The following is a 55,550-nucleotide window of genomic DNA, read 5'->3' on the forward strand; positions in this document are numbered from 1 at the left end:
TCGCGGGCGGCGCGTGGCGGCGGGAGGAAGAACCGGCACGGATCGTCGCGCCGGTGGCCGCAATCCAGGCGCTGCTCCTCGCGGCGGCGCTCACGTGCCAGGCGGCCGGCTGGGGGCGGTACGCGGTCCTGGTGCCCCTGGCCTGCGGCATGGGCCTGCAGAACGCCCTCGTGCACCGTCTGGGGGTGCCGGATCTGACCACGACCGTGATGACCCGGACGCTGACCGGGCTGGCCGTGGACCGACCCGGAACCGCCACGATGCGGCGCGCGGTCTCGGTGGTCACGCTGGCGGCGGGGGCCTATACGGGAGGTCTTCTGCACGCCGGACTCGGCGTGGAGGGCGTCCTGGCCGTGGCCCTGGGCCTCGTGCTCACCGTCGTACTGGTGGCGCGCCGGCGCCGCGAAGAGCCCGCGGGCGGACGGGGAGGCCGCGACCGGGGCAGCCCGTGACCGCGTGCTGCCGAACGGGCGCGACCAGCGTCGGGGCGAGGACGACGGCCGAGAACGGGACCCCGGATCACAGCGGATCGCGGGCGGCCTCCACCGCGTCCCGTACGTCGGCGTCCGGGTCGTCGGCGAGGCCGTCGAGCAGCTCGCCGACCCCCGGGGTGGACCAGCCGGCGACCGCCCACACCAGGGCTTCCCGAACCCCGGGGTCGGGGTGGGCGGCGAGGCGGCTCAACCGGTCGAGCGGGCCGCGCCGGCGCATACCGAACCAGCGCAGGGTCTCGCGCAGCGCGACCGGGTCCCCGGGGTCGCCGGCTTCGACCCGGGCGAGCAGCACCCCGACGGGCGGCGGCGGACCGTCCAGCGGATGCGGCAGCCGCTCCCGCAGCCGCCGCGCCCCGTACCCGCCGCGCACACGGCACCCGAAGCAGGAGCAGGGGCGCGTACCGTGCGCGTCCGGCAGGTACCGCCAGCCCGCCACCTGCGGCGCCGCCCGGACCCGGTGCACCTCGCGCGGCCGGATCGCCCGGGGTACGAAGACCTCCCACCCGCGCGGGTCCTCCCGTTCCGCGATCCGGCGCACCGCCTCGGAAGCGGCGACTTCGGCCTGCCGGCCCCGCGCCCGGTCGGAGTACCGTCCGACCAGCACCTCCTGGGCGTCGTCGAGACGTATGTGGACGGCCACGAGCCCGCCCCTGCTGCCGAAACGGGCCAGTTCGCGCAGCCACTGGTGGGTGAGGGTGTACGAGGGCAGGACGGGGAAGCAGTAGACGCCCCGCGCGCCGCCCTGGCCGTGGCCGGCCGCCCGGATCCCGGACCGCCGGATGCGCGGCGCGTTCGCCGCCGAGGTCACATGCACGAACATCGCCATGACACGGAAGCGTAGGTGACCCGTGTCATGGCGGCGGGCGGCTCCGGCCCGGCGCGGGGACGGCCGCGCCGCGTGCGGTGACCGGGCGGGGCTCAGGCGGTTCCTGGTCCGTGGCGCCGGGCGGAGCGCGCGCGGGCGGCGCCGTGCGCGTCCCGAAGGAGCCCCAGGACCGTGTCCGTCGTGCGCTCGCCGGGATCGACGACGGACACCCAGCCGAGGGGGCCGTACACCGGGTGGGGCATCACCGTGTCAGCGGCCGCGTGGTCGCGGGGGCGGCCGAGGCTCCGTGGCTCCTCCCCGGTGAGCCGGCGGAACGTCGCACGGTCGACGCGGACGTTCACGCGCCAGCGGCCCGGGGGATCGAGGTCGGAAGCGGTGTCGCCGGGCTGGTCCCTGGTGACGATCGTCCCGTAGGGCTGGGTGTTCCCGGGGACCCGGCCGTCGGGGGCGTAGTAGAAGAAGGCGTCTCCCCACACCTGCTCGGGAAAGTCGCCCCCCGGTCCGGGGAGCAGGACGAGCGCGCCGTCGAGGTGACGCACGGCCGCGATGATCTGTTCCATGCTCGTGTGCATACTCATGGTTCAAGCATCAGCTTCGAGTGCTTCTGTGGGGTTGGCCGGTGGACGAGACCGCGAGCGGAGCCCGGCGAGGACCGCTGAGAACCGTCGATGTCGCCCGGGAGTCGGGCTACTCGCCGCAGCAGGTGCGCGACCTGGAGCGGCTGGGCGTCATCCCGCCGGCCGCCCGGGCGGGCAACGGCTACCGCTCCTACACGCCGGTTCACGTCCACGCCCTTCGCGCGTATCGAGGGCTCGCCGCAGCCGTGGGGCCCGTCGAGGCACGGCGGATGCTGACGGAGCTGCGGGCGGAGACGATCACGACGGCGGCCGCGGAGGTGGGCGCGGTGCACGTGCGGCTCGCCCGGGAACGGGACGAGACGCTGCGCGCCCAGCGGGCCCTGCGGGCGATCCAGGGGGAGACGGACCCGCCCGGGGCCGAGCGGGAGGGCGACGCGATGACGATCACGCAGTTGGCCGCGGCGCTCGGCGTGCGTGCCTCGACGCTCCGGTTCTGGGAGCAGGAAGGGCTCGTCGTCCCCGAGCGGGTGACGTCCCTGCGAGCACGTCGATACGGCCTTCCGGCGATCAGAGCGGCCCGGATCGTCGCGGCCCTCCGGGCCGCCGGCTACGGCATTCCCGAGGTACGCGACCTCGTGGCCGCCCTGGACCGGCTCGACGGCCCAGGAGAGACCGAGCACATCCTGCGGCGACGTCTCGACCAGATCGCCACGCGGACCGTGGCACTGCTGCGGGCTGGCGCGGACCTGGCAGCCGTCGTCACCGCCGCGGGGGAGGAGCCGACCGCCCGATAGACGTCCGCGATCGCCTCGTGCCGGACTCAGCCGGCCGGAGGGCGCTCCGCCGTCCCGGCCCCGCTCCCGGCATGCTCCGGCTGTTGCGCGCCGTGGCCGCCGGGGTGGCGCACGGCGAAGAGGTAGCCGACGGCGAGGGCGATGGCCATGCCGTAGAAGACCCACTGGTTGGCCTGGGCGAAGTCCGTCTGGATGGCCTGCATGGCGTCCCGTGTGGCCTCCGCCGCCTGGCCGCTTCCGGTGGGCGGGGTGGAGTCGCCGTGCCCGGAGACGGACTCGCTGATGCTGCGGGCGACGTCGTGCGCCACGTCGGAGGAGATCCCGCGGGCCCGCAGGGTGTCCACCACGTTCTCCGTCATGACCCGCGTCAGGATGGTGCCGAACACGGCCATGCCGACGCTCGCCGCGTAGTTGCGCACCGTCTGGGTGATGCCGGTGACCTCCCCGTACGACGGGCCGATGGCCCGGTTCACGGCGTCGGTGGAGGCGGGCGCGAGGATGAACCCGATGCCCGCTCCCGCCATGGCCGCGTAGGGCCACTGGTCGTGCATCGAGAGGTCGGTGAGCTTGTTCGCCCACAGGGCGAAGCCCACGGCGCCGACGACGCATCCGATCTTCAGAGCGGGGCGGGCGCCCTTCTTGTCGAGGATCCGGCCGCCCCACTGGGAGGCGAGGGCGAAGCCGGCGAAGAAGTACAGCAGGAACAGCGCCGCCTGGTTCGGCGAGGCGCTGAGGGACACCTGGGCGTACACGGAGGAGAAGAAGAACACCGGGACGAAGGCCAGCATCGCGAAGAACAGCACGGCCACGTCCATCGAGAACGCCTTGTCCTTGAACACCCTCAGATCGACCAGAGGATGCTCGACGCGCTGTTCGAACCGCACGAAGACGTACAGCACCGCGAGCCCGCCGAGGATGCACAGCCACGTCGCCGCGCTCGCCCAGCCCCACGACCACGCCTGCTGGAAGCCGAGGACGCTCAGGCCCATGCCGACGGCGATGAGCACGGCGCCCCGCCAGTCCAGGGTGCCACCGCGCCGCCGGTCGGCGATGTGGGCGAGCGCCGTCAGCACCAGCGCCACGATCGCCACGGGGACGTTGACCCAGAAGACGGCCCGCCAGGTCCACGAGGCCGTGAGCCAGCCGCCCAGCAGCGGCCCGATCGCGGTCAGCGCGCCGGAGATCCCGAAGAAGAGGGCGAGGGCGCGGCCGCGCCTCTCGACCGGGAACACGGCCACCACGACGGCCAGCGCGGCCGGGAACAGCAGGGCCGCGCCGAAGCCCTGGACGCCGCGGAAGACGATGAGCCAGGTCTGCGCGAAGTCCCCGGAGGGCACGCATCCGCACAGCACCGAGGCCACGACGAACACCAGGGTGCCGATCATGACCACGCGCCGGGGACCGTACAGGTCGGCGAGCCGGCCGCCCAGGGCGAAGAAGGCGGCGAGGGCCAGCAGATAGGCGTTCACGACCCACTGCATGCCCGAACTCGTGAGACCGAGCTCCCGGACGATGTCCGGGGCGGCGATGGAGACGATGGTCTGGTCGATGAAGGTCATCGCCACCGCGAACATCATCGCCGCGAGGGCCACGGTCTGGTTCGGAGCCCGCGGGGGACTCCCGGTCTCTGCTGCTCCGGGCCCCGAACCGGATGCCGGTTGGTTGCTCACCCTGACCAGTGTGATCCCGACCGGGGAGCTCCGCATCGCGTGGAGGTGGTGGGCGGGAGCGGAGCGGGCCGTCAAGCGGTGCCGGCGGCGCGGCTCCGTGAGGCCGTCAGCCGGGCCTCCGCCCGGTCCAGGAGGGTGTCCAGCACGATCGGATAGGCGCTGAGATTCATCCGGTCCGCCAGCAGACGCGAGGTGGCGGCGATGTGCGGATGGGTCTCGGAGGGGAGGCGGGCGTACGTGGAGGTCCACATGGACTCGTCGGCCTGCCTGGCGTCGTCCTTGACGGCCAGCGCACCCGCGTCGAGCGAGGCGAAGGCCAGCGCCAGGTCGATGAAGGCGTGGTACAGGCTCACGGCCTCCGTGTCACCGAACCCCACACCGCGCAGGATGCCCAGGATGGTCTCGTCCACCTCGATCTCCCGGGGACGGCCGGTGACGCGGCTGGCGGTCAGCAGAGCGGCCTGGGGGTGCGCGAGGTAGGAGGCGTGGATGGCCAGACCCAGCGCGCGCAGGTCGGGACGCCAGCTCCCGGTGGCCGTCCAGCTGTCCAGGGCCCGCCCCATCAGCTCCTCGCCGATGGCCCGGGTGAGCCCGTCGAGGCCGGCGAAGTAGCGGTACACCGTGCTGGGGTCCGCGCCGAGGGCGGCGCCGAGCCTTCGGGCGGTCAGCCCGGCAGTCCCGTGCTCGCGCAGCATCCGCAGCGCCGTCTCCACTATGTGCTTCTCCGACAGGACGGTGCCCTGCCGGGTCGGCCGCCGCCGTCGCCGTTCCGCCTCCGGAACCACCTTCTTCGGCATCCCTGCACCACCTCGTCACCCTTATGCCAACGCCGTAGACTTTAACCGCCGGGTTCGTGTTGCATCGAGGCGTTCCCGGGTTCTCGCCGGGACGATCTCGACGAATGGTGTGTGACATGCGTGTACTTCTCGTGGGTGCGGGCGGTGTCGGAACCGCCGTCACCCGCATCGCGGCCCGACGTGCCTTTCTCACCCACATGGTCGTGGCCGACTACGACCCGGCCCGCGCGGAGGCCGCCGTGGCCGCGCTGGACGACCGGGAGGGCCGCTTCAGCGCCCGCCGCGTGGACGCCTCCGACGAGTCGGCGGTCCGCCGGCTCCTGGAGGAGGAGAACTGCGACGTACTGCTGAACGCCACCGACCCCAGGTTCGTGATGCCCCTGTTCGAGGCGGCGCTCGCCGCGGGCACGCACTACGTCGACATGGCGATGTCGCTGTCCGTGCCGCACCCGACCGCGCCCTACGAGCAGTGCGGAGTCAAGCTCGGCGACGAGCAGTTCGCGCGCGCCGGGGCCTGGGAGAAGGCCGACCGCCTCGCCCTCGTCGGCATGGGCGTGGAGCCGGGCCTGTCGGACGTGTTCGCGCGGTACGCGGCGGACGAGCTCTTCGACGACATCGAGGAGCTCGGCGTCCGTGACGGCGCGAACCTCACGGTGGAGGGATACGACTTCGCGCCCTCCTTCAGCATCTGGACCACCATCGAGGAGTGCCTCAACCCGCCCGTCGTCTACGAGAAGGGGCGCGGCTGGTTCACCACGGCTCCCTTCAGCGAGCCGGAGGTCTTCGACTTCCCCGAGGGCATCGGCCCGGTGGAGTGCGTGAACGTCGAGCACGAGGAGGTCCTCCTCATGCCGCGCTGGGTGGACGCGCGCCGGGTCACCTTCAAGTACGGCCTCGGCGACGACTTCATCGCCAAACTGAAGACCCTCAGCGCCCTGGGGCTCGACTCGACGGCCAAGGTCACCGTGCCCGGGCCGGACGGCCCGGTCCAGGTCTCCCCGCGCGACGTGGTCGCCGCCTGCCTGCCCGACCCGGCCACGCTGGGCGACCGCATGAAGGGCAAGACCTGCGCGGGCACCTGGGTCAAGGGGACGAAGGACGGCGCGGCGCGGGAGGTGTACCTGTACCACGTCGTCGACAACGAGTGGTCGATGCGCGAGTACGGTTCCCAGGCCGTGGTCTGGCAGACCGCCCTGAACCCGGTGATCGCCCTGGAGCTGATCGCCGACGGCACGTGGAAGGCCGCCGGCGTCCTCGGCCCCGAGGCGCTGCCCGCCCGGCCGTTCCTCGACCTCCTCGGCGCGTACGGATCGCCCTGGGGCCTGCGCGAGGAGCGCTGACCCTGGGGCCGCCGCCGTCTGTGGCGGAGGGCGCCGACGGCGGGCAGGGAGAGGGTGGTGGGCGCGGGTGGTTTCCTCACCACCCGGCCCACCACCCTCTTCCCACAGGTCGCCGTGGACGGGCTAGCGGTCGCGGACGGTCCGGAATCCGGTCGGGGGGCTGACGGGTTGCGCCGGGGCGGAGCCCCGCGGTCGGCCGCGCGGGTGCTCGCGGACGGGGGAGACCGTCCACTCGGGCCGCGGCCTTCCGTACGCGGCGGCGCTCAGGAGGCGCTGGACGGCTCGGGAGCGGTTCGCCAGCCTGAGCCGCCGACCCTGCCGTGGCCACCAGTCCAGGACCTTGAGGAACGCGGAGTCGCAGAAGGTGACCTGGGCGGTGTCCAGGACGAGCCCGGTGCGGCCGTGGTCGGCCGCCGAGGCCAGCAGGGCGCGGAGCGGACTGACGCTCAGGTGATCGATCTCGCCGGCGAGATGGACGACCAGGGTGCTGCCGAGGGTGGTGCAGCCGACGACGACTATCTCGCCGGGCGCGGCGTCCGCGCCCGAGTCGTGCACGACGGGAGGGGCGGGAGTGTCGAGGAGAACGGTCAGTATCGGAGCTGTGCTTGCGGTACTCACATCCCCTCCAACGCCCTCCGCCCGGCGGCGGGCACGCTGCCGGGCGGCCGTTCACCCCAACTGACCAGCAGCGATCCCCGGAAAGAGGGAAAAGTGCGTCCGCTGGAATCCGCTGCGCGGCGGAGCCCGCGCGCCTCAGCGCCCTTCGCCCGCCGGCGCTCCCGGCAGTGAGGCGCGGAGCAGGGCCGCTTCCTCGTCGAGGTGGCGGAGCAGGGCTTCCAGGGCGGGGGTGCGGGTGCGGTGGGCGGCCTCGGTGACGCCCACCGTACGGCCGACGGAGGGGAGCTCGACGGGCAGGGCGGCGAGGTGTTCGTCGTCGCGGAGGACCAGCTCGGGCAGGAGCGCCACCATGTCCGTCTGGAGCAGCAGGGCCCGCATGGTCAGGATCGACGTGCACTCGACCCGGTCGACGGGGAGCGAGAGGCCCCGGTCGACGAAGAGGGCTGCCAGCTCCTGCCGCAGGGCGGTCTGCTCGACGGGCAGGATCCAGGGATGCCCGAGGGCTTCGGTGAGCGTGACCTCCGGCCGGCCGCCACCGCCGGGCCGTGCCGCGTCGAGGAGGGGGTGCCCGGCCCGTACCGCGAGCCGGATGGGCTCGCGGTAGAGCACGCGCTGGCGTACCCGCTCGCCCCCTTCGCCGTCGCCCGGAACGGCCCCCACCCGCCCGACGATGACGTCGAGTTCGCCGCCGAGCAGCGCGGGGTGGAGGACGTCCGGCGTGCCCTCCCGGACCACGACGGTCAGCCTGGGGCGCTCGCGCTTCAGCCGGGCGACGGCACGGGGGAGCAGCACGTTGGCCCCCGCGAGAAGGGTGCCCACGGTGACCGTGCCGTCCCGGCCCTGCCGCAGCCCCGTGAGGTGCTCCTCGGCACGCCGCACCTCGGCCACCACCGCGCGGGCGTGGCCGACGAGCGCCTCGCCGTAGACGGTGGGGAGCATGCCGCGCGGGACGCGGGTGAAGAGCGGCAGCTCGGCGACCGTCTCCAGCTCGCGCAGGGTGCGGGTCGCGGCGGGCTGGGTGAGGTGCAGCGATTCGGCGGCGCGGACGACGCTTCCGTGCTCGTACACCGCGATCAGCAGGGTCAGGTGCCGGAACTTCAGCCGGCCGTCCAGGAGATCCACGCCCAGGGCTCCTTCCGCGGGACAAACCCTCACCCCGCATACCGATTTCGCTATACCTCATGCATCGATCGGCATTGGATCGGCATAGCTGAGTGGGCGCACTATACCGACACGCCCCGGGGGCGAGTTTCGGACAGTCCCCGGCTCAGCAACGGAGGTCTGCAAGGTGAGTTCACCCGTGCGGCATTACGTAGGAGGCGGGTTCGACGCGTCCGGCGTGCCGTTCCCGCTCGTCGACCCGGTCACCGGGCGCGTCGTCGGCGAGGTGCCGGAGGCGAGCCGGGAGCTGGTCGACCGGGCGGTGGGCGCGGCCCGCGAGGCGCTGCGCGGGCCGTGGGCCGGCTGGAGCCCGGCGGAGCGGTCCCGACTCCTGCACCGGATCGCCGACGGCATCGAGCGGCGCTCGGAGGAGTTCACGACCGCCGAGTGCGCCGACACCGGCAAGCCCCGCGAGCTGGCCTCGACCGTCGACATCCCGCGCGCCGTCGCCAACTTCCGGGCCTACGCCGACCTCCTGACCGGCCGCCACGAGCACTCGTGGCACACCCCGACCCCCGACGGACGCGGCGCCCTCAACTACACGGTGCACAAGCCCCTGGGCGTCGTCGCGGTCATCTCCCCGTGGAACCTGCCGCTGTTGCTCCTCACCTGGAAGGTCGCACCGGCCCTGGCCACCGGCAACACCGTCGTCGCCAAGCCGTCCGAACTCACCCCCGGCACCGCATGCCTGCTCGCCGAGGTGATGGAGGAGGCGGAGGTCCCGGCGGGCGTCTTCAACCTCGTCCACGGCCGGGGCGCCGACGCCGCGGGCCAGTGGCTGACCGAGCACCCCGGCGTGGACGCGGTCGCCTTCACCGGCGAGTCCCGCACCGGATCCACGATCATGCGGGCGGCGGCGGCCCGGCTCGCCCCCGTCTCCTTCGAGCTCGGCGGGAAGAACGCCGGCCTCGTCTTCGCCGACGCGGACCTCGACGAGGCCGTGGCCGGCACGCTCCGCTCCTCCTTCACCCACAGCGGCCAGGTCTGCCTCTGCACCGAGCGCGTGTACGTGGAGCGGCCGGTCTTCGACGCGTTCGCCGCCGCCCTCGCCGCCGGGGCGAAGGAACTCACCGGCTACGGACCGATGATCTCCGCCGCCCACCGCGACAAGGTCCGCGGCCACCTCGCCCGCGCCGCCGCCGACGGGCAGGTGCTGGCCGGCGGAGGAGTCCCGTCCTTCGGGGACGCCCGCGACGGCGGCTTCTGGGTCGAACCCACCGTGCTCACCGGCCTCCCGGAGGACCACCCGGCGGTACGGGACGAGATCTTCGGCCCCGTCGTGCACCTGGCGCCCTTCGACACCGAGGCGGAGGCGCTCGCGCTCGCCAACGCCGGCCCGTACGGCCTCGCCGCCACCGTCTGGACCGGCGACGTGCGCCGGGCCCACCGGGTCGCCCCCGCCCTCGACGTCGGCATCGCGTGGGTCAACACCTGGAACCTGCGCGACCTGCGCACCCCCTTCGGCGGGGTGAAGGCGTCCGGCATCGGGCGCGAGGGCGGCGACCACTCGCTGGACTTCTTCTCCGAACCGATGAATGTGTGCGTGAAGCTGTGACGACGACCCACGAGGCCACCCCGCACGCGAGCGAGGCGGTGACGGCCGCCGCCGACCGCCTCGACCGCGCCCGGCGCACCGGCGTCCCCTGCGACCCGGTACGCGACCTTCTGCCGCCCGGGGACCTCGACGCCGCCTACGCCGTCCAGGCCCTCCTCACCGGGCGCCGGCTCGCCGGGGGCCGCCGGACCACCGGCTGGAAGGTCGGCCTCACCTCGCCGGCCGTCCAGCGCCAGCTCGGCGTCGGCACACCCGACTTCGGCGCCCTCCTCGACGACACCGCCGTCCCCGACGGCGAGGAGCTGCCCTGGGGCGCGGTCCTCCAGCCGAAGGCGGAGGCCGAGGTGGCGCTCGTCCTGGAGCACGACCTCCTCCACGAGCGGCACACCGTCGCCGACGTGATCCGCGCGACCGCCTTCGCGCTGCCCGCCGTCGAGATCGTCGGCAGTCGCGTCCGCGACTGGGACATCACGGCCGTCGACACCGTCGCCGACAACGCCTCCAGCGGCGCGTACGTCCTCGGCACCCGCCCGGTCCTCCTGCGCGACCTCGACCTGCGGACCGCAGGCATGGTCCTGGAACGCCGCGGCGAACCCGTCTCGACCGGCGCGGGCGTCGCCTGCCTCGGCAACCCGCTGCACGCCGCCGTCTGGCTCGCCGACACCCTCGTCCGCCTCGGCCGGCCGCTGCGCGCCGGGGACACCGTCCTCACCGGGGCGCTCGGCCCCATGGCCGAAGTGGCCCCCGGCGACGTCCTGGAGGCCCGCATCGACGGACTCGGCACGGTCCGCGCGGCCTTCGGCCGGGCGGCCGCCGAGGCCGGCGCCCGATGAACCCCACCGCCCCCCGACGCAGGCGCCCGATGAACCCCACCGCCCCCGAAGGACGCGCCCGATGAACCCCTCCCACTCGCAAGGAGGCGCCCGATGAATTCCACCGCCCTCGCCGAACGCCTCGACGCCGCCGCCCGCGACGCCCGCCCCCTCCCCGGCGGCACCACCGGCCTCACCGACGCCGACACCGACGCCGCCTACGCCGTTCAGCGGGCCCTGGTCGCCCTCCGCCTCTCCCGCGGCGAACGACCCACCGGCGTCAAACTCGGCTTCACCAGCCTCGCGAAGATGCGCCAGATGGGCGTCGCCGACCTGATCCACGGACGGCTCACCGACCGCATGGAGGTCCCGGACGGCGGACGCCTCGACACCTCCGGCCTCATCCACCCGCGCGTCGAACCCGAGCTCGCCTTCCTGCTCGGCGCGGAACTGGCCCCCGGCGGCGACCCGGCCGCCGCCGTCGCCGGCGTCGCCCCCGCCCTGGAGGTCATCGACTCCCGCTACGACGGCTTCCGCTTCTCGCTGCCCGAGGTCATCGCCGACAACACCTCCGCCGCCGCGTACGCCACCGGCCCCTGGACCCGGCCCGAAGCCCTCGGCGGTCCGCGCGCCCTCGCCAACCTCGGCGTCGTCCTCGAACTCGACGGCCGCCCCGCCGAGACCGGCTCCACCGCAGCCATCCTCGGCGACCCGCTGCGCGCCCTCGCCGCCGCGGCACGGCTCGCCGGCCCGCTCCCCGCCGGGACGGTCGTCCTCGCCGGAGCGGCGACCGCCGCCGTACCGCTGCCGCCCGGCGCCCACGTGCGGGCCACCGTCGCCCGGCTCGGCGCGGTCCGCCTCACCACCGAGGAGGCCAGGTGATCGTCCCCGGCGCGGCCCCGCCGCGCGGCCGCTTCCCGCACCTGAGGCGCGCGGGCGACCTGGTCTTCGTCTCCGGCACCAGCTCCCGCCGCCCCGACGGCACCTTCGCCGGTGCGAGCGCCGACCCGATGGGCGTCACCGACCTCGACATCCGGGTCCAGACCCGGGCCGTCCTCGACACCGTCGACGGCCTCCTCGCCGCCGCCGGCGGAAGCCTCCGCGACCTCGTGTCGATCACCGCCTACCTCGTCAGCATGAACGACTTCGGCGGCTACAACGAGGTCTACGGCGAGTACTTCGACGAGACCGGACCCACCCGGACGACCGTCGCCGTCCACCAGCTGCCCCACCCCCACCTGCTGATCGAGATCAGCGCGGTGGCCCACCTCCCGCACGACAAGGACACGCACCGATGAACCTCAGACCGTTCAACCTCCAGGCGTGGATCGAGGAGCACCGCCACCTGCTGAAGCCGCCCGTCGGCAACGTGCAGATCTGGCAGGACGCCGACCTGATGGTGACGGTCGTCGGCGGCCCCAACCGCCGTACCGACTTCCACGACGACCCCATCGAGGAGTTCTTCTACCAGCTCAAGGGCGACATGGTGCTCCGCGTCATGGAGGAGGAGGGCAGGCCGCCGCGCGACCTCCACATCCGCGAGGGCGACGTCTTCCTCGCCCCCGCCCACCTCCGGCACTCCCCGCAGCGCCCCGAGGAGGACAGCATCGGCCTCGTCGTCGAGTTCGCCCGCCCCCAGGGCCACCGCGACGCCTTCGAGTGGTACTGCGTCGAGTGCCACCACCTCGTGCACCGCAGCGAGGTCCAGCTCACCTCCATCGTCGACGACCTGCCGCCCGTCTTCAGCGCCTTCTACGCCGACGAGGCCGCCCGCACCTGCGGCCACTGCGGAGCCCTCCACCCCGGCAAGGACTGGCCCGGGGAACTCCGCCCCCGCACCCGCCGCGACGGGGCGGACGGCGCATGACCGTCGTCGACATCCACGCCCACGTCTTCCCCGAGATCGGCCGCGCCGAGGCCCGCCGCATCACCGGCAGCGACGACGCGCCCTGGCTGCGCACCACCGACGGCCCCGACGCCGGGATGATGATGGCCGGCACCGCCGAGTACCGCCCGGTGCGCCGCACTCTGTGGGACCCGGCCGAACGCGTCGCCGACCTCGACCGGCTCGGCGTCGACGTCCAGGTGCTCTCCAGCACCCCGCTGCTCTTCGGCTACGGACTCGAACCCGCCCGGGCCGCCGACTGGTGCCGCACCGTCAACGCCCACCTCCTGGCGTACGCCGCCCACGCCCCCGACCGGCTCGCCCCGCTCTGCCAGGTGCCCCTCCAGGACACCGAGGCCGCCTGCGAGACGGTCACCGAGGCGATGCGCCAGGGCTTCCACGGCGTCCACATCGGCAACCACCTCGGCGACCGCGACCTCGACGACGGCGCGCTCGTGGAGTTCCTGGCGCACTGCGCCCACGAGGACGCGGCCGTCCTCGTCCACCCGTGGGACCTGCCCTCCGGGCCCCGGTACTCCCGGTACATGCTGGCCTGGCTGGCCGGCATGGCCGGCGAGACCCACCTGACGATCCTCTCGCTGATCCTCTCCGGCGCCTTCGAACGCCTCCCGGCCTCGCTGCGGCTGCTCTTCGCGCACGGCGGCGGCAGCTTCCCGTACCTGCTCGGCCGGGCCGACAACGCCTGGCACCGCCGCGACCTCGTCCGCGCCGACAGCCCCCTGCCGCCGTCCGCGTACACCGACCGCTTCTCCGTCGACTCCGCCGTCTTCGACCCGGGCGCGCTGCGGCTCCTGGTCGACGTGATGGGCGCGGAGCGGGTCCTCCTCGGCTCCGACCACCCCTTCCCGCTCGGCGAGGAGGCCATCGGGCGGCTCGTCCGCGAGAGCGACCTCACCCCCGAGGAGCGGGCCTCCGTCCTCGGCGGCAACGCCGTCCGCTTCTTCGGACTGACCCCCAGGCTCAAGGAGGCCGCGCGGTGAAGGCAGCCGTCATCGGATCGGGCAACATCGGCACCGATCTCCTCATCAAGATCATCCGGGGTGAGGGGCACGTCACCGCCGCCGCCATGGCCGGCATCGACCCCGACTCGGAAGGACTCGCCCGGGCCCGCAGACTCGGCGTCCCCACCACGGCCGACGGCGTCGCCGGACTCATCGCCCTGGACGGCTTCGACGAGATCGACGTCGTCTTCGACGCCACCTCCGCCGCCGCCCACCACCGCAACGCCGCCGCCCTCGCCCCCTACGGCAAGACGCTCGTCGACCTCACCCCGGCCGCCATCGGCCCCTACGTCGTCCCGCCGGTCAACCTCGACCAGCACCTCGGCGAGACGAACGTCAACATGGTCACCTGCGGCGGCCAGGCCACCGTCCCGATCGTCGCTGCCGTCTCCGCCGTCACCCCCGTCCACTACGCGGAGATCGTCGCCTCCATCGCCTCCCGCTCCGCCGGACCCGGCACCCGCGCCAACATCGACGAGTTCACCGAGACCACCTCCCGCGCCCTCGAAGAGGTCGGCGGCGCCGCCCGGGGCAAGGCGATCATCGTCCTCAACCCGGCCGAACCCCCGCTGCTCATGCGGGACACCGTCCACTGCCTCGTCGGCGACGCCGACACCGACCGCGTCACCGCCTCCGTGCACGCCATGGCCGCCTCCGTCGCCGCCTACGTCCCCGGCTACCGGCTCAAGCAGGAACCCCAGTTCCGCACGCTCCCCGCCGACGACCCGCTCGTCCGCCTCGGCTCCGGGGCGCGGCTCCTCGTCTCCGTCTACCTGGAGGTCGAGGGCGCCGCCCACCACCTCCCCGCCTACGCCGGAAACCTCGACATCATGACCGCCGCCGCGCTGCGCACCGCCGAGCGCCTGGCCGAACGGAGCCGGAACCGATGAACCGGGTCTACCTCCAGGACGTCACCCTCCGGGACGGCATGCACGCCGTCTCCCACCGCTACACCCTCGACCAGGTCAGGGCCATCGCCGCCACCCTGGAGGCGGCCGGCGTCGACGCCGTCGAGGTCGCCCACGGCGACGGCCTCGCCGGCTCCTCCGTCACCTACGGGCCCGGCGCCCACACCGACTGGGAGTGGCTGGAGGCCGCCGCCGGCGTCCTCGACCGGGCCCGCCTCACCACCCTGCTGCTGCCCGGCATCGGCACCGCCCACGACCTGCGCCGCGCCCACGCCCTCGGCGTCACCTCGATCCGGATCGCCACCCACTGCACCGAGGCCGACATCTCCGCCCAGCACATCGGGCTCGCCCGCGAACTCGGCATGGACGTCTCCGGCTTCCTGATGATGTCCCACCTCGCCCCGCCCGCCGAACTCGCCGCCCAGGCGCGCCTGATGGAGTCGTACGGCGCCCACTGCGTGTACGTCACCGACTCCGGCGGCCGGCTCACCATGGACGGCGTCCGCGACCGGGTCCGCGCCTACCGCGACGTCCTCGACCCGGCCACCGAGATCGGCATCCACGCCCACCACAACCTCGGCCTGGGCGTCGCCAACAGCATCGTCGCCGTCGAGGCCGGCGCCCACCGCGTCGACGCCTCCCTCGCCGGCCAGGGCGCCGGCGCCGGCAACGCGCCCCTCGAACCCGTCGTCGCCGTCCTCGACCTCATGGGCATCGCGCACGGCTGCGACCTCTTCCCCCTGATGGACGCGGCCGAGGAACTCGTCCGCCCCACCCAGGACCGGCCCGTCCGCGTCGACCGGGAGACCCTCACCCTCGGCTACGCCGGGGTGTACTCCAGCTTCCTGCGACACGCCGAGACCACCGCCGCCCGCCACGGCCTCGACACCCGCGACCTGCTCGTCGAGGCGGGCCGCCGCCGCCTCGTCGGCGGCCAGGAGGACCTCCTGACGGACATCGCCCTCGACCTCACCCGCCACGCCGAAGCCCCCGGAAGCCCCGAAGCCCCCGTCCCCGGAGCCCTCGTTCCCGGAGCCCTCGTTCCCGGAGCCCTCGTTCCCGACGCCCCCGCCCCCGCCGTCCCCGGAGCACCCGCATGACGCACGAACTCACCGCCCGCGCCGCCGCCCTGGACGCCGCCGACCCGCTCGCCGCCGTCCGGGACCGCTTCCTCCTCCCCGAGGACGTCGTCTACCTCGACGGCAACTCCCTCGGCGCCCTGCCCGCCGCCGTCCCCGCAGCCGTCGAGGACGCCGTCCACCGCCAATGGGGCACCGACCTCATCCGCTCCTGGAACGCCAATGGCTGGTGGGACGCCCCCGTCCGCACTGGCGACGCCGTCGGCCGCCTGATCGGCGCCGCCCCCGGCCAGGTCGTCGCCGGTGACTCCACCAGCGTCCAGCTCTTCAACACCCTCCTCGCCGCCGCCCGGCTCCGCCCCGGCCGCCGCCTCCTCCTCACCGACCCCGACCACTTCCCGACCGACCAGTACATCGCCGACTCCGTCGGCCGGCTCCTCGGCCTCGACGTGCGCCGCGTCCCGGCCCGCGACGCCGCCGACGTGCTCGCCGCCGAGTCCGGGAACGTCGCCGTCGCCGCGTACGCCCCCGTCGACTACCGCACCGGCGAGCTCCACGACATGGCCGCCCTCACCGCCGCCGCCCACGCCGCCGGCGCCCTCGTCCACTGGGACCTGTGCCACGCGGCCGGCGCCCTGCCCGTCGAACTCGACGCGATCGAGGCCGACTTCGCCGTCGGCTGCGGCTACAAGTACCTGTCGGGCGGACCGGGCGCCCCGGCCTTCGCGTACGTCGCCCGCCGCCACCAGGACACGTTCGACCACCCCCTCACCGGCTGGCACGGACACGCCGAACCGTTCGCCATGGCCGGCACCTACACACCCGCCCCGGACATCACCCGGGCCCGCGTCGGCACCCCCGCCCTCCTCTCCCTGCTCGCCCTGGAGGCCGCGCTCACCGCCTTCGACGGCGTCGAGATGAAGACCGTCCGGGACAAGAGCCTCTCCCTCACCGGCTTCTTCCAGGAGTGCGCCGACTCGCTCCTCGACGGCCTCGGCTTCACCCCGGCCACCCCGCGCGACCCCGACCGGCGCGGCAGCCAGGTCGCGCTGCGCCACCCCGAGGCGTACCCCCTCGTCGCCGCGCTCACCGCCCGGGGCGTCATCGGCGACATGCGCGCCCCCGACCTCCTGCGCTTCGGCTTCAACGCCCTGTACGTCACCCACGCGGACGTCCTGCGCGCGGTCCGCGAGCTCCGCGACATCGCGGTCACCGGCGCCCACCGCGCCCCCGCGTTCCAGTCCCGCCCGACCGTCACCTGACCCCCGCCCCCGTCCCCGTCCCCGCCCCCGTCCCCTCCCTCTCCCCGCGCACCCCGCAGCCCCCGAAAGGACCGTCCATGCGCCTCACCCGCGGAACCACGGTGCTCGCCACCCTCGTCGCGGCCGCCGCCACGGCCACGCTGCTCGCCCCCGGCATCTCCGCCACGCCCGTCGCCGCCGCCCCGACCGACCCGGACGTCCGCGAGGTCTGCGCCGACCGCCGCCCCGGGCCGGCCGACCCCGGCGCGTACGGGATGCAACTCGACGGCACGTTCCGCCACCCCTCCCTCACCCCCGTCGACGAGGAGTCCGACCACCCCTTCCCCGGCCGCGCCGACCAGTACGACACCCGCGCCTACATCAAGAACATGAAGGTCGAAGCCGCCTACGAGGGAACCGACTTCACTCCCGACTACTTCCACACCTGGCAGAACGTCGTCGACTTCCACGGCCGCCGCTACCTCTTCCAGTACGACCGCTCCGAAGGCCGCGTCTACGACATCACCGACGTCAGGAAGGTCAAGGTCGTCGAGAAGCTGAGCCGTGAGGACGTCGACGGCGACGAGACCCGCGCCAACGGCGACTGGGCCGCGCACGACTACTGGGGCGCCTCCACGATCCAGTGGAGCCGCAAGCTCGGCGCGTACGTCATGGTCCAGAGCTTCGAGAGCAAGCGGCAGATCTCCGAACTCTCCGACCACCCGCCGCTCGACAAGTACAACAACCCCGACGGGGTGCGGAAGCTGCGCGCCAAGCCCGGACTCAAGGGCTTCAAGGTCTACCGCCTCGACGGACCGCGCAAGAAGGACTGGAAGCTCCTCGCGACCGTCTCCACCGACGCCACCCAGAAGGACCCGCTGCGCAGCGACCCCGCCACCGCCCAGCAGGGCTCCGGCTCCATCGACGTCCCCCACTGGACCGGCGAGAAGTACATGTTCCTCGCCACGGCCCCCGACGACACCTACTCCGGCACCGAGTACCCGACCAACCTGCACTCGGCCGGCTACCAGTCCTGGGACATGTCCGACCCCGCCCACCCGAAGCTCCTCGACACCTGGCACCTGCCCGGCCAGCGCACCGGCGAGGACGCTGCCTACCGGGAGAACCCGCGCTGCGGGAACCGCACGAGCTGGATGGGTGCCCGGATGCCGCTCTTCCTCCCCAAGCCCGTGGAGAAGGGCGGGCGTTACGCCTTCGCCGCGATGGGCGGGTACGGCCTCACGGTGCTCGACGTCTCCGACCCCGCGCACATGCGGACCGTCGGCCACCTCGACCTGCCCGCCTCGGTCGCGGGCACCGAGGGCGACAACATCGACGTCTCCCAGTACGAGAAGACCGGGATGATCTACTACTCGGGCTACCCGCTGACCGAGGACTGTTACGAGCCCTACAAGGACGTCTACCAGATCGACGTCCGCGACCCCGCCCGGCCGCGCGTCGTCGGCGCGCTGCCCCGCCCCGTCCCGCCGAAGGCGTCCGGTCTCACCGACTACTGCCAGCGGCGCGGCAGCTTCGGTCCCAAGCGCACCGGCTACTACACCAACCCCGGCAAGCACGACGCCGGCCTCCTCGGCTACGGCTTCTACAACGCCGGCGTCCAGTTCTTCGACGTCTCCGACCCGGCCGACCCGGAGATCTCCGCGTACTTCGTGCCCAAGGCGTACGGCCGGGACACCGCCGAGTACGCGTACGGCAACCAGACCCACGGCGTCTACGTGGAGTGGGACCGCAACATCGCCTGGGCCCTGACCAACCACGGCATCTACGCCCTCTCGTCGAAGGTCCTCGGCAAGCCCGACCTCGACGCCCCCGCGAAGCCGTTCCGCACCAGCGAGTTCTGACCGCTCCCCGCCCCCCGAGGCACCACCCCCGCCCCGTCCCCGCCCCGCCCCCGCGCAGAAGGGTCACCCCGCCATGACCGCAGCCGGCGAATCCGCGCCCCCCGCTCCCTCCTCCACCGACGGAACCGACGCCGACGAGGCCGCCAGACCGGCACCCGGCGGCGAGGGCGGCCTGGTCCGCTCCCTCACCCACCGCCAGACCACCATGATCGGACTGGGCTCCGCGCTCGGCACCGGCCTCTTCCTCGGCTCCGGGTCCGCGATATCCGTCGCCGGACCCGCCGTGATCGTCTCGTACGTCATCGGCGCCGTGCTCGTCGCGATCATCGCCGTCCTGCTCGGCGAGATGTCCGCCGCCCACCCCGTCCAGGGCTCGTTCGGCACCGTCGCCCACCGCTACCTCGGCCCCTGGGCCGGCTTCCTCAGTCGCTGGCTGTACTGGTTCAGCGCCGTCGTCGTCATCGGCACCGAGGTCGTGGCCTCGGCCCTCTACATCCGCTGGTGGTGGCCCGAGGTGCCGATGTCGGCGGCCATCCTCGTCATCGCGGCGGTGGTCCTCGCCGTCAACGTCATCAGCGTGAAGTCCTTCGGCACCACCGAGTTCTGGCTCTCCACCGTCAAGGTCGTCGCGCTCTGCGCCTTCATCCTCTGCGCCGCCCTGCTCGTCGTCTTCGGCCTGCCGGACACCGAGGCCACCGGCTTCGCGCACCTCACCGACGACGGCGGCTTCCTCCCGCACGGGGCGAGCTCCATCTGGCTGGCCATGTCGATCGTGATGTTCGCCTACGCCGGCTTCGAGGTCGTCGCCATCGCCTCCGCGGAGGCGGCCGACCCGCAGCGCACCATCCGCACCGCCATGCGGCAGCTCGCCTGGCGCCTCGCCTTCTTCTACCTGCTCTCCATCACCCTCGTCCTCGCCCTCATCCCGTGGCGGACCCTGGCGGGCGGCGACGGCAGCGTCGAGTCCAGCCCGTTCGTCCGCGTCTTCACCGAGGTCGGCGTGCCCGCCGCGGCGACCGTCACCAACGCGGTCGTCCTCATCGCCGCCATGTCCGCCGCCAACGCGCACCTCTACGGAGCCTCCCGGCTGCTCCACTCCCTCGGGAGCGACGGGCTCGCCCCCGCCCCGCTGGCCCGGCTCAGCCGGCGCGGCGTCCCCGCGGCCGCCCTCGCCGCCTCCACCCTGGGCATCGCGGTGGCGGCGCTCCTCGCCTTCTACGACGTCAGCGGGCTCTTCGGCATCCTGATGTCGATCGCGATCTTCGCGGTGCTGCTCGTGTGGCTGCTGATCCTCGCCTCGTACGTCGCCTTCCGCCGCCACCGGAACGCGCACCCGGAGGAGTTCACCGGCTTCAGCATCCCCGGCGGCGACAAGCTCGCGGTCCTCGCCACGATCGGGGTCCTCGCGGTGGCGGCGACGGCGGTGGAGGTCCCCGACATGCGCCAGGCCGCCGGCATCGGCCTCGCGTTCACCGCCGTCCTCCTGGTCTGTCACGCGGTGACGGCCCGGCGCCGGCGCGGTTGACCTCCGCCTCCCGTCTCCCGGGGCCGTGCCGCATCGACGCGGCACGGCCCCCGGGCCGCGTGTGCCGATCCGGGCCGTCACGGAGTCACGCGCCGGCCGGCGCTCCGGCGGCGGCGAGGTGCCGGGCGAGCTCGGCGGGGTGGGTCAGCTGGGGGTAGTGGCCCGCCCCGGCGATCCGGGCCACCGGGAGGTCGACGGCCTCGACCAGCGGGTCCTCCGAGCCCACGACGATCCTGACCGGGACGTCCACCCGCTCCAGCAGGGCCCGCACCTCACGGCGCTCGGCGACGGCCCCGCGCAGGGACGCGGCGACGCGACGCGCCACCCCGGGACGCCCGAGGTCGGCCGCGGCGCTGCGGACCTCCGGTCCTTCGGGGACGCCGAGCAGCGCGGCCAGCCGTGGGGCGGGCATGCGACGGAGCACCGGCGCGGCCAGGACCGAGCGGGCCGGTCGTGAGGCGGGTGCCTGGAGGAACGCGGGGGAGACGAGGACGAGTTCGCCGACGCGGTCCGGGTGGTCGGCGGCGAAGCGGAGGGCGGGTCCGCAGGCCAGGGAGTGAGCGACCAGCACGGGGCGGGTCCGCACCGGGCCCATCAGTTCGGCCAGCCACGCGTCGAGCGGCCGCCCGGAGGGGGCCGAGCGCCCCAGGCCGGGCAGGTCGGGGGCGAGGACGGGGCCCGGGAGGTGGTCGGCGAGGGGAGCCCACAGGTCGGCGTTCATCGGCAGGCCGTGCAGCAGGACGTGGGAGGGGTCGCGCCGGTCGCCGGTCACCCAGGTTTGACCGCCCGCCACGGTGTGGAAGCCGTACGGGCTCCGCCAGGGCGACGCGGAACCGAAGCGGGCGGCCACCAGGTCGTCGGCCCAGGCCCGCAGGGCATCGGTCGCGGGAGGCGCCTCCAGGCCGACGCGCGCGGCGAAGGCCCGGGCGGAGGCCGTCGGGTAGCGGTCGTTCGAGAGGAACGACAGCGTCTCCGGGTCGGCGCCGGTCAGCCGTCGCGGAAGCCGCCGCAGCAGGCCGGCGGGAACGGTCAGGCGGGGTGCCCGTACCCCCATGTGGGCGGCCATCGTGCCGATCAGCTCGGGCAGGAGGGGGGTGTCGTCGTCGAGCACCCAGTAGTGCTCGCCCACGGGCGACGCGGGGATCTCCGCCAGGAACCGCGCGAGGTGGTCGACGGTCGTGATCGGCAGGAAGGTGTCGGAGGCGCCGGGGACGAACGGCAGCCGCCCGTTCCACAGGTCCTCGACCATCGTCGCCAGGCCGATGTACTGGCCCGGCCCGATCACGGTGCTGGGATTGGCGACGGTCAGCGGGACCGACAGCGCCTCGGCGCGGGCCCGGACCGCGCGGTCGGCCTCGATCTTCGACGTCTCGTAGGCGCCCAGCGCGGCGTCGTGCCGGCCGTCGGCCGCGCTCACCCGGTAGCCGGTGATGTGCACGAGCCGGCGCAGCCGCGGCAGCGTGGCGGCCCATTCGAGCACGTGGAGCGCCCCGGTGACGTTGACCGCCCTGGCCTCCCGCTCGCCGAGCCCGAAGGCGAAACGGGCGGCGGCGTTGTAGACGTCCCGGACGTCGGGCAGGTCCGCCAGCGGGCGGGTGATGTCGGCGGTGACGATCTCCAGTCCGCGGGTGTCGACGTCCTGGGAGGCCAGCCAGGGGGTGAGGGTGTCGTTGCGTACCGCCGCCGCCACCCGCTGACCCCGGGCCAGCAGTTCGGCGACGAGGGAACGGCCGATGAAGCCGGTGGCACCGAAGACGATCGCGTCCATGCACACTCCTTAAATAGATCGGTCTACATATTTTTTGGGCCGGTAAAAGGCCCGCCGGGGCGCGGCGGGCCGGAGGGGGCCGGTTCAGTCGAGCAGGGTGCCGATCTGGCGGGCGACCCGGTCCAGGGGCTCCCTGCTGCGGTGCGTGCGGGCCAGCAGGAGCGCGCCCTCGACGAGGGCCAGGACGGTCACCGCGAGGTCGTCGGCGTCCGGGCGGCCGGCCAGGTGTGCGCGCAGCGCGCTCTCCCACGAGGTGTAGACCTCGGAGCACGCCTCCTGGAGCGGGTCGTTGGTGCTGGCCGTCTCCAGGGCGACGGTGGCCACGGGGCATCCCTTGCGCCACCCGGACTCCTCCAGTCGCTCGCCCAGGCGGCGCAGGACGGCTCCGGTGAACTCCGCCGCCGACGTGGCGGACCCGGCCAGGTCCTCCAGGTCGTCCTCGATGGCGCGGCCGGCCCGCTTGACGGACTCGCCGACCAACTGGTCCTTGCCGCCTGGGAAGTGGAAGTACAGCGAGCCGCGAGGCGCGCCGCTGGCCGCGATCACCTGGTTGAGGCCGGCGCCGAGATAGCCGCCGGTCTCGATCAACTCCTGCGTCGCGTCCAGCAGTCGGTCCCGCGTCTCCGCGCCCTTCAGTCCCATGGGGGAACTGTAGACCGATCTACATATTCTCTCAAGGGGGATACGTGGAAGGGCGGCCCGTGGGTGAGCGAGCCCACGCGGCCCGCCCGTCCTCACCGCACCAGGTCGTCCTCCAGACTGATCGCCCGGACGGGGCAGGCGCGGACCGCCTCGCGCACCAGCGGCGCGCCCGCGCCGTCCTCGCGGCCGGGCAGGACGGCACCGAAGCCGTCGTCGTCCTGGGTGAAGACGTCGGGGGAGACCAGGGCGCACTGGCCCGCTCCCATGCAGCGGTCGGGGTCGATGGCGATGTGCACCGCGGGGGTTCCCTTCGTCGTGGGGCCGGATCCGGACCGCGCCCGGGCGTTCACCAGGAGACGGGGAGTTCGAGCATGCCCTGGATCGTGTCGCCCGGCTTGAAAGGGATCTCCTCGGCGGGCGCCGCCAGTCGCAGGCCCGGCAGCCGCCGCAGCAGCGTGCCGAGGGCGATCTCCAGCTCGGCGCGCGCCAGGTTCTGGCCCAGGCACTGGTGGATGCCGAAGCCGAAGGCGACGTGATGCCGGGCCGTGCGCTCCCAGTCCAGGTCGTCGGGGTCGGCGTAGACGGAGCCGTCGCGGTTGATGAGCGAGGTGGAGAACACCACGCCCTCGCCCGCGCGGATGACCGCCCCGTCGGTCTCCACGTCCTCACGGGCCACGCGCAGCATGCCGTCCGCGATCGACAGAAAACGCAGCAGCTCCTCCACGGCCGCAGGCAGCAGGGCCGGATCCGCGCGGAGCTCCGCCATCCGCTCGGGATGGCGGAGCAGCGCGTACGTCCCCAGGGAGATCATGTTGGCGGTGGTCTCGTGCCCCGCGACGAGCAGGATCGTCGCCAGCTGCACCAGCTCCTCGCGGTCGGGACCGCCCTCGCGCGCCTGCCGCGCGACCAGATCGTCGAGGACCCCTTCGCCGGGCCGGGCGCGCTTGCCGTCGATGAGGTCGCCGAGATAGCCCTCCAGCCGGGCCAGCGCGTCCTCGATGTCCTCGCCCGTCGGGCCGCGGAGCAGGCGCCGGGACTGCTCCTCGAAGAAGTCGTGGTCCTCGTACGGCACGCCCAGCAGGTCGCAGATGACGATCGAGGGCACCGGCAGCGCGAACGCGCTCACCAGCTCGGCCGGCGGACCCGCGGCCTCCATGGCATCCAGCAGCCTGTCCACGGTCGCCTGGATCCGGGGGCGCATGCCGTCCGTGCGCTTCAGGGAGAAGCTGGGGATCAGCATCCTGCGCTGGACGTTGTGCTCGGGGTCGTCCCAGCCGAGGAGCGCGGCGCGCCGACGGCTGCGGAGGGCCTGGGCGCGTTCCACGGGGATCGGGAAGTCGGGACGGGTGGAGTCGGTGGACAGGCGCTGGTCGGCCAGGAGGGCCCGGGCGGTCCGGTGTCCGGTGACCAGCCACACCTCCCGGCCGTCCCACAGCGTGACCCGGGACAGGGGGCGGTCCTCGCGCAGCGGATCGTAGGCGGTCGGCGGGTGATAGGGGCAGGAGCGGTTCTGAGGGAAGGCGACGGTCTCGTCCGTGGTCGTCATCAGGGAACCTCGCAGACGTCGGATCATTGGCTCCGGCTTGAACGCCACCCTCCACTACATGCCCCAGGCACCTATCCGGTCTACGCGGAGTTCGGCCAATCCGCCGGAACGGGTGGCACCGTTCCCCCGGGCGAGCGACGGCGCCCGGACGACGCGCGTGACGGCGCCCCGGCGGCGCGTGCGAGGGCGCGTGCCGGCGGGGGTGCGTGACGGCGGGGGCGCCCGGCAGCCGGTCGTACGGCGGGTTCCGCCGCGGCGGGAGATGCTGGGGGCATGCCTGGCGCGCTCCCGCGACGGCCCTCGCCCGCCTATCGGACGGCGGGGCGGAGGGCGCTGCGCGTCACGATCGCCGCCTCGGCCGGCTTCTACGTCCTCCTCTACGGCCTGGGCTGGTCGGTCGGAGCGACGTACGCCCTGTTCGGCGCGATCGCCATGGCCGGCCTGTCGCACCTCCCCGGCTCCGGCCGTCAGCGCGCCGAGCTGCTGCTCGGTGCCGTGCCGGTGTGCTGGGTGCTGATCACGCTCGGCACGTACCTGTCCGTACGGACCTGGAGCGCCGCCGTCGGCATGCTGGTCGTCGGGTTCACGCTGGCCTTCATGGCGGTCGGAGGACCACGTTTCGCCGGGGCGGCCACGGGCCTGCACCTGATGTACATCCTGCCGTCGTTCCCGCCCTACGCGCCCGGCTCGCTGGGCGAACGGCTCGCGGGGGCGACCTTCGGGATCGCCCTGCTGATCGTCGCGGAGCTGACGCTGCTGCCCGAGCCCGGAGCGCTGCCCTACCGCGAACGGGCCGCCCGGGCCGCCGAGAGCGCGGCGCGCTGCGCCGAGCGGCTGCGGTCGGCGCCGTACACCCTGCCGGAAGACCTGCGCGACACGGCCCGCACCCTCAGCACGGAGCTCCGCTCCTCCCAGGTCCCGGAGGCCGAAAGACCGGCGGGCGCCGGGGTACGGCCGAGGGCGCTGGCCCACGCGGGCCTGGCGACGCGCACCCTGCTCGGCCGGCTGGCGGCGCTGCCGCCGCCCCCGGCGGGCGCGGCGCCACCCGGCGTCGCCGGAGCCGGGGCCGGAGCCACGGAGGATCCCGACGCACTGCGGGCGGTCGCGGACGTGGCGGGGGAGACCGCCGTCAGGCTGCGGGGCGGCACCCCCGACACCCGGGCCCACGCCCGGCTGCGGCGGGTCCGCCGGGCGCTCACCACGGCCGAGGACGTCCGGCCCGCCGCACAGCGCCGCACCGCCGCGCTCCTGGAGGTCACGGACGCGGCGCTCGCCATGTCCACCGCGGCCGACCTCGCCGTACGGGGCCGGGCCGCCGCCGCGCCCGCGCCGGGGCGCTTCTGGTACGCGCGGATGCGGGCCCCGCAGCTGTGGTGGCGGCGCCTGTCGGGCCATGTGGGCGGCCGGTCGGTGTTCTTCCAGAACGCCGTACGGATCAGCCTCGCCCTGGCGGCGGCCCGGCTGATCGCCGGCGTCGACACGCTCCCGCACGGCTTCTGGGTCCTGCTGGCCACCCTGACGCTGACCCGCACGACGGTACGGGAGACCCGGACGACGGTACGCAGGGCGCTCACCGGCACCCTCGTCGGCGCGCTCGTCGCCGCCGGCCTGCTGGCGCTGGTCGGCACCGACATCGAGGTGTACGCGGTGGCCCTGCCGCCGTTGATGCTCGTCACCTTCACGCTGGGGCCGGTGAAGGGTGTCGGGTGGTCGCAGGCGCTGTTCACCGTCGTGGTGGCCCTGGTGTTCGCGCAACTGGCCCCGGCGACCTGGCAGCTCGCCGAGTTCCGGCTGCTCGACGTGGTCACGGGCAGCGCGATCGGCGCGGTGTTCGGCCTGCTGGCCTGGCCGCGCGGCGCCCACGACGAGCTGCGGCGCTCGGTCGCGGTGCTGCTGCGCGTCTCCGCGGAGCTCGTCGTGGCCACGACGGCCCGGACCGCGGCGGGCGGACGGCGCGTGCCCGTGCCCTCCGCGCCCGGCAGCAGGTCGCTCCAGCACGCCCTGGTCATGGCGGAGTCCGCGTACGCCCAGTACCAGAGTGAGCCGGCCGGTCCCGCACGGCCGCCGGGCGGCCAGGACTGGCAGGCCGCGCTCATCACCGGACACCACACCCTCTGGGGCGTCGACCGGCTCCTCGTACCCCCGGAGCCGGTCGACGTGCCGTCACTGGACCGCGGACCGGCGGACGCGGTCGTCCGCGCGGGCGACCGGGTCGCGGCCCGGATGCTGCTCATCTCCGCCCGCACCGACCCCACCGGTGACACCGCCGAGCCGCCGCTCCCGCCGCCGGACCCTCCGGCGCCCGCCCTCTTCCCCGACGCCCCGCCCGGCACGCCGCACGCGTACTACGCGACCATGGCGTGGCTGGCCTCGCTGACCACGGACCTCGAACGCCTCGCCGGAGGGGCCGGGCCGCCGCCACGCCCACGCCCCGATGACCGGACGCCGGTTGCGCCGCCGTGCGGAGCGGGCACCATGGAACGGGGAGATCTTCGGGGGGACCGTGACTCGTAGTGTGCCCTCACACCTGGAGTGTCCATGCCGCAGCTTCCCCCGCCCGTCACGCCCTACCTGGAGCCCGCCGCGAAGGAACTGGCCGAGGCGACGGACCCGCACCCGCGGATCTACGAGGTCCCGCCGGAGCAGGGCAGGGCGATCCTCGCCGATCTGCAGAGCGGCGAGGGGGTGCCGCGGCCCGAGGTCGACGAGGAGTGGGTGGACGTGGACGCCGGGGAGTGGGGCACGGTGCGCACCCGTGTCATCCGGCCGAAGGGCGTCACCGGCCCGCTGCCCGTGGTCTTCTACCTCCACGGCGCGGGATGGGTCTTCGGCGACGACAGGACCCACGACCGGCTCTTCCGCGAACTCGTCGTCGGAGCGGGCGCGGTGGGGGTCTTCCCGGTGTACGACCGCGCGCCGGAGGCGAAGTACCCGACGCAGGTCGAGCAGAACTACGCGGTGGGCCAGTGGGTGCGCAAGAACGGCACGGACCACGGCATGGACGTGTCGCGCGCGGCGGTCACCGGCGAGTCGGTCGGCGGCTGCATGTCCGCCGTCTTCGCGCTGATGAACAAGGAGCGCGACGACGGCCTCGACCTCAAGGCCCAGGTCCTGCTCTACCCGGTGACCGACGCCGACTTCGACACGCCGTCCTACCTCCAGTTCGCGGAGGGGTACTACCTGACCCGCGACGGCATGAAGTGGTTCTGGGACGCGTACACGACCGACCCCGCCGAACGGAGGCAGCACCACGCCTCCCCGCTGCGGTCGACCCTCGAACAGCTGCGCGGCCTGCCCACCACCCTGGTCATCACCGACGAGGCCGACGTCCTGCGCGACGAGGGCGAGATGTACGCCAACAGGCTCCGCGAGGCCGGTGTCGACGTGACCTCCGTGCGGGTGGCCGGCATGGTCCACGACTTCCTGCTCCTGGACAGCCTCCGCGACACCCGCGCGGCGAACGTGGCCCGCCGGCTCGCGATCGACGCGCTGCGCGACGCCCTCCACGCGGGCTGACCGCCCGCCGAGCCCCCTCCGGCGCGCGCCCCCCGGCCCGTCACGAGGCCGGGGGCCCGCGCGCGTCCGATCGGCCCAATCCCCGCCGAGGCCGGTCATGGACCCGCGCCGGCCGGGGGAACGTGGCCAGTGTGCTCCTCCTCGCCGTCGTCTTCGCCGTCCTCGGGGCGGCCAGCAACGCCACCGGAACCGTGTTCCAGCGGAAGGCCGCGGCCACCGTCCCCCAGGGCGGTGGCCTGCGGCTGATCCTCACCCTGGCCCGTCGCCCCGTCTGGCTGGTCGGCATCGCGGGGGTGGTGGGCGCGGCGCTCTTCCAGGCCCTGGCCCTGTCCTTCGGACCGATGTCCCTCGTGCAGCCCGTGTTCGTGCTGGAGCTCCCCTTCGCGCTCGTCATCGCGATGCCGCTCCTGCACCGGCGGCTTCCGGCCGCCGGCTGGTGGGCGGTGGCGGGCGTGGTGGCCGGCCTGGCGCTGCTCCTGGGCGCGGCCGCGCCGACGGGGGCCGCGAGCGACGCGCCGATGACCCGGTGGGCCGTCGTGCTGACGGCCTGCCTCGGCGCGATCGGCGTCGCGGTGCTCGTGGCCCGGCGCCGCTCCTCGCTCGGCCGGGCCGTCTGCTTCGGAACCGCGGCGGCCGTCGCCAACGCCCTGACCGCCGCGCTGCTGAAGTCCTCGGCCGGAGCCTTCGCGGACCACGGCCCCGCCGCGTTCCTCACCAGCTGGCAGACGTACGGCTTCGCCGCCACGGGAGTGGCCGCCGTGCTGCTGCTGGAGAACGCCCTCCAGGCGGGATCCCTCGCCGCCTCGCAGCCCGCGCTCACCATCGGCGACGCCCTCGTCAGCCTGCTGATCGGCGTCTTCCTCTTCCGGGAGACGATCCGCACCGGCTGGTACCTGCTGCCGGAGGCCGCCGGAGCGGCCCTGATCGTCGCCGGCGTCCTCGTCCTCTCCCGCGCCGTGCGCCAGATCCGTGAACTCGGCACGGAGCCGGCGCCTTCCGCGAGCGGCTGACCCGCCGGTGGCCGAGGTCGTGCCGTTCACCGTGGCGGAGCCGGTCAGGCGCCGGCGATCACCAGGAGGGTGCGGGCGGGGGCCGTGCCCGGGAGGCGGCAGCGGTGGGGGACCTCGCCCCGGTGATGGGCGCTCTGGCCCGCCGTCAGGGTGAGCGGGGGCTCGCCCTCCACCTCCAGGACGATCTCGCCCTCCAGGACGTAGAGGAAGTCCTCACCGGGGTGCTCGAACCAGCCGCGTTCCCCGCGCCCGGGCTCGAAGTGGTGCTCGTACGCCTCCATCAGTGAGCTTCTGCCGCCGGGGATGAGGACCTGGGCGATCTGGCCGGCGGTCTCGCTGACGCGGATGACCTGGGGGTCGGCCTCGTGGGTCACGGTGCCGGGGCGGGCCGGCGGGCGGAGGAAGGTGCCCGGAGCGACGTCCAAGGCCTCGGCGATGCGGTAGATCGAGCTGAGGCTGGGGGTGGTGAGGCCGCGTTCGAGCTGGCTGAGGAAGGGCTGGGAGAGGCCCGAACGGGCGGCGAGGACGGCCATGGAGACGCCGCGCTGCTTGCGGCAGCCGCGGACCACCCGGCCGACCTCGATGGCCTCGGGCGTGGGTTCTGGTCGAGACACGCAGGCGAACGTACCCCATCGGGTCCGGGGGGCCGGGAGGGCCGGAGACGTTTCATGCCGCCGCAACACTGCCTTCATAAGCGTCGTCAATTATTGACCCTGCTTATGAAGTTGTGTGGCCGAACAAGGAGCAGCCCCGTGCGCGTCACCCCCTCACCACCCGGCCGGGCCCGCGGCAGGCTCGTGCCGGCCCTCGGTGCCGCCGGTGCCGTGCTCACGCTCTGGTACCTGCTCGCTCGCTCCGGAGCGGTGGCGCCCGGCCTGCTGCCCACGCCCGGCCAGACCGCCGCCGCGCTCGCCGACAGCGCGCGCAGCGGGCTGCTCGCCACCGACCTCGCGGCCAGCCTGGTCCGCGCCGGCCAGGGCTTCGCGCTCGGCGCCGTCGTCGGAGGCGCCCTCGGCTTCGCGACCGGGTACCTCCCGAAGCTCTCGGCCGCCGTCACGCCGGTCGTCTCCTTCCTGCGGCCCATCCCGGCCATCGCCCTCGTGCCGCTCGCCACCGCCTGGTTCGGCATCGGCGAGACCGCGAAGCGCCTGCTGATCGCCTACGCCGTCCTCCTCGCCGTCTGGCTGTACGTCCACGACGGGGTGTCCCGCGTCCCCGCCTCCCACCTGCGGGCCGCCCGGACGCTCGGCGCCCCCCTCCACCGCAGGTTCACCGAGGTGCTGCTGCCGGCCGCCGCGCCCGCGCTCCTCGCCGCGCTGCGCTACGGCGCCTCCGTCGCCCTCCTCGCTCTCGTGGCCGCCGAACTGGGCGGGGCCGACAGCGGACTGGCGTACCGGCTCCAGGTGGACGGGCAGTTCCTCCGGGTGGACCGGATGTTCGCCGGGCTGCTGGTGCTCGGGCTGCTCGGCGTCGCCGTCGACCTCTTCCTCGCCGCGCTCGGCCGGCGGATCGTGCACTGGAGCGCCTCATGAGCAAGGACGTACGCCTGGAGGGCGCCGGGGTCCGGTACGGCACCGCCCGCGTCCTGGACCCGGTCGACCTCCACCTCCCCGCCGGATCCTTCACCGCCCTGCTGGGGCCCAGCGGGTGCGGCAAGTCCACCGTGCTGAACCTCGTCGCCGGCTTCACCCGCCCTTCGGAGGGACGGGTGACCGCGGGAGCCGCACCGGTGCGCGGGCCCGGACCCGACCGGGGCGTCGTCTTCCAGCACTACGCGCTCTACCCCTGGCGCACCGCCCGCGGCAACGTCGAGTTCGCCCTCAAGCGCCTCGGCCTCCCGCGCGCGGAGCGACGGCGCCGGGCCCTGGAGGCGCTGGCCGAGGTCGGGCTCGCGGACGGCGCCGAGAAGTACCCGGCCCAGCTCTCCGGCGGCATGCAGCAGCGCGTCGCGCTGGCCCGCGCCCTCGCGGCCGAGCCCGAGGTCCTGCTCATGGACGAACCCTTCGGCGCCCTGGACGCCCTCACCCGGACCCGTATGCAGACCCTGCTGCGCGAACTGTGGCGGCGGCGCGGCACCACCGTCCTCTTCGTCACCCACGACATCGACGAAGCCCTGGCCCTCGCCGAGCGCGTCGTCGTGCTCGGCGGCACTCCCGGCCGGGTGCTCGCGGACCACGAGGTGCCGGAGGACACCGCCGCGGCGCCGGAGCCGGTACGGGCGGGGGCACGGCACCGGCCGGCCGACGGCCCCGCCCAAGGGCCCGCACAGGGACCCGCCCAAGGACCCGGGCAGGGACCCGCCCATGGACCCACGTCCGACCTGCGCTCGCTGATCGCGCGGCAGCTCGGCTCGGAGTAGTACCCCTCCCGCCCCCTCCACCCCCCTTCTCGCTTCCCGCTCGCCCCTCCCCGTTCCCGTTCCCGTTCCCGGAAGGAACCGCCATGCCCGGAACGCACACCCGGTCCAGACCCCGCGCCCTCGCCGCCCTCCTGTCCGCCGTGCTCGTCGGCGCCCTCGCCTCGGGCTGCGCCCAGGGCTCCGAGCCCGCCGCCGGCCGCGACGCCGTCTCCCTCGCCACCAGCGACCACCTCGGCGGTGCGCCCGTCCACGTGGCGCAGGCGCGCGGGCTGTGGGCCGGCGAGGGGATCGACGCCGCCGTGACCACCCAGCCGACGGGCCGGGACGCCCTCAACGCCGTGCTCGGCGGGCAGGCGCAGCTCGGGGTCGTCGGAGACCTGCCCGCCGTCACGGCCGCCCTGGGCGGACGCGAACTGCGCGTCGTCGCCGACCTGTCCCGGTTCTCCGACTGGCGGCTGCTGACCCGCACCGACCACGGGATCACCGGCTTCGCCGCCCTGAAGGGGCGCAAGGTGGGCGTTCCGCAGGGGACCAACGTCGAGTACGCGCTCTCGCGGATGCTGGCCTCCGCGGGGCTGACCGCCGCGGACGTGACGGTCGTCAATCTCGCCCCGAACCAGGTCACTTCGGCACTCGCGCGCGGAGACGTCGAGGCCGGGGTCACCTTCCCCAGCTTCTACGACTCCACCCGGAACGCCCTGGGGGACCGGTACGCCGAGCTCCCCTTCACCGGCTACACCGCCCGCACCCTGCTCGTCGCCGGTCCCGAGGCGACGGAGCAGACCACGACCGCCGTGCTCCGCGCCCTCCGGAAGGCCGAGGCGCGCATCGGCGCGGATCCGGCCGGAAGCCGCAAGGACGTTCTGGCGGAGGCGAAGGGCGCGCTCCAGGCCGACTACGTCGACGCCTTCCAGCCCCGGTACGCGTACGGCTCCACCCTCTCGGCCGAACTGCTCGTCCAGCTGACCGAGGAGGCCGCCTGGGCGAAGACCGCCCAGAAACTGCCCGGCTCCGCCGACCGAGCCGCGCTGCTGCGGCACCTGGACCCCGCGCCGCTGAAGGCCGTGGACCCGGCCGCCGTCACCGTGCGCTGAGCCGCGCCGCACCCGCCCGCCCCCGCCCACGGGCGCGGCCCCGTGTCCGCCGTCCGCCCGACCTTCATCCGTACCGTACGAGGAGCACCCGTCCATGACCGTCGACCAGAACACCCTGCGCCGCCGAGGCGTCGGCCTGATCGCCCACGACCCCGCCCGCACCTACGGCGGCTACACCCTCTACACGCCCATCACCGGCACCGGTGACATCCACCTCGTCGACATCGAGGGCCGGCCCGCGCACACCTGGAACTCCCCGCACCCGCCCGGCCGGCACGCGCAGCTCCTGCCGAACGGCCATCTCTTCTACGCGGCCAAGGACACCGGCGGCCCGACGCTCTTCCCGATCTGGGACGTGTACCACGGCGGCATCTTCCAGGAGCTCGCCCCGGACTCCACCGTCCTCCGGGAGGTGCGGCACCCGTACCACCACCACGACGCCTCGATCCTGCGCAACGGGAATCTCGTCATCACCGTCGTCGAGCCGCTGGAGCCGGCCCAGGCCGCCCGGATCCGCGGCGGCATCCCCGGTTCCGAGGCCCCGGGCGGGGTGATCTACGGGGATGTGGTCCTCGAACTGACCTGGGACGGGCGCGAGGTGTGGCGCTGGGCCGCCATCGACCACCTCGACCCCGAGGACTTCCCGCTCGACCGGCACTTCGCCCGTGAGCACTGGCCGATGGCCAACACCGTCAACGAGAGCGCCGACGGCTCGATCGTCCTCGGGTTCCGCAGCGCCTCCTCGGCCGTCGCGATCGACCGCGCCGACGGCTCCGTGCGGTGGCGCATAGGGCCGGACGTGCTGGCCCAGCAGCACCATCCGCACGAGCTGCCGGGCGGCAATGTCCTCGTCTTCGACAACGGCAGCTACCGCGACACGACCTCCGTGCCGTACTCGCGGGTGCTGGAGCTGGACCCCCTGACCGGCGAGGAGGTCTGGTCCTACCAGGACAACCCGCCGCAGAACTTCTACAGCCCCTACATGTCCAGCGCCCAGCGCCTGCCCAACGGCAACACCTTCATCGCGGAGGGGTCCTTCGGACGGCTCTTCGAGGTGACACCGGGCGGCGAGGTCGTCTGGGAGTTCGTGGTGCCGCAGTTCCGGTCCTTCGGGGACGGGGTGGGCCTGGAGTCGTCGGCCGGCGCCCAGAACTCCGTCTTCCGCGCCTACCGCTACGCGGCCGAACAGCTGCCCTGGCTGTGACCGACCGTTCGAAGAGTGATGGCAATCGGTCATCTTCGATGCACGGAAGGTGAACACCGGGAGCCCGGAGCGGGGGCGCGGGCCCGGGATTCCGGGCCCGCGCCCCAGGGCGTCGGGCCTGCGCCGGTGCGCCGGAGAGGCGCTCCGGCCCTGCCGAACAGGCAGAACGTTCGGTCGGTAGCGGTGCGTCTGCGGACTTGTCCGTAAGTAGGCCATCGAGGTGTGATCGACCTTCGTTCACGACAGTATCTGCGGCGTCGAACCCCAGACTCGCGGAAATCTTCTGCGAGATACCTCTTCTTCGAAGGAGCATCCTGTCGTGCGTCATCGCATCGCCGCCGTATCCGCCTCCGCCCTCCTCGTCCTCGCCGGCACCGCCGGCGTGGCGGAGGCCGCGCCGGACAGCCTGTACGCCCCCTCGGCCCTCGTGCTGACCGTCGCCCAGGGCGACGAGCAGGCGGCCACGGTGGTCCGGGCGTCCACCCTCAGCTGTGCGCCGACGGCCCAGGGCACCCACCCCGACCCCCAGGCCGCCTGCGCCGCGCTCGCCGCCACCTCCGGCTCCCTCGACCGCCTGCTGGCCGCCCCCGCGCCGGACCGCCTCTGTCCCCTGCACTACGACCCGATCACCGTCTCCGCCGACGGTGTGTGGAAGGGCGAGCGCGTCAGCTGGCGGCACACGTTCTCCAACACCTGCGCCATGTCCGTCACCATGAGGGGCCACAACGTGTTCGCGTTCTGACGGGCGCGCCGAGGGGCGGGGCGTCGGCCCCGCCCGCTCACGGGCCGACCAGGGCGTCGATGCGGGCCAGCTCCTCGGCGTCGAAGTCGAGGTTCCCGACGGCGGCCACGCTGTCGTCGAGCTGGCGGGTGCTGCTCGCGCCGATCAGGGCCGAGGTCACCCGCCCCCCGCGCAGCACCCATGCCAGGGCGAGCTGCGCCAGGGTCTGGCCGCGCTCCTCCGCGAGGGCGTTCAGTGCGCGCAACCGGTCCACCAGGTCCTCGGTGACGGCGTCCCGCCGCAGGAAGGGGCTGTCGCTCGCGGCCCGGGAGTCCTCCGGGATGCCGTTCAGATAGCGCCCGGTGAGCAGGCCCTGCTCCAGCGGGGAGTAGGCGATGGAGCCGACCCGCAGGTCGTCGAGCGCGTCCAGCAGGCCCTCGGACTCCGGGCGCCGGTCGAGCATCGAGTAGCGCGGCTGGTGGATGAGGAGCGGGGTGCCCAGCTCGCCCAGGATCCGGGCCGCCTCGCGGGTCTGCTCGGCCGAGTAGTTGGAGACGCCGACGTAGAGCGCCTTGCCCTGCAGGACCGCCGAGTGCAGGGCGCCCATCGTCTCCTCCAGGGGAGTCTCCGGGTCGAAGCGGTGAGAGTAGAAGACGTCCACGTACTCCAGGCCCAGGCGGGTCAGACTCTGGTCCAGCGACGACAGCAGGTACTTGCGCGACCCCCACTCGCCGTACGGGCCCGGCCACATCAGGTACCCGGCCTTGGTGGACACGACCAGCTCGTCGCGGTGCGGCGCGAAGTCCGTCGCGAGGACCGCGCCGAGGGCGGACTCGGCGGCGCCGGGCGGCGGGCCGTAGTTGTTCGCCAGGTCGAAGTGCGTGATCCCGAGGTCGAACGCGCGGCGCAGGATGGCCCGCTGGCCCTCGGCCGTCCGGTCGGGGCCGAAGTTGTGCCACAGGCCCAGCGACAGCGCGGGCAGCTTGAGGCCGCTGTTCCCGGCACGGCGGTAGGGCATGTGGGCGTAACGGTCGGGGTGTGCGGTGTACAACACGGCTCCATGAGGTCGAGGGGATCCGGCCGCCCTAGGGCCTGTCGTCAAACTCCCGTCTGCCCCGCGACGCCATGCACGCGCTCTCGCCGCACCGGACACAAGCCCGAGTACGCCCAGTACGAGGGCATGTGCCCGCCACGCCGAGAACACGCACCTGACGCCGCAGGGCCGCCCTTCGGGCGACGACGGGAGTTTGACGACAGGCCCTAGGGACCGGACCCGGACCAATCTGCACCCACCCGCCACCATCGGTCCAACAGGCGAATCCGATGGGATTCAGCGGATACGCTTCTCAATCATGGAACTGCGCCACCTCCAGCACTTCGTCGCCGTCGCCGAGGAACGGCACTTCACCCGGGCCGCCGAACGCCTGATGGTCTCCCAGTCGGGCCTGTCCGCATCCGTCCGGGCGCTGGAGCGCGAGCTGCGCGCCCCCCTGTTCGTACGGACCACCCGCCAGGTGACCCTGACGGAGGCCGGACGGGCGCTGCTGGGGGAGGCCGAGCGGATCCTCGCCCAGGTGCGGACCGCGCGCGAGGCGGTGGCCGCCGTGCAGGGCGTGCTGCGCGGCACCCTGGCCCTGGGCACGGAGCAGTGCGTCGCCGGCGTGTACGCGGCGGGACTGCTGGCCGCGTTCCACCGGCGCCACCCGGACGTGGAGATCCGGCTGCGCCAGTCCGCCTCCCTCGACCTGGCCGACGAGGTCTCCGGCGGACGTCTCGACCTGGCCTTCGCCTACCGCACGGGCGCCGACACCGACCAGCTGCGCGCCGTACCGCTCGCGACCGAGCCGATGACCCTGCTGTGCCACCCCGGGCACCCGCTCGCGACGGCCGGGACGCCCCTCACACCCGCCGATCTCGCCGCGGAGGTGTTCGTCGACTTCCACCCCGACTGGGGGCCCCGCCGGGCCACCGACACCGCCTTCGCCGCCGCCGGCGTCCGGCGCAAGGTGGCGATGGAGGTCAACGACGTCCACAGCCTGCTCGACCTGGTCGACGAGAACCTGGGCGTGGCGGCCGTACCCCGTCACTTCCGGCAGAAGCGCGAGACCCTGCGCGCCCTGCCCGTGCAGGGCGTGCCCGACACCGTCTACGAGACGGTCGCGCTGCTGCCGCCCCCACAGGCGACCAGCCCCGCCGCCCGCGCCCTGATGGCGCTCCTCGAACGGGCCTGAAGGAGGCCTGGCCGGATCGCGCGGTCAGGTCCTCCGCGTGGCCGGGGCCCGGGCGGGGCACACTGGCGGCGTGCGCATCGTGATGATGACGGCGGGGTCGCGCGGCGACGTCGCGCCGTACACGGGTCTGGGTGCCGGTCTCGTACGGGCCGGGCACGAGGTGACCCTGGCCACCCATGGCGTGTTCGAGCCGCTGGTGGCGGGGTCCGGGGTGCGGTTCCGTGCCCTTCCGGTGGATCCCCGTGCCGAGCTGCACTCCTCGCGCGGCCGACGGCTGCACGACGCGAGCACCGGCGCCGGCAAGCTCGTACGGCTGGTGTCGATGGCCCGCCGAGCGGTCGACGAGATGACCGGGACGCTCGTGGCGGCGGCACGCGAGGGCGAGGTCCTGCTCGTCGGCGGGGCGCTGGGCCCGCTCGGGTACGCCCTCGCGGACGCCCTGTCGGTACCCGCTCTGGGACTACACCTCCAACCGCTCCACCCGACCGGCGAGTTCCCCGCCCCCGTCCTCGGGACCCGGCCCCTGGGCGCGGTGGGGAACAGGCTGAGCGGACGGGCCGTCATGACCTCGGTGGAGCTGATGTTCTCGGACACCGTACGGTCCCTGCCCCGGCGGCACGGACTCGTGGCGCCGAGCCGGTCCCGGCGACGGTCCCGGCCGGTGCTCCACGGCTACAGCGAACACGTCGTCCCCCGCCCCCGGGACTGGCCGGCGGGCCTTGAGGTGGCGGGATACTGGTGGCCCCACGAAACACCCGGCGGACGCCTCCCCGGAGAGCTGGAGGACTTCCTCGCCGCCGGGCCCCCGCCGGTCTTCGTCGGCCTGGGCAGCGCCACCGTCCCCGACCCCGAGCGGCTGAGCCGCGAGATCGTCACCGCGCTGCGGGCGGCGAAGGTGCGCGGGATCGTGCAGAGCGGCTGGGCGGGGCTCGCCGCCCGGGGCGACGACCTCCTGACCGTCGGCGAGGTGCCGCACTCCCTGCTGTTCCCCCGGACCGCCGCCGTCGTCCACCACGCGGGAGCGGGCACCACCGGCGCCGTCCTGCGGGCCGGCGTGCCCTCCGTCCCGGTGCCGGTCCAGTTCGACGCGGCGTTCTGGGCCTCCCGGCTGACCGCGCTGGGAACCTCGCCCGGGGCGGTGCCGCTGCGCCGGCTGACCGCCGGCTCCCTGGCCGAGGCCCTGCGCCGGGCGACACGGGACGGCTCCCACGCCACGCGCGCCCGCGCGCTGGCCGACGGCCTCGCCGCGGAGGACGGTGTGGCACCGGTGCTGGCCGCGCTCGCCCGCCTGAAGGCCTGACCAGGCACCACTTCCCGCGGGCTCAGTGGCGCCCGGGGTGCCACTCGGCGAGGAGGATGGTGGCGTCGTCGCTCAGACGCCGGCCCTGGTGCACGAGGATGTGCTGGAGAAGCCGCCGCAGCGCCTCCGGCGCCGGAAGGCCCTCGGCCAGGGCGCGGACGACGACGTCGGCCAGACGCCCCTCCCCGAACAGCTCGCCCGCCGCGGAGCGCGCGTCGGTGACGCCGTCGGTGAACAGCAGCAGCCGGTCGCCGGGCTGGAGCTGGAACGTGTGGACGGGCGGCGGAGCGATGTCGTACCCGGTCAGCCCGAGGGGCGGGTGGGGGGTGCGGTCGAGGGCGCCGGTCACGATGTGCCGGTCACGGATCAGCAGGGGAGCGGGGTGGCCGCAGTTGATCCACCTCAGCCGGCCGGTGCCGGTGTCGAGGTCGCCGATCACACAGGTCAGCAGGCGTTCCGGGATCCAGCGCTCCAGCGTGCGGTCGATCGCCACGGCGATGTCGTCGAGGCCGCCGCCGGCGCGCCGGGTGGAACGGCAGGCGGCGAGCGCCGCGGCGCTGGCGCCGCCGGACGCGAGGTCGTGGCCCATGGCGTCCAGCAGGGACAGGTGCAGCAGGTCTCCGGCCAGACTGTGGTCGTAGGCGTCCCCGCCGACCTCGTACGCGGGCTCCAGGACGGCGCTGGAGGTCACCGTCGCCGTGCCGATGGTCCGCGGCGGCAGGAACGCCCACAGCAGCTCGGCCTGGAGCCGCATCGACCGGGTGCGCATGGTCTGGGCCAGGACGTCACTGAACGGCTGCTTGGTGGCCAGGATCATGGCGACCAGGGCGGCGAGTGCCTCGCACCGGTGCAGCAGGGACGCGTCGAGCTCCGGCGCGGTCACCCGCAGCACGCCCACCCGGCCGACGCCGTCCACGACAGGGATCCAGCCCGTGCGCTCTCCACCTTCGGAGTCCGGCCTGCCCAGCCGCACCGTCTCGGTGCGGTACGCGTGTCCGGCGAGCGAGTTGTCGACGGGAAGTGTCTCCAGTTCCACGCTCGCCCCGCCGGCCGCGATCCGGGACGCTTCGTCGGGGCTGGGGAGCGCGACCAGACCCCGCTGCTGGAGGTCGGCCACGTAGACCCGGGCCCCCGTCAGCCCCAGCCGCCGCCCGGCGTCCGCCACGAGGAGGGGGATGGCACGGGGCGCGAGCCGATGGGCCGAGGCCAGCACGTCCGCCAGGACCGCGCCCAGGGTGTCGCCGTCGCCGGCCTCTTCGTCCACAGACACCAGCCCGCCCTTCGCCGCCGGTCACCGGCCGACACCGGTGCGCCTTCCATCATGCGCCGGTACGGGCGCGGGGGCCGTCGCGCCGTCCAGGGCGACACGGGCGGTCACCCGCTTGCCGCCGGGCTCCCGCCGCACCTCGAAGTGATGCGCGACCGCCGCCACGATCTCCAGGCCGTGCCGTCCGACCCGGGTGGGGTCGGCGCCCCAGACCACCGGGAGGTCCGGTCCGCCGTCCCGTACGGACAGGGCGACCCGCCCGCCCTCAAGACGCAGCTCCAGCAGAACGGGTCCGGGAGCGTGCTTGAGGGCGTTGGTCACCAGCTCGCTGGTGACCAGCCGGGCGGTCTCCACCGCGTCGGGCGGCACGGGTCGTCCGCGCCGCTCGACGGAGCGGAGAAAGTCGACGACGAGGCGACGGGCCCGGGCGGGTGACACGTCGCCCCGGTCGAAGACATGGGTGGTGCGGGCGTGGTCCGTCTGACGCATTCTTCGCTCTCCGTCTCGTCCGGCCGGGTCTTGCGGAGCTGGGTCGCTTCCTGCCCGAGGGTTCTTCTTCTGCCCCCTTATCTCCGCTTACCTCCCCCATGGCCGATCAGGCGCGCACTCCGGCCCGTCCCTGATGCCCGGTTTGCGTTCCGGAGCGGGGGGCACGCGGTCCTCCATGAGTTCCGGCCCCCGGCGGGGGCCGGGACGGAAGAGCGCGACTCGGAGAGAGAACGCGAAAGGGATGAGAGCCGATGTCGACCGGAATCGTCATCGTCATGGCCGTCGTCGCGGTCGTCGTCGTGGTCGGGTTCGCCGCCGGCGTGGCGGTGGACCGCCGACGGCGGGCGCGACTGCGCGACCGCTTCGGGGCCGAGTACGAACGGGCCGTCGAGGCGACCGGCAGCAGACGGGCCGCGGAGCAGGACCTGGACGCCCGCGAACGCCGCTTCGCCGACCTGGAGATCAAGCCGGTACCCGGTGAGGCACGGGAGCAGTACGCGCGACGCTGGATGCGTGTCCAGGAGGAGTTCGTGGACCGGCCCGAGGCCGCCGTCCACGACGCCGACGAACTCGTGGCGGCCCTGATGCGCGATCGCGGATACCCCGACGAGGGGCACGAACAGCGGCTGCGCGACCTGTCCGTGCGCCACGGCCGCACGCTGGAGGACTACCGCGCGGCCCTGGAGGTCCACGCGATGAGCACCCACAACGCCGCCACGACCGAACAGTTGAGGGGCGCGATGATGCACTACCGCACCCTCTTCGACGACCTGCTCGCCGACGGCGAGCCGACCGGCACCCGCCGGTCCTGACGCGGAAGGCAGGAGAGATGCGACACCACGAGACGTCCGAGCGCACGACCCGGGCACCGGGTCGACGGCACCACGCGGACCCGACGGACGAGTACCACGAGCCGTCCCAGGGCCGGCCCGAACGACGGTCAGGACCGGACGGTTCCGGCTCCGGCCGCTCCGGGCCCGCGCCGACCGGAGGCGACACGGTGCGGGCGCCGGACCACAGCCCCACGGTCGCGCCGACGCCGCCGCGACAGCCCGGCGCGGACCAGGCGGACCGCCGTCGGCAGGCCGCTCCTCAGAACCCGTCCTCCGTCCCGCCCGCGCCGTCGGGCCCCACGACCCGCTCGGAGGGACCGGGCAGTCCGACGGTCGCACCGACCCCGCCCCAGCACGACCAGCACGACCAGCACGACCAGCACGACCAGCACGGTCAGCACGGTCGGTCCGAACAGGGCGGGCCGCGGCGGGATCAGCCCCAGCAGGGTGAGCAGCAGCCCGACGCGTCCCGAACAGACAGGCCCAGCCCCGATCGGACCGAGTCTGACCGGCCCGCGCACGATCAGGACCGGACCGCCGCCCCCGAGGGCCCGCCGCCCGCACCGGCCGCGTCACCGCAGGTGCCGGCCCAGCGGACACCCCGCCCGTACCCGCCGCCCATGCCCTCCGCGCCTCCGGGCCCGGCACCCACGGCCCACGCCGGTCACGCCCGTCACGCGGCGCCCGCTCCGCACGAGCGAGCGCAGGGGCCCGACCGTGGCGCGGCAGCGGAGGGCATTCCGGACCTCCTCGGCCCGGCCGAGGAAGGGGAGTTCATCCGCCGCTGGCACGAGGTCCAGGGCAGGTTCGTCGACGACCCGCGACAGGCGGTCCACGCCGCCGACGCCCTCGTCGGTGACGTGATGAAGACCCTGACGGACACCTTCGCCCGGCACCGGCAGGCCCTGGAGGGGCAGTGGAGCCAGGGGCTGGAGGCCGACACCGAGAGCCTGCGCCTCGCTCTCTGTCAGTACCGCGCGCTGTTCCAGCGCCTGTTGTCCACCTGACGCACCGGGCGACCACCCCCTCTCCCGTGCCCGGCGGTGCGATCGGCCTCGCGGCCCGCACCGCCGGGCCGGCGGCATGTCCGGCCCCCGATCGGCACCACACGCCGACGCCCCGCGCGGGAACTCGCGCGGGGCGTCGGCCGTCCGGTCCTTCGGGCCGGGCGAACAGCTGTCAGCGGTGGCGCAGCCTGCCCAGCAGGCGGCGCGCCTGGTCGCGCTTGCGCGGGTCGGCGGCGGCCCGACGAAGGGACGCCGCCGCGCCACGGCCCTGAGGGCTGCGGGCGAGTCGCTTGATGCGAGCCAGCAGTGCGGTCATGGGATTCTCCTCCGATGTCGAACGGGCGGGACGGTCGCCGCGGATATGCCCGCGCCATCCGTGTCCTGACACTCCGTGTTGCCCGAGGCCGTCGTCTCACACCCTCATCGCTGTGACTGACCGTCAGGCAGATTCCTCTGAGCGGTTGTTCGCGTATGAGTGGGGCATCGCTCCGCCGACCGGAGCGCTGCCCATCGAACCGGTCAGGGTGAGACCGAGCGTCACCAGGGTCGCCGCCACGGCCCGCGCCGGGCCCGTCCGCCCCGGCCCGCCGGCGGTGGCGGAGGCCCGGCGCGGCCGGTGCGCCCCCTGCGCCCTCGTCCTCCGGGAGGCAGGTCCATGAGCGGGGGCGGAAGCACGTACCGCCGTCCTCGGATCGGCGAGGATCCGGGCGCAGGCGGCGGCTTCCGGCCGGGCCTCGGGGGAGCGGGCGGTCATCGCGGCGAGCAGGCGGGCGAGTTCCGCCGGAAGGTCCGGCGGCAGCACCGGAGGCCGGTCCAGGTGCGCCAGCGCCGCCTCCAGCGGCGCTCCGCCGTACTCCGCCTCGCCCTTGAGCGTTTCGAGGAGGACCAGGCCGAGGCTGTACACGTCGGCGGCCGGCTCGGTCCTCCGGCCCAGGGCCTGCTCGGGCGCCATGTAGGACGCGGTGCCGACGAGCGCGCCCGCGCTCTCGGGCGGTTCGTCCACGGCCTCGACGCGGCGGGAGATGCCGAAGTCCGTGAGGTGCGGGGTGTCCTCCCGGTCGAGCAGTATGTTCGACGGCTTGACGTCGCGGTGGACGACGCCGTGGCCGTGCACATGGGCGAGGGCCGACGCCAGGGCGGCCCCCGTCCGGCAGGTCTCGGCGGGGGTGAGGGCGAGGCGGGCGATGCGCGTTTGCAGGGTCGTGCCCCGTACGAGCCGCATCACCAGGAACGGCCGGCCCGCGTCGCTGCCCGTGTCGTACAGGGTCACCAGGCCGGGATGGTGCATACGGGCGAGCAGCCGGGCCTCCTCGTCGCACTGGGCCTCGGTCCGGCGGGTGCCCGTCGGCCGGAACACCTTCACCGCCACGGGGCGCCGCAGCCGCAGATCCAGCGCCTCGTACACGTCCGCCGCACCACCCCGCCCCAGGAGGACATCGAGCCGGTAGCGTCCGGCGACGGTTCGGGCCGTCCACGTGACGTCCGGGTGTACGGGCCTCGCTGGGACCTGCATCAGGGCTCCCTGGGGGTGTGGCCGGCCCTCTGTCGACGGGCCGGGAGTCGGCTGCGTCGCCCGCGGGTACGTGCGCGGGCCCGCGGCTGACCGCGTGCCCCGTCCGTCCATGAACATCCCCCGGAGGACGCCGGATTCGCGGTTCCGGCGTGTTCCCGCGGACGGGGAGGTGCTCGAACCGGACGTCTGCGAGGAGGGCGGAATGATCCTCAGGGCCCCGGGTACGCGGACGCTGTCCAACCCGCAGGGAGGAGCGACCAGCCATGGGTCTGGGACTGTTCATCATCATGATCGCCGTCGGCGCCGTCCTCACGTTCGCGTCCGACTGGGAACTCGCGACGGTCGACCTCGATCTGGTCGGCCTGATCCTGATGGGCGTCGGCCTGCTCGGGACCGCCGTCTGCGTCAGCGTCCTGCGCCGCCGCCGGATCGTGGTCCCGCCGGTGGTGCCCACGGTCACCGACGACGACCGTCGTGGCCTGCTCTGAGACGCTCCGCACCCCGGGCGACGCGCCCTGCGCGAAACACCACGACAGAGGAGTGACAGCGATGACCGAAAATCTGTGGTCCTACAGCACGGACTCCGGCCACCTGGCGGGTACCGACCTCACCGGATGGCGCGTCGAGGCATCCGACGGACACATCGGCAAGGTGGACAAGCACTCAGACGAGGTGGACGACTCCTACCTCGTCGTCGACACCGGCGTGTGGATCTTCGGCAAGGAGGTCCTCATCCCGGCGCGGGCCGTGACCATCGTCGACCTGGAGGAGCAGGTCCTCCACCTCGCCCTGTCGAAGGAACAGGTGAAGGACTCGCCCGAGTTCGTCTCCGACAAGCACCTCGCGGACCGCCAGTACCGCGAGGAGATCGGTCAGTACTACCGCCTCTCCTGGCCCTTCCCGGGAGGCGCGGGCCGCCTGTGAGGGCCGCCGGCCCACCTCGCGGCGTCGACGACCGTCCGCCCGGGTGCGTACCGGAAACGCTGTGGCATGCCCGCTCTGACAGCGGGTAGGCGGGTCACGGCACCACCCCAGGACCACCTCTCCCGGCTGTCGGCCCGCGGCCACCCCCCACGTCACGCGCCGACGGCCTGGCGACCGCCCCGCACGGGATCCCTCCCGTCGCGGGGCGGTCCCCTGTCCGGGGCCTGCCGTGCGCAGGGCCCCTCGGCGGCTACTTCGATTCCAGCTCGACGAAGGCGAGCGGGGCGGTGCCCGCGTTGACGACCTCGTGTTCGCCGCCGGCGGGGCGGGCGTAGGACTCGCCCGCCCGGAGCTCGGAGACGCTGACCGTGCCGTCGGCACCGATCACCCGGATCCGCCCGTCGGTGACGGGGACGACGACGTAGTCGTACGCGTGGACGTGGCGGCCGGTGGACTGACCGGGTTCGAAGTCCCAGCGGGTCACCCGGGTCCGGTCGTCCTCGTGCTGGATGCTCGCGCGGGCCGTGGTGGTCACGGGGCGCTCCTTTCGGCGTCGCGGTGTACCGGGCGCCGGGGGAACGGATCCGCCGACGCCCCCGGGCGGCAGGCTAGCCTCCCGGCCAGGCCCGGGCGAAACCGGGTCGGAGCGGGTGGCATGGATCCCGGAAGGCGGGGCAGGCGGGTGTCGAGCGATGGGACACGCTCACGCCGGACGATCCGCGGTTCCCCCCTTGCCGTGGGTCGGCGGCACCCGTGTGCGGCCCGCACCTCATCGAGGTGCGGGCCGCACGCACGCCGCGCGGACCCTCCGCCCCGACGGGCGGGACAGCCGAGAAGTCTGTTCGAATTCTCCGGTTTGGCCGCCGGAAGAGCGGCAAGGCGGATCCTCACGCACCGGAAGCAGGGTGACGGACAGCCATCCCGCGCAACCCACCCAGGAGGCGCTCATGTCGAATCCGACCCGCGTCCTCGTCCGCGCGGCGCCGTGCGCCGCGCCGGTGGAACCGCCTCGGCCCGGCCGTCCCGCACACCCCTCCGGTGGCCCCTCGGGACCGCCCCGCCTTCCGGCGACGCCGTCGTGGCGGCCGCCGGAGGCCGCAGCCCCGTCCGAGGATCCCAGCGCCTCGGGCCGGAACGGGGAGCGCCGCACACGCGCTCCCGCCGTGACCCCCGACGCGCCGCGCGGACGGGACGGGCAGCAGGGGCGGCAGAGGATGAACGGGCGTGCCGGCGGACCCGTCACCGGCGGCCGAGGGTGGCCGCCCGGCGACGGAGGGACCGTCTGCCGCGGACGGCGGTATCACGCGCCCTGTCGAACGGCCGGTACACCGCGGGCCTGACTCCGCATCGTGCCGTGCCACACGGAAGCCCCCGACCCCGACGGGGGCTTCCGCCACGTCGGCCCCCGGAACCCTGAACGAAGACACCGCGGACCCGCGCCGCGCCCGAACCGGTGCCCCGGACCGACCGCTCCCGCCCAGCGCCTCAGAGGAGGAACCTCCATGGACGAACGCGACGCCGTCACGCAGGTGAACGGGCCGAAGGAAGCCCACGACGCCGAGAACGCCCCCGAACCGGGCAGACGCACCGGCCCTGGTGCCGGCGAGCGAGGGCGCGGCGAGACGCAGGAGGAACGCGCGGACCGGCGCTGGCAGGAGCTGCTCCAGGAGATCCGGGTCGCGCAGACCGGTGTCCAGATCCTCCTCGGCTTCCTCCTCACCGTGGTGTTCACCCCGCTCTTCCACGACCTGGAGCAGACCGACAAGAAGATCTACCTCGTCACCGTCGTCCTCGGCTCGCTGTCGACGGGCGCGCTCATAGGCCCCGTCTCCTTCCACCGGATCGTGTCCGGGCGACGGGTCAAGCCCCAGGCCGTCGTCTGGGCCTCCCGGCTCACCTTCACGGGCATCCTGCTGCTCCTCGCGACGCTGACGGCCGCGCTGTTCCTCATCCTGCGCGTGGCCACCCACGACCCGTACGTGCCCTGGCTGGTCTCCGGCGTCCTCACCTGGTACCTGATCTGCTGGTTCGCCCTGCCCCTGTGGGTCCGGACCCACTACGCCGACGCGAACTGAACCCCCTTCCCCCTTCGCCCGCTCCGTCGCCTCGTCGGCCAGGTTTGGAGTGCGGGAGTCCGGCGAGACGGTGTCCATGAGTGCTTCGGAGAACAGCGAACACAACCAGTTCCCCTGGACCGGCCCCGGCGGAGTGCCGGACCGGACCGGCCCGACCCGGGAGGACGACCCCGACGTGGACGCCAGGTACGAGCCGGCGAACCTCGGGGAGCAGGGCGTCCTCCCGTCCCCCCTCGCCGAGAAGGCCCGCGCGGCCGCGGACGTGGCCCGGGGCGCCGGGAGCGACCTGTGGGGCGCCGCGCGGGCGCACCGGGCCGTGACGGCAGGCGCCGCCGCGGGCACGGCCGCCGCGCTCGCCCTCGCGTACGGGTGGGGACACCGGAGCGGAAGCCTTGCCGCGCGGCGCGACCTCGGCCCGGTGGCGCTGCTCCTCGCACGCCGCCGCTGAGCGGACGGGCCTCCCGCCCCTGCCGGAGGCGGGATCGCCCCGCATGCCCGTCCGGCCGTCATCACCTTTCCCGAGTTTCCGTCCGTCCCCCCGGAGGTCGATCTCTGTGGTCCCCCTGCTTCTCGTCCTGCTTCTCGTGCTGCTCCTCTTCGGCGCCGGCTTCGCGCTCAAGGCGCTGTGGTGGATAGCCGTCATCGTGCTCGTCCTGTGGCTGCTGGGGTTCGTGGCCCGGCCGAAGGGCGGCACGGGCCGCTGGTACCGCTGGTAGGCGGCCCCCGCGGCGCGTACCGCCCGCGGCACGACCGAGCCCGGCACCTCCGTCAGGGAGGGCCGGGCTCAGGCGCGTGCTCAGGCGCTCAGCACCGAGTCGTCCTCGGGACGCGCGCCGGGCAGTCGATGGCGCGCCGCGATCAGTGCCGCGTCCACGTCACGCGTACCGGTGGAGACACACAGCGTGTACGCGAGGTCGTCCATGCGCCGCCGCACCTCTTCGCCGCCGTTCTCCGCCTGGAGCACCTTGAGCGTCTCGTACTGCTCGATGAGATTGCGCAGGACCACGGGATGGGCCATCAACACGTACTGCTCCCCTCGTCTTCGGGGCGGGACCGCCCGGTTCGCCGCGCGTCTACCCCGGTCGCGCCGGCGTATGCCCGCCACCGGGGACCGGCCGGGGAAGGCGGGTTCAGGCCGTCCGACCGGGCACCGCCCTCCTCCGGTCGATCACGGAAGGGTAGTGTCGTCACGATTGCCGTACGGCAACGATCGCGGCCGTCGGGGCCGTCCCGGGGGAGCGGACGTCCGGCAGGTCGCGCGGGGTCGTACGGTCCGTGTGCGACAGCTTGGTGGGGATTGAGGATGGGGCATGTCTGAGACGACGACCAAGAGCTCCCCGGACCGGGAGCGTTCCGGGCCGGCCGCAGTGGTCGAGCCCGAGCTCCGCCAGCTCCTGGCCGGGCTCACGGCGGTGCGCGACGGCGACTTCGGGACCCGGCTGCCGGACGAGGCGGACGGACTGATGGGCGAGATCTCCCGGGTGTTCAACGGGATGGTGGACCAGCTGTCCCTGTTCACCTCCGAGGTGACACGGGTGGCTCGGGAGGTCGGCACGGAGGGGACGCTCGGCGGGCAGGCCGCGGTGCCCGGCGTCTCCGGCACCTGGGCCGACCTGACCGACTCGGTCAACGCGATGGCCGGCAACCTCACCACCCAGGTCCGTGACATCGCCCACGTGGCCACGGCGGTCGCCAAGGGCGACCTCTCCCAGAAGATCGACGTGGACGCGCGCGGCGAGATCCTGGAGCTGAAGAACACCATCAACACGATGGTCGACCAGCTCTCGGCCTTCGCCGACGAGGTCACGCGCATGGCTCGTGACGTGGGCACCGAGGGCATCCTCGGGGGACAGGCCGACGTGAAGGGCGTCTCCGGCACCTGGCGCGACCTGACCGACTCCGTCAACTCGATGGCGGGGAACCTCACCGCCCAGGTGCGGGCGATCGCCCACGTGGCCACCGCCGTCGCGGGCGGCGACCTGTCGAAGAAGGTCGACGTCGACGCCCGGGGCGAGATCCTGGAGCTGAAGACGACCATCAACACGATGGTCGACCAGCTCTCGGCCTTCGCCGACGAGGTGACCCGGGTCGCCCGCGAGGTCGGCACCGAGGGCAACCTCGGCGGCCAGGCCACCGTCCGGGGCGCCTCCGGCACCTGGAAGGACCTGACCGACAACGTCAACGTGATGGCGTCCAACCTCACCGGGCAGGTGCGTTCGATCGCCCAGGTCGCCACCGCCGTGGCCCGCGGCGACCTGTCCCGCCGCATCACGGTGGAGGCCAAGGGTGAGGTCGCGGCCCTCGCCGACACCATCAACACCATGGTGGACACCCTGTCGGCCTTCGCCGACGAGGTGACCCGGGTGGCCCGCGAGGTCGGTACCGAGGGCCGGCTCGGCGGCCAGGCCAGGGTGCCGAACGTCGCCGGCACCTGGAAGGACCTCACCGACAACGTCAACTCCATGGCGAACAACCTGACCGGACAGGTCAGGAACATCGCCCAGGTCACCACCGCCGTCGCCAACGGCGACCTGTCCAAGAAGATCGACGTCGACGCCCGGGGCGAGATCCTGGAGCTGAAGACGACCATCAACACCATGGTCGACCAGCTCTCCTCCTTCGCGGCCGAGGTGACCCGGGTCGCCCGCGAGGTCGGCAGCGAGGGCCGCCTCGGCGGCCAGGCCGAGGTCGAGGGCGTCTCCGGCACCTGGAAGCGCCTCACCGAGAACGTCAACGAACTGGCGGGCAACCTCACCCGCCAGGTTCGCGCCATCGCCGAGGTCGCGAGCGCCGTCGCCGAGGGCGACCTCACCCGCTCCATCACCGTCGAGGCGTCGGGCGAGGTGGCCGAACTCAAGGACAACATCAACGCCATGGTCGGCTCGCTGCGCGAGACGACCCGGGCCAACCAGGAGCAGGACTGGCTCAAGTCCAGTCTGGCCCGGATGTCCGCGCTCATGCAGGGCCACCGCGACCTGGCCGTCGTCGCCGAACTCGTCATGGACGAGCTCACCCCGCTCGTGGCCGCCCAGTACGGCGCGTTCTACCTCGCCGAGGAGGGCACGGACGGAGTCGAGCTGGGCCTCGTCGGCTCCTACGGACGCCCCGCCGACCGGGAACCGGTCCGCTTCCGGCTGGGCGAGTCGCTCGTCGGACAGGCCGCCCGCGGCCGGCGCACCATCGCCGCCGAGAACGTCCCCGCCGACTACGTCACGATCTCCTCGGGGCTCGGCAGCACCTCCCGGGGCAGCCTCGTGGTGCTGCCGGTCGTCGTCGAGGAGCAGGTGCTCGGCGTCATCGAGCTGATGTCCTTCAGCCCCTTCACCTCCGTGCACCGGGACTTCCTGGAACAGCTCATGGAGACCGTCGGCGTCAACCTGAGCACCATCGTCGCCAACAGCCGCACCGACGAACTCCTGGACGAGTCCCAGCGCCTGGCCGGCGAACTCCGCTCGCGCACCGAGGAACTCCAGGTGCGCCAGGAGGAACTCCAGCTCTCCAACGCCGAACTGGAGGAGAAGGCGGCCCTGCTCGCCACCCAGAACCGCGACATCGAGGCCAAGAACCTCCAGATCGAGCAGGCCCGGCAGGAGCTGGAGGACCGCGCCCAGCAGCTCGCCCTGGCCTCCACGTACAAGTCGGAGTTCCTGGCCAACATGAGCCACGAACTGCGCACCCCGCTCAACAGCCTGCTGATCCTGGCCCAGCTGCTGGCCCAGAACCCGACCCGCAACCTCACGGCCAAGCAGGTCGAGTACGCCGGCATCATCCACTCGGCCGGATCCGACCTGCTCCAGCTCATCAACGACATCCTCGACCTGTCCAAGGTGGAGGCCGGGAAGATGGACCTCAACCCGGAGCGCGTGCCCCTGCGCAGGCTCCTCGACTACGTCGAGGCCACCTTCCGCCCCCTCACCTCGCAGAAGAGCCTCGCCTTCGCGGTCTCCACCGCCGCCGGCGTCCCCGTCGACCTCGTCACCGACGACTCGCGGCTCCGGCAGGTGCTGCGCAACCTGCTGTCGAACGCGGTCAAGTTCACCGAGCACGGCAGCGTCGAGCTGCGCATCGAACCGGCCTCGGACGGCGAGCTGCCGGTGTCCGTCCGCCGCGGCGGCCCCGTCGTCGCCTTCCGCGTCACCGACACGGGCATCGGCATCGCCGCCGAGAACCTGGAGGCCATCTTCGGCGCCTTCCAGCAGGCCGACGGCACCACCAACCGCAAGTACGGCGGCACCGGCCTGGGCCTCTCCATCAGCCGGGAGATCGCCTATCTCCTCGGCGGTGCCCTGACGGTCACGAGCGTCCCCGGCGGGGGCAGCACCTTCACCTTCTACCTCCCCGTCACCCGCACCGACTTCACCGAGCAGCCCGACCCCGCCGTCCCGTCGGCCGACCCCTCCGCGGCGCTCGCCGCCCCGGCACCGGCCCGCGGCGCGCTCGCGCTGCCCGGCGCTCCGGTGGCCCGGCCGACCCGGCGTCTCCTCGTGATCGAGGAGCGCCCGCGCGGGCTCCTCGCCGTCGTCGCCGAGAACGCCGTCACGCAGCTCGCGGCCGACGGCGGGCACACGGAACGGGCGGACATCGAGCTGATCGCGGTCGTCGGCCCCCAGGAGGCGGCCTCCGCCCTCGCCACCCGCCCCTTCCACTGCGTCGTGCTCGACGTCGACATGGCGGACGGTGACGCCCTGCGCTTCCTGGACGCCATGGACGGCGACGAGGCGCTGCGGACCGTCCCCGTCCTCGCCCACAACAACCGCCGGCTCCCGGCCGAGGAGGAGGGCGCCCTCCAGGACCTCGCCCGCCGCCGCCCGCTGGAACTCCTGTCCAGCCTCGACGAGCTGCGCGAGCGGATCACCCTCCACCTGTCCGCGGAGCAGCCCGGAGACGTGGTGCCCCTGGTACGCGGCGACCACCGGGCCCCCGCGCCCCGGGCCGTCGACACCACCCTGCGCGGCAGGACCGTCCTCGCCGTCGACGACGACGCCCGCAACCTCTACGCCCTCAGCGGCATCCTGGAGCTGCACGGCATCACCGTGCTGCACGCCGAGAACGGGCGGAAGGGGATCGAGACGCTCCTGGCGAACCCCGCCGTCGCGCTCGTCCTGATGGACGTGATGATGCCGGAGATGGACGGCTACACGGCCACCGCGCAGATCAGGGAGCTGCCGCAGTACGCGGACCTGCCCGTGATCGCTGTCACCGCGAAGGCCATGCCCGGCGACCGGGAGAAGAGCCTCGCGTCCGGGGCCAGCGACTACGTCACCAAGCCCGTCGACGCCGACGAACTCATCGCCTGCGTCAGCCGCTGGCTCGACGGCGGGGAGAACGCGTGACCCCCGCCGCGGCGGCCCCGCCCCGCCCTCCGCACCCGACGACCCCCCGCCGCACCGGCGCCCCGGGCCGGATCGATTCTCCCGGCCGGACCGGCGCCCCCAGCCGGTCCGGGGCCGCCCGTACCGATGCCCACCGCCCGTCCGGCGCGGTCCTGCCCGGTGCCCTCCGCCCGTCCGACACCCTCCGCGCGTCCGGCGCCTCCCGCCCGTCCGGGGCGGTTCTCGCCGGTGCCCTCCGCCCGTCCGGGGAGGCCCCCACCGACGCCCGCCGCCTCCGTGCGCACGGAGGCCCGGGCGCCGCCCCGACCGAGGAGGTGCCGAAGTGAACCGCCCCCGTGTCCCGGGCGAAGACCCGAACACCGGCCTCCCCGAGGCGGGCACCGCCGAGCCGGCGTCCCCGGCCGGGGCGCCGGCCCCGGCCTCCGCCGCCGCGCTGCCCGTGGCGACCGCGGCGACCGGAGGCATGGCACCCACGCCCCCCGGCACCGCCGCCCCGTACCCCGCCGACGACGCGCCGTTCGCACCCTCCGCACCGGTCCCCGCGCCCGACGCCTCGGGCGACGGGCGGCTGTCCGCCACCGTGGAACGGCTGCGCGGCGAGGTGCGCGCCGCCCACGCGGCGGCCGAGGGGCGCGCCCTGATCGAACTCGCCAAGGGCGTCATCGTCGAGCGCCTCGGCTGCGGCCCCGCCCAGGCGGCCCGCCAGCTCGCGGAACTCGCCGACCGGGCAGGGCTGTCCCGTCTCGAACTGGCCGCGGACATCATCAACCAGGCGGCCCGGGACCGGATGGCCGAAGCCGCCGACGCGTTCGTACGGACCGCCGTCGCCGAGCCCGACGCCACCGCCCCCGCCGCCTCGGTCGCGGTGCGACTGCGTACGGCGGAGAGCGCGGCGCTCAGCGCCGGTGACACCCAGGCCGTCGCCGAGTCGCTGCTCAGACACGCCCTCGAACCCCTGGGCGCCGTCGCCGTGGCGATCTGGACGACCGGCCCGGACGCCTCGCTGAGCCTGCGCGGCCACGCCGGCTTCGGCCCCGACGAGGCGGCCCGCTGGCACTACGTACCGCCGGGGGTGACCACCGCGGCCCGCCAGGCGCTCACCGGGCGCCGCACCGTCCGCTACCCCTCCCTGGCGGCCGCCGGCATCCCCTCGATCGGACGCGCGCGCCACCCCGACGGCGGCCGCGTCGTCGTCCCCGCCGGGACCGGCGGCCGCATCCACGGCGTCCTGGAGATCTGCTGGGCCCGACCGCTCGACCCGCTGCCCCAGGCCGTGGAGCGCCAGATCGAGGCCCTCGCCGAGCTCTGCGCCCACACCCTGGAGGCGCTGCCCGAGGCGTCCCCCGGCGGCTTCCCCCCGGCCGACGGGGACGGGGCGACGGCGCTGGCCGAGCTCTCGGACGGGCTCTACGACCCCGCCCTCGTCCTGACCCCCCACCTGGACGAGGCGGGGAGGCTCGTCGACTTCCGCATCCGGCACGCCAACGCGCACTTCCAGGACCCGGCGGGACGGCCCCGCGGCTCCGTCGACGGCGCCCTGCTCCTGGAGGCGTACCCGGCGACGGCGGGAGGGAGCGAACTCTTCGACCGGATCGAGCGGGTCCACGCCACGGGCGAGCCGTTCCGCGCCCGCAGGGTCCGGCTCACCGCCCTGGTGGACGAGGTGCCGCTCGCCTCGCTCGCCGACATCAGCATCACCCGGTGCGGCGCCGCCGTCCTCCTCATCTGGCGCGTCGAGGACGAGTCGGCGCGCCTCGCCAGCCTCCTCCAGCACGCCCAGCGGCTCGGCCGGGTCGGCGCCTTCGAGGAGGACGTCGTCACCGGGGAGATCACCTGGCACGGCCAGCTCTTCGAACTCTTCGGGCGCAGGCCGACCGAGCCGCCGGTCGCCCTGCGCGACCTCGCCGCGCACGCCCACCCGGACGACGCCGCCACGATTCGCCGCTTCCTCCAGAAGGTGCTGTACCAGCGGCGGGTGGGCTCCGCCGCCTTCCGGATGCTCCGCCACGACGGCGTCACGCGGCACATCCGGGTGACGGCCGAACCCGCGCTGGGCACCGAAGGGGGGCTCCAGTCCGTCCGGGGCGCCTACCAGGACATCTCGGCCCAGCACTGGACCGAGGTGGCCCTCACGGCCACCCGCGACCGGCTGGCGGCGACGGAGGAGGCGGCCGAGGAACGCAACCGGCTCACCCTCCAGCTCCAGCACGCCATCATGCCGCCGGCCAAGCCGCCGCTCGACGCGCCGGGGCTCGACGTCGCCGTGCGCTACCGGCCCGCCGAGTCCGAGTCCCTGGTCGGCGGCGACTGGTACGACGCGGTCGTGCTGCCGTCCAAGAAGGTGCTCCTGTGCGTCGGGGACGTCGCCGGCCACGGCGTGGAGGCCGCCACCGGGATGGTGGTGCTGCGCAACGCCCTCCGCGGCCTCGCCGTCACGGGCGCGGGTCCGGGGCAGCTGCTGTCCTGGCTCAACAGCGTCGCCCACCACCTCACGGCCCAGGTCACGGCCACCGCCGTGTGCGGCATCTACGACCCCGGGAGCCGCACCCTGCGGTGGGCGCGCGCGGGGCACCTGCCGCCGGTGCTGGTCCGCGGAGAGGAGGCGGTCGACCAGCCCCTCCTGCGCGGGCTGCTGCTGGGGGCCCTCGCGGAGGCCGAGTACGAGGAGTCGGAGCTGCTGCTCGAACCCGGCGACACCGTGCTGATGTACACGGACGGGCTCGTGGAGCGGCGGGACACGGCCGTCCACGACTCCGTCGCCCACCTGCTCACCGTCGCACGGCAGCCGTCCGACAGCCTCGAACGCCGGCTGGACCAGCTGCTGGCGCGCAGCAAGTCGGACACGGACGACGACACGTGCGTGGTCGGCGTCCAGGTGTCCTGACCCCCGCTCGTCCGCCCCACGACCGGCCTCACCCCCCCACGGAAAGCAGGGAACATGTCCGAGCGAGAACCGAACCTTGATGTCGACGTCGAGATCCGCGACGACCGCACGGCCGTGCTGACCGTGGAGGGCGAGCTGGACATGGAGACGGCCGGCCGGCTCGAGGACCGTCTGACGGAGCAGTTCGGTCACGGGAGGCGTCGTCTCGTGCTGGACCTGTCCGCCCTCGACTTCATGGACTCCTCGGGGCTGAACGTCCTGATCAGGGCTGTGAACAGGGCGCGGGCGACCGGCGGCGACCTGTATCTCGCCGCGCCGACGCCGACCGTGCGACGCATCCTGGAGATCACCGGCGTGACGGGCACGATCCCGCCGCACGACGGGGTGGCGGACGCGCTGGCCGCGGCCGGCGGCGCGAGATAGCGGACGGGCGGCCCGGTCCCCGTGCACGGGACCGGGCCCGGAAAGAAGGAAGAGGAGAGGGAGACCGTGCACGAGATCGCCGACATCGAGCAGGCGCTGCGCCGGGCGGCCCCGCACCGCCTCGTGGGCGTCGTCGAGGACGCCCTGAGGGAGTACTGCGGGGTGCAGCGGGTGGAGCTCCGTCTGGCCGACTACGGCCTGCGGACGCTCCAGCTCGTCGGGCACGTCACGGGGGCGGATCCGTCGGTACCGATCCACGACAGTCCCCAGGGGCGTGCCTTCGGCGCCCAGGAGCCGTACGTCGCCCGGGATTCCGGGGCGCTCCGGCTCCATCTGCCCGTCACCGTCCGGGGTGACCGGCTGGGGGTCCTGACGGCGGAGCTGCCCCCGGAGGGCGACGTCCGTCCGCTGCTCCCCGGGCTCGCCCAGGTCTGCGAGGCGCTCGGCCACGAGATCCTGGTGGCCGAGCGCGACACCGACCTGTACGTCCTGGCCCGGCGCGCCACGCGGCTCACGCTCGCGGCGGAGATGCAGTGGCAGCTCCTGCCCGGCCGTTCCTGCGCCCGCCCCGAATTCGCCCTCGCCGCTCATCTGGAGCCCGCCTACGCCATCTTCGGCGACAACTACGACTGGTCGGTCTCGGACGGCCGGCTGACCCTGACGGTCAGCAACGGCATGGGGGAGGGCATCGAGGCCGCCCTGCTGACGAACCTCGCGATCAACGCGCTCCGCAACGCCCGCAGGGCCGGTCTCCCGCTGGCGGACCAGGCCGCGCTGGCCGACCAGGCGGTGTACGCCCAGTACCGTGGCGCGGCCTTCGTGTCGGTGCTGCTGCTCTGCTTCGACCTGACCACGGGCGAGGTGGAGGCCGTGGACGCCGGTTCGCCGCGGCTGTGGCGCCAGCGCGGGCAGACGGTGGAGTCCGTCGGCTTCGAGGCGCAGCTGCCCCTCGGCATGTTCGAGGACACCGTGTACGTCCCCGAGCGGTTCGCCGTGCGGCCGGGCGACCGGCTGCTGTTCGGCAGCGACGGCGTGTACGCGGCCGTCTCGCCCGCCGGGGAGAGCTACGGGGACCGCGCGCTGGCCCGCGCGCTGAGGGGCACGCGTCTGCTGCCGCCCACGCACGTGCCGCAGGCGGTGCTCCGGGAACTCGCCGTCCACCACGGTGCCGGCCCGCTGGAGGACGACGCCCTGGTCGTCTGCCTCGATTGGCACGGCGCCGTGTGATCAGTTGCCGTGTGGCA

At 74.1% G+C, this 55,550-nt stretch carries 54 protein-coding genes (1 of these 54 only partly in view); 36 read left to right on the forward strand and 18 right to left on the reverse strand.

The window, feature by feature from the left end; translation table 11 throughout:
• On the forward strand, positions 1-452 hold the 3' portion of the coding sequence (locus tag ACFYT9_RS16385) for a YoaK family protein (RefSeq protein ID WP_389164110.1). The gene continues 223 nt to the left of window position 1, outside the view; the window shows 452 of its 675 coding nt (coding positions 224-675); the start codon falls outside the window, past its left edge; it ends in the stop codon at positions 450-452.
• A 67-nt stretch (positions 453-519) separates the two neighbouring features.
• Here the strand turns inward: ACFYT9_RS16385 and ACFYT9_RS16390 are convergent, their stop codons facing one another.
• Both ACFYT9_RS16390 and ACFYT9_RS16395 read right to left on the reverse strand, forming a co-directional pair.
• Entirely contained in the window at positions 520-1,320 is an 801-nt protein-coding gene (locus ACFYT9_RS16390) for a HEAT repeat domain-containing protein (RefSeq protein WP_389164113.1), read from the reverse strand.
• A 92-nt stretch (positions 1,321-1,412) separates the two neighbouring features.
• Complete coding sequence (locus ACFYT9_RS16395; protein WP_387277037.1) at positions 1,413-1,880, reverse strand: DUF6194 family protein; 468 nt, start codon at positions 1,878-1,880, stop codon at positions 1,413-1,415.
• A gap of 59 nt (positions 1,881-1,939) precedes the next feature.
• On the opposite strand from ACFYT9_RS16395, the gene ACFYT9_RS16400 reads away from it, so the two are divergent.
• Complete coding sequence (locus tag ACFYT9_RS16400; protein ID WP_389164116.1) at positions 1,940-2,692, forward strand: MerR family transcriptional regulator; 753 nt, start codon at positions 1,940-1,942, stop codon at positions 2,690-2,692.
• 26 nt (positions 2,693-2,718) lie between these two features.
• Here ACFYT9_RS16400 and ACFYT9_RS16405 read toward each other — a convergent pair whose 3' ends face one another.
• Positions 2,719-4,269 carry an MFS transporter gene (locus ACFYT9_RS16405; RefSeq protein ID WP_389164637.1) on the reverse strand — a complete coding sequence of 517 codons (1,551 nt, stop codon included), beginning with the start codon at positions 4,267-4,269 and terminating at the stop codon, positions 2,719-2,721.
• A gap of 164 nt (positions 4,270-4,433) precedes the next feature.
• Positions 4,434-5,159: a TetR/AcrR family transcriptional regulator gene (locus ACFYT9_RS16410; protein ID WP_389164119.1), complete on the reverse strand. Its 726-nt coding sequence runs from the start codon at positions 5,157-5,159 to the stop codon at positions 4,434-4,436.
• Positions 5,160-5,275: 116 nt separating this feature from the next.
• Between ACFYT9_RS16410 and ACFYT9_RS16415 the strand changes: the two genes are divergently transcribed.
• The gene (locus tag ACFYT9_RS16415; protein WP_376603223.1) at positions 5,276-6,499 is read left to right on the forward strand and encodes a saccharopine dehydrogenase family protein; all 1,224 of its coding nucleotides are present in this window, start codon (positions 5,276-5,278) and stop codon (positions 6,497-6,499) included.
• A gap of 123 nt (positions 6,500-6,622) precedes the next feature.
• Here the strand turns inward: ACFYT9_RS16415 and ACFYT9_RS16420 are convergent, their stop codons facing one another.
• On the reverse strand, positions 6,623-7,117 hold the full coding sequence (locus ACFYT9_RS16420) for an STAS domain-containing protein (RefSeq protein WP_387277020.1): 495 nt from the start codon (positions 7,115-7,117) through the stop codon (positions 6,623-6,625).
• 135 nt (positions 7,118-7,252) lie between these two features.
• Positions 7,253-8,239 carry a LysR substrate-binding domain-containing protein gene (locus ACFYT9_RS16425; RefSeq protein WP_376604953.1) on the reverse strand — a complete coding sequence of 329 codons (987 nt, stop codon included), beginning with the start codon at positions 8,237-8,239 and terminating at the stop codon, positions 7,253-7,255.
• A 178-nt stretch (positions 8,240-8,417) separates the two neighbouring features.
• Between ACFYT9_RS16425 and ACFYT9_RS16430 the strand changes: the two genes are divergently transcribed.
• The 11 genes from ACFYT9_RS16430 to ACFYT9_RS16480 all read left to right on the forward strand — a co-directional run bounded on the left by ACFYT9_RS16430 (position 8,418) and on the right by ACFYT9_RS16480 (position 20,167).
• Positions 8,418-9,833 (forward strand): 2-hydroxymuconic semialdehyde dehydrogenase, encoded by a 1,416-nt coding sequence (locus ACFYT9_RS16430; RefSeq protein WP_389164123.1) that lies wholly within the window; start codon positions 8,418-8,420, stop codon positions 9,831-9,833.
• The gene (locus tag ACFYT9_RS16435; RefSeq protein WP_389164126.1) at positions 9,830-10,666 is read left to right on the forward strand and encodes a 2-keto-4-pentenoate hydratase; all 837 of its coding nucleotides are present in this window, start codon (positions 9,830-9,832) and stop codon (positions 10,664-10,666) included. Before ACFYT9_RS16430 ends, ACFYT9_RS16435 begins: the two co-directional genes overlap by 4 nt.
• 93 nt (positions 10,667-10,759) lie before the next feature.
• Positions 10,760-11,527 carry a 2-keto-4-pentenoate hydratase gene (locus tag ACFYT9_RS16440; protein ID WP_389164129.1) on the forward strand — a complete coding sequence of 256 codons (768 nt, stop codon included), beginning with the start codon at positions 10,760-10,762 and terminating at the stop codon, positions 11,525-11,527.
• Positions 11,524-11,943 carry a RidA family protein gene (locus ACFYT9_RS16445; RefSeq protein WP_376603113.1) on the forward strand — a complete coding sequence of 140 codons (420 nt, stop codon included), beginning with the start codon at positions 11,524-11,526 and terminating at the stop codon, positions 11,941-11,943. The genes ACFYT9_RS16440 and ACFYT9_RS16445 overlap by 4 nt, the downstream gene beginning before the upstream one ends.
• A complete protein-coding gene (locus tag ACFYT9_RS16450; RefSeq protein WP_389164132.1) occupies positions 11,940-12,512 on the forward strand; it encodes a 3-hydroxyanthranilate 3,4-dioxygenase in 573 nt (190 codons plus the stop codon). The genes ACFYT9_RS16445 and ACFYT9_RS16450 overlap by 4 nt, the downstream gene beginning before the upstream one ends.
• Complete coding sequence (locus ACFYT9_RS16455; protein WP_389164135.1) at positions 12,509-13,531, forward strand: amidohydrolase family protein; 1,023 nt, start codon at positions 12,509-12,511, stop codon at positions 13,529-13,531. The genes ACFYT9_RS16450 and ACFYT9_RS16455 overlap by 4 nt, the downstream gene beginning before the upstream one ends.
• The gene (locus ACFYT9_RS16460; protein WP_389164137.1) at positions 13,528-14,442 is read left to right on the forward strand and encodes an acetaldehyde dehydrogenase (acetylating); all 915 of its coding nucleotides are present in this window, start codon (positions 13,528-13,530) and stop codon (positions 14,440-14,442) included. The genes ACFYT9_RS16455 and ACFYT9_RS16460 overlap by 4 nt, the downstream gene beginning before the upstream one ends.
• The gene (dmpG, locus tag ACFYT9_RS16465; protein ID WP_389164140.1) at positions 14,439-15,560 is read left to right on the forward strand and encodes a 4-hydroxy-2-oxovalerate aldolase; all 1,122 of its coding nucleotides are present in this window, start codon (positions 14,439-14,441) and stop codon (positions 15,558-15,560) included. The genes ACFYT9_RS16460 and dmpG overlap by 4 nt, the downstream gene beginning before the upstream one ends.
• Positions 15,557-16,801 carry a kynureninase gene (gene kynU / locus ACFYT9_RS16470; protein ID WP_389164143.1) on the forward strand — a complete coding sequence of 415 codons (1,245 nt, stop codon included), beginning with the start codon at positions 15,557-15,559 and terminating at the stop codon, positions 16,799-16,801. The genes dmpG and kynU overlap by 4 nt, the downstream gene beginning before the upstream one ends.
• A gap of 77 nt (positions 16,802-16,878) precedes the next feature.
• The gene (locus tag ACFYT9_RS16475; protein WP_389164145.1) at positions 16,879-18,642 is read left to right on the forward strand and encodes an LVIVD repeat-containing protein; all 1,764 of its coding nucleotides are present in this window, start codon (positions 16,879-16,881) and stop codon (positions 18,640-18,642) included.
• Between the two features lie 73 nt (positions 18,643-18,715).
• Positions 18,716-20,167, forward strand: a complete 1,452-nt coding sequence (locus ACFYT9_RS16480; protein ID WP_389164148.1) for an amino acid permease — start codon at positions 18,716-18,718, stop codon at positions 20,165-20,167.
• Between the two features lie 85 nt (positions 20,168-20,252).
• Here the strand turns inward: ACFYT9_RS16480 and ACFYT9_RS16485 are convergent, their stop codons facing one another.
• The 4 genes from ACFYT9_RS16485 to ACFYT9_RS16500 all read right to left on the reverse strand — a co-directional run bounded on the left by ACFYT9_RS16485 (position 20,253) and on the right by ACFYT9_RS16500 (position 24,123).
• A complete protein-coding gene (locus ACFYT9_RS16485) occupies positions 20,253-21,935 on the reverse strand; it encodes an alpha/beta fold hydrolase (RefSeq protein ID WP_389164150.1) in 1,683 nt (560 codons plus the stop codon).
• Positions 21,936-22,019: 84 nt separating this feature from the next.
• On the reverse strand, positions 22,020-22,577 hold the full coding sequence (locus ACFYT9_RS16490; RefSeq protein WP_389164153.1) for a TetR/AcrR family transcriptional regulator: 558 nt from the start codon (positions 22,575-22,577) through the stop codon (positions 22,020-22,022).
• Between the two features lie 92 nt (positions 22,578-22,669).
• Positions 22,670-22,873 carry a ferredoxin gene (locus ACFYT9_RS16495; protein ID WP_376603802.1) on the reverse strand — a complete coding sequence of 68 codons (204 nt, stop codon included), beginning with the start codon at positions 22,871-22,873 and terminating at the stop codon, positions 22,670-22,672.
• A 50-nt stretch (positions 22,874-22,923) separates the two neighbouring features.
• Positions 22,924-24,123: a cytochrome P450 gene (locus ACFYT9_RS16500; RefSeq protein WP_389164156.1), complete on the reverse strand. Its 1,200-nt coding sequence runs from the start codon at positions 24,121-24,123 to the stop codon at positions 22,924-22,926.
• 273 nt (positions 24,124-24,396) lie between these two features.
• On the opposite strand from ACFYT9_RS16500, the gene ACFYT9_RS16505 reads away from it, so the two are divergent.
• From ACFYT9_RS16505 to ACFYT9_RS16515, 3 genes are all read left to right on the forward strand, one after another.
• Positions 24,397-26,637: an FUSC family protein gene (locus ACFYT9_RS16505; protein WP_389164159.1), complete on the forward strand. Its 2,241-nt coding sequence runs from the start codon at positions 24,397-24,399 to the stop codon at positions 26,635-26,637.
• A 24-nt stretch (positions 26,638-26,661) separates the two neighbouring features.
• On the forward strand, positions 26,662-27,639 hold the full coding sequence (locus ACFYT9_RS16510; protein WP_376606009.1) for an alpha/beta hydrolase: 978 nt from the start codon (positions 26,662-26,664) through the stop codon (positions 27,637-27,639).
• Between the two features lie 131 nt (positions 27,640-27,770).
• Complete coding sequence (locus tag ACFYT9_RS16515) at positions 27,771-28,649, forward strand: DMT family transporter (protein ID WP_389164639.1); 879 nt, start codon at positions 27,771-27,773, stop codon at positions 28,647-28,649.
• Positions 28,650-28,693: 44 nt separating this feature from the next.
• On the opposite strand, the gene ACFYT9_RS16520 is transcribed toward ACFYT9_RS16515, so the two are convergent.
• Positions 28,694-29,263 (reverse strand): helix-turn-helix domain-containing protein, encoded by a 570-nt coding sequence (locus ACFYT9_RS16520; protein ID WP_376604236.1) that lies wholly within the window; start codon positions 29,261-29,263, stop codon positions 28,694-28,696.
• A gap of 138 nt (positions 29,264-29,401) precedes the next feature.
• Here ACFYT9_RS16520 and ACFYT9_RS16525 point away from each other — a divergent pair, with 138 nt between their 5' ends.
• The 5 genes from ACFYT9_RS16525 to ACFYT9_RS16545 all read left to right on the forward strand — a co-directional run bounded on the left by ACFYT9_RS16525 (position 29,402) and on the right by ACFYT9_RS16545 (position 34,048).
• Positions 29,402-30,181: an ABC transporter permease gene (locus ACFYT9_RS16525; protein ID WP_389164163.1), complete on the forward strand. Its 780-nt coding sequence runs from the start codon at positions 29,402-29,404 to the stop codon at positions 30,179-30,181.
• Positions 30,178-31,008, forward strand: coding sequence for an ABC transporter ATP-binding protein (locus tag ACFYT9_RS16530; RefSeq protein WP_389164166.1), 831 nt, complete (start codon positions 30,178-30,180; stop codon positions 31,006-31,008). The genes ACFYT9_RS16525 and ACFYT9_RS16530 overlap by 4 nt, the downstream gene beginning before the upstream one ends.
• A gap of 83 nt (positions 31,009-31,091) precedes the next feature.
• Positions 31,092-32,102: an ABC transporter substrate-binding protein gene (locus tag ACFYT9_RS16535; RefSeq protein ID WP_389164168.1), complete on the forward strand. Its 1,011-nt coding sequence runs from the start codon at positions 31,092-31,094 to the stop codon at positions 32,100-32,102.
• 94 nt (positions 32,103-32,196) lie between these two features.
• On the forward strand, positions 32,197-33,306 hold the full coding sequence (locus tag ACFYT9_RS16540; protein WP_389164171.1) for an aryl-sulfate sulfotransferase: 1,110 nt from the start codon (positions 32,197-32,199) through the stop codon (positions 33,304-33,306).
• Between the two features lie 319 nt (positions 33,307-33,625).
• Positions 33,626-34,048 carry a subtilase-type protease inhibitor gene (locus tag ACFYT9_RS16545; protein WP_376606027.1) on the forward strand — a complete coding sequence of 141 codons (423 nt, stop codon included), beginning with the start codon at positions 33,626-33,628 and terminating at the stop codon, positions 34,046-34,048.
• A gap of 37 nt (positions 34,049-34,085) precedes the next feature.
• Here ACFYT9_RS16545 and mgrA read toward each other — a convergent pair whose 3' ends face one another.
• The gene (mgrA, locus tag ACFYT9_RS16550; protein WP_389164642.1) at positions 34,086-35,078 is read right to left on the reverse strand and encodes an L-glyceraldehyde 3-phosphate reductase; all 993 of its coding nucleotides are present in this window, start codon (positions 35,076-35,078) and stop codon (positions 34,086-34,088) included.
• A gap of 301 nt (positions 35,079-35,379) precedes the next feature.
• Here mgrA and ACFYT9_RS16555 point away from each other — a divergent pair, with 301 nt between their 5' ends.
• Both ACFYT9_RS16555 and ACFYT9_RS16560 read left to right on the forward strand, forming a co-directional pair.
• Positions 35,380-36,258: a LysR family transcriptional regulator gene (locus tag ACFYT9_RS16555; RefSeq protein ID WP_389164174.1), complete on the forward strand. Its 879-nt coding sequence runs from the start codon at positions 35,380-35,382 to the stop codon at positions 36,256-36,258.
• Positions 36,259-36,328: 70 nt separating this feature from the next.
• The gene (locus ACFYT9_RS16560; RefSeq protein WP_389164176.1) at positions 36,329-37,558 is read left to right on the forward strand and encodes a glycosyltransferase; all 1,230 of its coding nucleotides are present in this window, start codon (positions 36,329-36,331) and stop codon (positions 37,556-37,558) included.
• Between the two features lie 22 nt (positions 37,559-37,580).
• Here the strand turns inward: ACFYT9_RS16560 and ACFYT9_RS16565 are convergent, their stop codons facing one another.
• Together ACFYT9_RS16565 and ACFYT9_RS16570 are read right to left on the reverse strand one after the other, a co-directional pair.
• The gene (locus ACFYT9_RS16565) at positions 37,581-38,828 is read right to left on the reverse strand and encodes a PP2C family protein-serine/threonine phosphatase (protein WP_389164179.1); all 1,248 of its coding nucleotides are present in this window, start codon (positions 38,826-38,828) and stop codon (positions 37,581-37,583) included.
• 21 nt (positions 38,829-38,849) lie between these two features.
• A complete protein-coding gene (locus tag ACFYT9_RS16570; protein WP_389164182.1) occupies positions 38,850-39,314 on the reverse strand; it encodes an ATP-binding protein in 465 nt (154 codons plus the stop codon).
• A gap of 251 nt (positions 39,315-39,565) precedes the next feature.
• Here ACFYT9_RS16570 and ACFYT9_RS16575 point away from each other — a divergent pair, with 251 nt between their 5' ends.
• Complete coding sequence (locus ACFYT9_RS16575) at positions 39,566-40,126, forward strand: hypothetical protein (protein ID WP_376603809.1); 561 nt, start codon at positions 39,566-39,568, stop codon at positions 40,124-40,126.
• Positions 40,127-40,767: 641 nt separating this feature from the next.
• Positions 40,768-41,154: a hypothetical protein gene (locus ACFYT9_RS16580; protein ID WP_389164185.1), complete on the forward strand. Its 387-nt coding sequence runs from the start codon at positions 40,768-40,770 to the stop codon at positions 41,152-41,154.
• A 172-nt stretch (positions 41,155-41,326) separates the two neighbouring features.
• Here ACFYT9_RS16580 and ACFYT9_RS16585 read toward each other — a convergent pair whose 3' ends face one another.
• Together ACFYT9_RS16585 and ACFYT9_RS16590 are read right to left on the reverse strand one after the other, a co-directional pair.
• Positions 41,327-41,470, reverse strand: a complete 144-nt coding sequence (locus ACFYT9_RS16585; RefSeq protein WP_387280671.1) for a hypothetical protein — start codon at positions 41,468-41,470, stop codon at positions 41,327-41,329.
• 123 nt (positions 41,471-41,593) lie between these two features.
• Complete coding sequence (locus ACFYT9_RS16590; protein WP_389164188.1) at positions 41,594-42,667, reverse strand: serine/threonine-protein kinase; 1,074 nt, start codon at positions 42,665-42,667, stop codon at positions 41,594-41,596.
• Between the two features lie 263 nt (positions 42,668-42,930).
• Here ACFYT9_RS16590 and ACFYT9_RS16595 point away from each other — a divergent pair, with 263 nt between their 5' ends.
• Complete coding sequence (locus tag ACFYT9_RS16595; RefSeq protein ID WP_376605966.1) at positions 42,931-43,155, forward strand: DUF6458 family protein; 225 nt, start codon at positions 42,931-42,933, stop codon at positions 43,153-43,155.
• Between the two features lie 61 nt (positions 43,156-43,216).
• Positions 43,217-43,591, forward strand: a complete 375-nt coding sequence (locus ACFYT9_RS16600) for a PRC-barrel domain-containing protein (RefSeq protein ID WP_387280666.1) — start codon at positions 43,217-43,219, stop codon at positions 43,589-43,591.
• Positions 43,592-43,841: 250 nt separating this feature from the next.
• Here ACFYT9_RS16600 and ACFYT9_RS16605 read toward each other — a convergent pair whose 3' ends face one another.
• Positions 43,842-44,126 (reverse strand): cupin domain-containing protein, encoded by a 285-nt coding sequence (locus ACFYT9_RS16605; protein ID WP_389164191.1) that lies wholly within the window; start codon positions 44,124-44,126, stop codon positions 43,842-43,844.
• A 967-nt stretch (positions 44,127-45,093) separates the two neighbouring features.
• On the opposite strand from ACFYT9_RS16605, the gene ACFYT9_RS16610 reads away from it, so the two are divergent.
• From ACFYT9_RS16610 to ACFYT9_RS16620, 3 genes are all read left to right on the forward strand, one after another.
• Positions 45,094-45,666 (forward strand): DUF6328 family protein, encoded by a 573-nt coding sequence (locus tag ACFYT9_RS16610; RefSeq protein WP_389164194.1) that lies wholly within the window; start codon positions 45,094-45,096, stop codon positions 45,664-45,666.
• A gap of 76 nt (positions 45,667-45,742) precedes the next feature.
• The gene (locus ACFYT9_RS16615; RefSeq protein WP_389164196.1) at positions 45,743-46,114 is read left to right on the forward strand and encodes a hypothetical protein; all 372 of its coding nucleotides are present in this window, start codon (positions 45,743-45,745) and stop codon (positions 46,112-46,114) included.
• Between the two features lie 106 nt (positions 46,115-46,220).
• On the forward strand, positions 46,221-46,382 hold the full coding sequence (locus ACFYT9_RS16620; RefSeq protein ID WP_376603450.1) for a DUF5670 family protein: 162 nt from the start codon (positions 46,221-46,223) through the stop codon (positions 46,380-46,382).
• 80 nt (positions 46,383-46,462) lie between these two features.
• On the opposite strand, the gene ACFYT9_RS16625 is transcribed toward ACFYT9_RS16620, so the two are convergent.
• A complete protein-coding gene (locus tag ACFYT9_RS16625) occupies positions 46,463-46,690 on the reverse strand; it encodes a DUF5133 domain-containing protein (protein WP_376603448.1) in 228 nt (75 codons plus the stop codon).
• A 286-nt stretch (positions 46,691-46,976) separates the two neighbouring features.
• On the opposite strand from ACFYT9_RS16625, the gene ACFYT9_RS16630 reads away from it, so the two are divergent.
• The 5 genes from ACFYT9_RS16630 (at position 46,977) to ACFYT9_RS16650 (ending at position 55,533) form a co-directional block, all read left to right on the forward strand.
• Entirely contained in the window at positions 46,977-50,999 is a 4,023-nt protein-coding gene (locus ACFYT9_RS16630; protein WP_389164199.1) for a HAMP domain-containing protein, read from the forward strand.
• Complete coding sequence (locus ACFYT9_RS16635; protein ID WP_389164202.1) at positions 50,996-51,325, forward strand: hypothetical protein; 330 nt, start codon at positions 50,996-50,998, stop codon at positions 51,323-51,325. Before ACFYT9_RS16630 ends, ACFYT9_RS16635 begins: the two co-directional genes overlap by 4 nt.
• A 137-nt stretch (positions 51,326-51,462) precedes the next feature.
• On the forward strand, positions 51,463-53,883 hold the full coding sequence (locus ACFYT9_RS16640; RefSeq protein ID WP_389164644.1) for a SpoIIE family protein phosphatase: 2,421 nt from the start codon (positions 51,463-51,465) through the stop codon (positions 53,881-53,883).
• A gap of 54 nt (positions 53,884-53,937) precedes the next feature.
• Positions 53,938-54,306, forward strand: a complete 369-nt coding sequence (locus ACFYT9_RS16645; RefSeq protein ID WP_376602805.1) for an STAS domain-containing protein — start codon at positions 53,938-53,940, stop codon at positions 54,304-54,306.
• A 66-nt stretch (positions 54,307-54,372) separates the two neighbouring features.
• A complete protein-coding gene (locus ACFYT9_RS16650; RefSeq protein ID WP_376602804.1) occupies positions 54,373-55,533 on the forward strand; it encodes a PP2C family protein-serine/threonine phosphatase in 1,161 nt (386 codons plus the stop codon).
• Positions 55,534-55,550: the final 17 nt, after the last annotated feature.

The organism is Streptomyces sp. NPDC004435, from assembly GCF_042873895.1.
In the GTDB taxonomy this organism is placed as follows: Bacteria; Actinomycetota; Actinomycetes; order Streptomycetales; family Streptomycetaceae; genus Streptomyces.

Excerpts from the sequence above, each read along its gene's own strand:
- ACFYT9_RS16390 (WP_389164113.1), bottom strand. The coding sequence starts at position 1,320 with ATGGCGATGTTCGTGCATGTGACCTCGGCGGCGAACGCGCCGCGCATC.
- ACFYT9_RS16395 (WP_387277037.1), bottom strand. The coding sequence starts at position 1,880 with ATGGAACAGATCATCGCGGCCGTGCGTCACCTCGACGGCGCGCTCGTC.
- ACFYT9_RS16405 (WP_389164637.1), bottom strand. The coding sequence starts at position 4,269 with ATGATGTTCGCGGTGGCGATGACCTTCATCGACCAGACCATCGTCTCC.
- ACFYT9_RS16410 (WP_389164119.1), bottom strand. The coding sequence starts at position 5,159 with ATGCCGAAGAAGGTGGTTCCGGAGGCGGAACGGCGACGGCGGCGGCCG.
- ACFYT9_RS16415 (WP_376603223.1), top strand. The coding sequence starts at position 5,276 with ATGCGTGTACTTCTCGTGGGTGCGGGCGGTGTCGGAACCGCCGTCACC.
- ACFYT9_RS16440 (WP_389164129.1), top strand. The coding sequence starts at position 10,760 with ATGAATTCCACCGCCCTCGCCGAACGCCTCGACGCCGCCGCCCGCGAC.
- ACFYT9_RS16450 (WP_389164132.1), top strand. The coding sequence starts at position 11,940 with ATGAACCTCAGACCGTTCAACCTCCAGGCGTGGATCGAGGAGCACCGC.
- ACFYT9_RS16455 (WP_389164135.1), top strand. The coding sequence starts at position 12,509 with ATGACCGTCGTCGACATCCACGCCCACGTCTTCCCCGAGATCGGCCGC.
- dmpG (WP_389164140.1), top strand. The coding sequence starts at position 14,439 with ATGAACCGGGTCTACCTCCAGGACGTCACCCTCCGGGACGGCATGCAC.
- kynU (WP_389164143.1), top strand. The coding sequence starts at position 15,557 with ATGACGCACGAACTCACCGCCCGCGCCGCCGCCCTGGACGCCGCCGAC.
- ACFYT9_RS16475 (WP_389164145.1), top strand. The coding sequence starts at position 16,879 with ATGCGCCTCACCCGCGGAACCACGGTGCTCGCCACCCTCGTCGCGGCC.
- ACFYT9_RS16480 (WP_389164148.1), top strand. The coding sequence starts at position 18,716 with ATGACCGCAGCCGGCGAATCCGCGCCCCCCGCTCCCTCCTCCACCGAC.
- ACFYT9_RS16485 (WP_389164150.1), bottom strand. The coding sequence starts at position 21,935 with ATGGACGCGATCGTCTTCGGTGCCACCGGCTTCATCGGCCGTTCCCTC.
- ACFYT9_RS16490 (WP_389164153.1), bottom strand. The coding sequence starts at position 22,577 with ATGGGACTGAAGGGCGCGGAGACGCGGGACCGACTGCTGGACGCGACG.
- ACFYT9_RS16500 (WP_389164156.1), bottom strand. The coding sequence starts at position 24,123 with ATGACGACCACGGACGAGACCGTCGCCTTCCCTCAGAACCGCTCCTGC.
- ACFYT9_RS16505 (WP_389164159.1), top strand. The coding sequence starts at position 24,397 with ATGCCTGGCGCGCTCCCGCGACGGCCCTCGCCCGCCTATCGGACGGCG.
- ACFYT9_RS16510 (WP_376606009.1), top strand. The coding sequence starts at position 26,662 with ATGCCGCAGCTTCCCCCGCCCGTCACGCCCTACCTGGAGCCCGCCGCG.
- ACFYT9_RS16530 (WP_389164166.1), top strand. The coding sequence starts at position 30,178 with ATGAGCAAGGACGTACGCCTGGAGGGCGCCGGGGTCCGGTACGGCACC.
- ACFYT9_RS16535 (WP_389164168.1), top strand. The coding sequence starts at position 31,092 with ATGCCCGGAACGCACACCCGGTCCAGACCCCGCGCCCTCGCCGCCCTC.
- ACFYT9_RS16540 (WP_389164171.1), top strand. The coding sequence starts at position 32,197 with ATGACCGTCGACCAGAACACCCTGCGCCGCCGAGGCGTCGGCCTGATC.
- ACFYT9_RS16555 (WP_389164174.1), top strand. The coding sequence starts at position 35,380 with ATGGAACTGCGCCACCTCCAGCACTTCGTCGCCGTCGCCGAGGAACGG.
- ACFYT9_RS16570 (WP_389164182.1), bottom strand. The coding sequence starts at position 39,314 with ATGCGTCAGACGGACCACGCCCGCACCACCCATGTCTTCGACCGGGGC.
- ACFYT9_RS16575 (WP_376603809.1), top strand. The coding sequence starts at position 39,566 with ATGTCGACCGGAATCGTCATCGTCATGGCCGTCGTCGCGGTCGTCGTC.
- ACFYT9_RS16580 (WP_389164185.1), top strand. The coding sequence starts at position 40,768 with ATGCCCTCCGCGCCTCCGGGCCCGGCACCCACGGCCCACGCCGGTCAC.
- ACFYT9_RS16585 (WP_387280671.1), bottom strand. The coding sequence starts at position 41,470 with ATGACCGCACTGCTGGCTCGCATCAAGCGACTCGCCCGCAGCCCTCAG.
- ACFYT9_RS16590 (WP_389164188.1), bottom strand. The coding sequence starts at position 42,667 with ATGCAGGTCCCAGCGAGGCCCGTACACCCGGACGTCACGTGGACGGCC.
- ACFYT9_RS16595 (WP_376605966.1), top strand. The coding sequence starts at position 42,931 with ATGGGTCTGGGACTGTTCATCATCATGATCGCCGTCGGCGCCGTCCTC.
- ACFYT9_RS16600 (WP_387280666.1), top strand. The coding sequence starts at position 43,217 with ATGACCGAAAATCTGTGGTCCTACAGCACGGACTCCGGCCACCTGGCG.
- ACFYT9_RS16610 (WP_389164194.1), top strand. The coding sequence starts at position 45,094 with ATGGACGAACGCGACGCCGTCACGCAGGTGAACGGGCCGAAGGAAGCC.
- ACFYT9_RS16615 (WP_389164196.1), top strand. The coding sequence starts at position 45,743 with ATGAGTGCTTCGGAGAACAGCGAACACAACCAGTTCCCCTGGACCGGC.
- ACFYT9_RS16630 (WP_389164199.1), top strand. The coding sequence starts at position 46,977 with ATGTCTGAGACGACGACCAAGAGCTCCCCGGACCGGGAGCGTTCCGGG.
- ACFYT9_RS16640 (WP_389164644.1), top strand. The coding sequence starts at position 51,463 with ATGGCACCCACGCCCCCCGGCACCGCCGCCCCGTACCCCGCCGACGAC.
- ACFYT9_RS16645 (WP_376602805.1), top strand. The coding sequence starts at position 53,938 with ATGTCCGAGCGAGAACCGAACCTTGATGTCGACGTCGAGATCCGCGAC.